The organism is Variovorax stachyos (assembly GCF_051400855.1).
In the GTDB taxonomy this organism is placed as follows: domain Bacteria; phylum Pseudomonadota; class Gammaproteobacteria; order Burkholderiales; family Burkholderiaceae_C; genus Variovorax.
In genome coordinates this window covers 1-55641 of the sequence record NZ_JBLFFN010000006.1, presented here as the reverse complement: position 1 = coordinate 55641, position 55641 = coordinate 1, and the positions used below count along the sequence as shown (strand labels likewise).

The following is a 55641-nucleotide window of genomic DNA, read 5'->3' as shown; positions in this document are numbered from 1 at the left end:
CCCGGTGCGGCCCGGCGCCACGGCGGTGGCGATCGCGCAGGACCGCGTGCGCGAGAAGAGCCACTTCGTCGGCTGCGGCGTGGACTGCGCGCCCTACGCCGTCATCGAGTCGGCCGAGCAGGTGGTGCTCGTGCCGCCTAACCTGCTGCCGGGCATCCTCAAGACCGCGCGCTTCGGCTACGACGGCAAGGGCCAGCAGCGTGTGAACACCCGCGACGAACTGGCCGCTGCCTGGGACCGCGCCGGCCAGGTGCCCTGCGTGCTCGAGAAGCTGCTGCCGCTGGATTTCGAGTGCTCGGTCATCGTCGCGCGCGGGCACGACGGCCAGGTCGTGCACTTCCCGCCGCAGCGCAACCTGCACCGCGGCGGCATCCTCGCGGTGACCGAGGTGCACGCGAACAACATTCCCGAGTCGGCCGCGCGGCTGGCGATCGAGTCGGCCGTGGCCATTGCGGAAGGCCTGCAGTACGTGGGCGTGCTGTGCGTCGAATTCTTCGTGCTGACCGACGGAGCCCTGGTGGTCAACGAGATGGCGCCGCGCCCGCACAACAGTGGCCACTGGACCCTGGACGCCTGCGACGTCTCGCAGTTCGAGCTGCAGGTGCGCACCCTGGCTGGCCTGCCGCTCAATCCACCGCGCCAGCACAGCCCCGCGCTGATGCTGAACCTGCTGGGCGACCTCTGGTTCCCGGAGGACGAGCCCAAGCCCGTGCAGCCGCGCTGGGCCGACGTGCTGGCGCTGCCGGGCACGCACCTGCACCTCTACGGCAAGGCCGACGCGCGCCGTGGCCGCAAGATGGGCCATCTCACGATCACCGGCAACGACATCGAGGCGATCCGCAGCACGGCCGATTTCGCCGCCGCGCTGCTGGGCCTGCCGATTCCCCTCTCTGAATAACCAGCCCAACGCGATGACGATTCGCGACGGCCATTCGCCCGAAGCCATCCAGGAAGCCGCTTGCGTGCTGCGCGCCGGCGGCCTGGTCGCCTTCCCGACCGAAACCGTCTACGGCCTGGGCGCCGACGCGACGAGCGACGATGCGGTGGCCGGCATCTTCTCGGCCAAGGGCCGGCCCAGCAACCATCCGCTGATCGTCCATGTGGCGGCCGGCATCAAGGGCACGGAGGCGCTGTCGCGCTTCGCCCAGCCGCTGCCGCCCTTCGCGCAGAAGCTGGTGCAGGCCTTCTGGCCCGGTCCGCTCACGTTGATCGTCACGCGTCAGCCCGGCGTCGCCGCGGCCGCGGCCGGCGGGCAGGACACCATCGGCCTGCGCTGCCCCGACCATCCCGTGGGCCAGGCCCTGCTGGTCGCCTGTGCCGAGCAGGGCGTGCCCGGCGTGGCGGGCCCGAGCGCGAACCGCTTCGGCCGCGTGAGCCCCACCACCGCGCTGCATGTGCAGCAGGAGTTCGGCGACGCGCTGCTGGTGATCGACGGCGGCCCCTGCGACGTCGGCATCGAATCGACCATCGTCGACTGCAGCCGCGGCCAGCCGGTGCTGCTGCGCCCCGGTGCGATCACCCGCGCGCAGATCGAGGCCGCGTGCGGCGAGCCGCTGCGCGACAGGCACGAGCTGGCGGCGCCCGATCCGCGCGCTTCGGGCACGCTGGAAGCCCACTACGCGCCCAGCGCCAAGCTGAGGCTGATGGACGCCAAGGCGCTGCAGACCGGCCTCGACGTGCTGGGCGCGAACGCCGCGCACCTGGCCGTGTGGTCGCGCAGCCCGCTCAAGTGCCGTTCGCAGCGCGTGCTGCTGCGGCGCATGCCCGACGATGCCGCGGCCGCCGCCCAGCAGCTGTTCGCGATGCTGCGCAACTTCGACGCCGAAGGCGCCAAGCTGATCTGGGTGGAGACGCCGCCCGCCGGCCCGGAGTGGGAAGGCGTTCGCGACAGGCTGCAGCGCGCCGCCGCAGCCTGAGCCCCCTCGCGTTACTTCACCGTGTCGAACAGGGCCCGCGCCCGCACGTGGCAGAAGGGCGGCTCGTAGGTGCCGTGGTAGGCGCCGAAGTAGGTCGCGTAAGCCGCCGTGGTCGGGTCGGTCGGCGCCTTGCCGCCCGGGCCGTAGGTCGCCTGGATCTGCGCATCCACGTCCACCGTCGTGACCGTCGTCACCCCGCGCGCATCGAAGTCCGCCTTCGCCGGCACCATGTGCACCGCCGGCGGCACGGTCGGATCGCCGGCGCCACCGCACAGCAGCGTCTTCGCGCGTGGGCTCCAGCCGAGCAGGTCGTTCTTCCTGGCATTGAGGAAAAACGCGTTGCTCGGGTTGGTCTGGACGTCGGTGAGGAAGGCGCTCTGGAACAGCGCGTCGCGGACCTGGTTCGGCGTCTCGCCGTTGGCGCCGGGCAGGCTGCCGCTGGTCACCAGCGTGGTGAAGTTCAGCGTCGGGCTGGGCAGCAGGTTCTCGATGTAGCCGGCGTAAGGCTGCTTGTAGACCGTGTTCACGTCGGCGTAGACGTCGCCGTACACCTTCTGGTAGGAGTTGACGATGAAGGGCACGAAGAACTGGTAGCCCGCGATCGCCTGCGGCAGCTTGAAGGAGCCCGAGAGGTTGTAGGGCCCCGCCAGGTGCGCGCCGGCCACCACGTTGAACTCCAGCGGGTTGTCGCGCTCGGCCGCACGGTGCGCGGCCATCGAGGAATGGCCCCCCTGCGAGTAGCCGGTGAACATCACCTTGCCCGACAGCGAGCCGCCCGCGCTCGGCGCCGCGGCGCGCGCTGCCCGCACGGAGTCGAGCACCGTGCGCGCCTCCGAGTCGGCATGCAGGTAGGGATGGTAGGGAAAGGTGGACTTGGCGTAGCCCAGGTAGTCGGTAGCGACCACCGCATAGCCCTGGGCCGCGTACATCGCGGTCAGCAGGAAGGTCTCCGGGTCTTGCGGATTGGCCAGCGTGCGCGGCTTCTGCACGTCGGTGCCCTTGGCGTAGGCCACGAGCGGCACAGCGTTGGCACAGGGCCCGGCCGGCATCAGCAGCACGCCGGAGGCGTTGGTGACTTCGCCCTTCGGGCCCACGGTGCCATAGTTGAGCGAGACCACGTTGACGTCGCACCTGGCCTTGCCGCTGAGCGGCTGCAGGCCGTTCTGCGCGGTGCCGGCATCGATCTGCGCCGTGCTGAGCGAGGCCACGATGAGGGGTGGTTCCTTCAGCAAGCCGGTGCCGGTCCCGGACCCGATGAAAGCAAAGCCACCGCCGTCGCCGCCGCCGCCGCAGGCAGCCAGCAGGCTGGCCGTCAGGACGGCGCTCAGAAGGTGCAGACGTTTCATGCTTGTCTCCGTGGTGTGTTGTTGGTCAAGAGGGAAAGGGGCGCCCGATCCTAGGCTTGCCCTCTTCCGAGCAAGACAAGGGAAACCCCGATCCGCGGCGACGCTCCGTCACCTGGGCGACGGGCGTGCTCAGTTGTCCTGCGCCGCCCAGTCGACGAGCGCATCGAAGGCCGGCCGCGCGGCGCCCGCGCTGCCATGGTTCGCGATCGCGACCACCACCCAGCGCCTGCCGCTGGCGCCGTGCACGTAGCCGGCGATGCCTGACGAGTCGCGCAGGGTTCCGGTCTTCAGGTGGGCCGCGCCGCCCGAGCGCAGCACGCGCTTGCGCAGCGTGCCGTCCACGCCCATGGCCGGCAACGAGGACACCAGCTCGGGCATCTGGGCCGAGCGCCAGGCCACCTGCAGCATCTTCGCGAGCGCCGCCGCGCTGATGCGCTCCTCGCGCGACAGGCCCGAGCCGTTGTCGAACACGGGCTGGCCTTCGCCCGTGCCGATGCGATCGTTCCACCACTGGCGCAGCGTCGCGCGCGCACCTTCCAGCGTGCCGCGCCGCTTCTGCTGCAGCCCGAGCGTGAGGAACAGCTGTTGCGCCATCACGTTGTTGCTGTACTTGTTGATGTCGCGCACCACCTCGGCCAACGGCGGCGACTCGAACACGAAGGCCGGCTGGAGACCGCGCGGCACGGGGCCCTCGCGCACCTGGCCCTTCAACCGTGCGCCCATCTCGGCCCACATCCCGCCGACCGCGCGCATCGCATAGCTGCGCGGGTCCGCGTAGGCCACCGCCCAGGTCTTCTCGCCGCAGGCCGCGGGGTAGCTGCCCGCGAAGCCCATCCGGGCCGGATCGCCGAAGGCCGGCGCCAGCGCGGCACGCCAGTCGCCGCACTCGCCGGCCGAAAGCGGCACGGTGGAGGGCGTGCTCACGCCGCTCAGGAAGGGTTCGAAGTTGACCTGCGCGGTCTGCCCATCGCGGTTCGGCTGGAAGGTCATGACCACCGACTTGAAGTTGATCAAGAGCGCATCGGGCGCGGCGTTGTACGGCCGCTGGCCTTCGCCGTCGAAAGCGGCCGGATCGGTGTCGGCCACCTCGAAGGCGCTGCGGTCCAGCACGATGTCGCCGGCGATGGTGTGGATGCCCAGCCCCTGCACCCGCCGCAGCAGCAGCCAGAGGCGCTCCAGGACCAGCTTGGGATCGCCCTGGCCCTGGATGTAGAGATTGCCGGTCAGCACGCCGTCCCGTACCGGTCCGTCGACGTACACCGGCGTGCTCCAGGTGAAGGCCGGGCCCAGCAGGTCGAGCGCGGCGTAGGTGGTGACCAGCTTCATGACCGAGGCCGGATTCACCGGCACCTGCGTGCGCCAGGCGAGCCGCGGGGGTCGCACGCCCTCGGCGTCGGCCACCAGCAGCGTGACGGCGTCGCGCGGCACCCGGGCGCGGGCCAGCGCGGCTTCCACCTCGGCCGGGAGCGGCTGGGCCAGGGCGGGCGCCGAAGCCAGTGCGGCCAGCAGGATGAACAGGCGGACGGCGCGCGGCGCCAGGGGTCTCGGGGCGGGAGGCATCGCGCGATTATCCCGAGCCCCGGCCCGCATAGGCCCCCGAAAGCGCGGTGCATGGCCGGCCCGGGATAATCGCGCGATGCCCGCCGCCGCCCGTTTCTCCCCCCGTACCCTCGGCATCGGCGCGGCGATCGTCACCGTCGTGGTCTGGACCGCATTCATCGTCATCGCGCGGGCCTCCGCCGGCGGCTCGCTGACACCTTTCGACATCACCTTCGCCCGCATCTGCGGCGCCAGCCTGGTGCTGGTGCCCTGGGGCGCCTGGCTGGTGGCCCGGACCCGCCGCAGCGATCCGGGGTGCAGCTCGCTCTTCGGCCTGTCGCCGGTCCCGCTGCGCGCCACCGTGGCGACCGGCATCTTCGGCGGCCTCGCCTACGCCCTGCTCGCCTACACCGGCTTCTTTTATGCGCCGGCCACCCATGCTTCGGTGCTGATGCCCGGCAGCCTGCCGCTGTGGACGGCGCTGCTCGCGGCCGTGGTGCTGCGCGACCGCCTGACGCCGGCACGCCTGGTCGGTCTCGGGCTGATCGTGCTGGGCGACCTGCTCGTCGGCGGCGCCAGCCTGCTGCACGCCTTCGAGGGCGGCCAGATCTGGAAGGGCGATCTGCTGTTCATGAGCGCCGCCTTCTGCTGGGCCTGCTACAGCGTGATGGTGCGCCGCCACGCGCTCGAGGCGGTGCGCGCCACGATTGCCATTACCGTGTTCGCCTTCCTCACCTACGTGCCGGCTTATGCGCTGCTGGCCGGGATCGGCGTGGTGGCGAGCCGGCTGGCCAGTGCGCCGGTCGGCGAGATCGCCTTCCAGATGCTGTTCCAGGGCGTGGGCTCGGTGGTCATCTCGGGCATCAGTTTCACCCGGATGATCCAGTACTTCGGGCCGGTGCGCTCGACCATGATCACCGCGCTGGTACCGGGCCTGTCGGCGCTGGGGGCCGTCGTCTTCCTGGGCGAGCCGCTGCACTGGAATCTGGTGGCGGGGCTGCTGCTCGTGACCGCGGGCATCGTGTTCGGCGTGCAGCGCATGCGCACGGGCGGTGTGGCCGCGGCGGCCGCCGCACGAGGGTGATGCAATGGCGGCAGAGACGAAGCTCCTGGCCTTCGACACCAGCACCGAGTGGCTGTCGGTCGCGGTGGGTCGCGGCGAGCGCGTGGTCTCGCGCAACGGCCCTGGCGGCGCCCAGGCCTCCAGCAGCCTGATCCCGCTGATCCAGGAACTGCTCGCCGAAGCCGGCCTGGCCATGGCCGAACTCGACGCGATCGCCTTCGGGCGCGGGCCGGGCTCCTTCACCGGCTTGCGCACCGCCTGCTCGGTCGCGCAAGGCTTGGGCTTCGGCGCCGGCGTCCCGCTGCTGCCCGTCGACACCCTGCATGCTGTGGCGGAAGAGGCGCGCCACCGCTTCGGCGCCACGCGCGTGGTCGCGCTGCTCGATGCGCGCATGGATGAGCTCTATGCGGCGCACTACGATTTCGAGCAACCCGCAGGAAACGATGCCGAACCACGGCTGCTGGCGCCCGAGCAGGTGCAGGTGCCGCCGGGCTGGGCGCTCGCCGGGAACGTCTTCACCGCCTACGGCGGACGCCTGCCGCCCGCCGCGGCGTGCCACGAGGCGCTGCCCGCCGCCGAGGCGATGCTCCGGCTGGCCCCTGAATTGCTCGCTGCCGGGCGGGCCGTCCCGCCAGCGCAGGCGTGGCCGCTGTATGTTCGCGATAAAGTTGCACAAACCACCCAAGAGCGCGCTGCCCTCAAGGCGGCACAAACCAACCAGTCGACATGAGCCGCACGGCCGTTCCTAAGGCGAATAGCACCGCAGCCCGCAGGGCGGAGGTTATCGAATGAGCGCCGTCCTGCAGCCGCGTGAAGCCCGCCTCGAGCCGATCACGATCGAGCGGATACCGGCCGTGTGCGCGATCGAACGCAGCGCCTACACCCACCCCTGGACGCCGGCCAACTTCAGCGATTCGATCATCGCGGGCTATCACTGCCAATGCCTCGTGGCCCCGCCCGCCCTGACCGACGAGGCCGCGCCGGCGCGGCGGCCGCGCGCACTCTGGAGCCGGCTGGCGGGGCAGACCGGCGGCGAGTCGCTGATCGGCTATTTCGTCGCCATGAAGGGCGTCGACGAGGTGCACCTCCTCAACATCACCGTGGCGCCGGCTTTCCAGGGCCAGGGCTGGGCGCCGCTGATGCTGGAGGCGCTGTCGGGCTGGTCGCGGGGCCAGAACGCGCAGTGGCTCTGGCTCGAGGTGCGGGCCAGCAACCTGCGGGCACTGGCCATCTACGAGCGCCACGGCTTCCGGCGCGTGGGCGTGCGCAAGGGCTACTACCCGGCCGAAGGCCATGCACGCGAGGACGCGGTGGTGATGAGCCTGCGCCTCAATGAATCCAGCAGCGCCTGGGGCAGCTTGAAGTAGAAGACAAGACATGGACGGCACGTTGAACCTGGATGCGCGGCAGCGCGCGATGCTCGACGAGATGGGCGTCAAGCTCTGGTGGCCCGCCGCGGCGCCCAGCGACGCGCCGGCGGAAGCGCCTTCGCCGCGCAGCGCGCAAGAGGAATCCGTCGCTGCGCCGGTGGCCGCCCGCGCCGTCGTGCCGCCGCCGGCGCCGGCGCCGATCTCCGCGCCTCCCGTCGCGGCCCGCCCGTTGGCCGCGCCCTCCGGCGCGAGCGTGCTGATCGAGGCCACGCGCCATCTCTATGGCCCCGAAGCGGCCGGCGGCTGGCTGATCGTCGCCGACATGCCGCCCGAGCTCGACGGCCGCCATGGCGAGCCCTTCGCCGGCGATGCCGGCCGCCTGTTGGAGGCCATGCTGCGCGCGCTGCAGTTGCATGGCGGCGCCTCGCCCGTGCGCCTGATGCGCACCCACCGCGGGGTGGCCTCGGGCCAGCCGGGCAGCCCGCGTCCCATCGCGGAGGGATTGGCCGATACGGCGCCGACGCCCCAGGTGGTGCTGGCGATGGGGCCGCTGGCCGCTCAGAGCCTGCTGCAAAGCGGCGAGCCGCTGGGCCGGCTGCGCGGCCAGCCTGCGCGCATCGCCATGCCTGGGTGGGAGGACGTTCCCCTTGTCGTGACCTACCACCCGGCCTACCTGCTGCGCAATCCGGCGGACAAGGCCCGCGCCTGGGCCGACCTGTGCCTTGCCGCGGCACAGTTGCCGCCGCCGAACTGAGCGCTTGCCGGGTCGGCGCCTAGAATTCCGCCCCATGATCTTCCTGGACAAGCTGCGCGCCGCCGAGCGCCGCAACGGCTCGCTGCTGTGCGTCGGCCTCGATCCCGAACCCGCCAAGTTCCCCGCCCGACTGAAAGGCGATGCCAGCAAGATCTACGACTTCTGCGCCGCCATCGTCGATGCCACGGCCGACCTGGCGATCGCCTTCAAGCCGCAGATCGCCTACTTCGCCGCGTACCGCGCCGAAGACCAGCTCGAAAAACTCATGGAGCACCTGCGCCGCAACGCGCCCGAGGTGCCGGTGATCCTCGACGCCAAGCGCGGCGACATCGGCTCCACCGCGGAGCAGTACGCGCGCGAGGCCTTCGAGCGCTATGGCGCCGACGCGGTCACGCTCTCCCCCTTCATGGGCTTCGATTCGGTCGAGCCCTACCTGCGCCACGGAGGCAAGGGCGCCTTCCTGCTGTGCCGCACCAGCAATCCGGGCGGCGACGACCTGCAGGCCCAGCGCCTTGCCGGCGTGGAAGGCCAGCCCTTCCTGTATGAACACATCGCGAAGCTGGTGCAGGGCCCCTGGAACCTGAACGGCCAGCTGGGCCTGGTGGTCGGCGCCACCTACCCGGCCGAGATCGAGCGGGTGCGCGCGCTGGCGCCGACCGTGCCGCTCCTGATTCCCGGCGTCGGCGCCCAGGGCGGCGATGCGGTCGCCACTGTGCGTGCGGGCTGGCGCACCGATGCGCCGATCGTGGTCAGCTCCTCCCGCGCCATTTGTTACGCGTCGGCCGGCGAGGACTTCGCGCAGGCCGCACGGGATGAGGCCATTCGTACTCGCGACCGCCTCGAACAAGCGAAAAACTGAAGCCATCCTCGTCAGCGCCGACAAGCATCAATTGTGTCCGGTGACGAAAAAAGTCACATTTCGGAACAATTGTTGTCGATGTTCCTCGCCTTCATGGCTCCTGCGTGCGGTCAGTGGGCCGGCATGGCAATTGCCTTGAAGGGCCAGGCGTCAAGCGCCGAGGAGCGAGGAATTCATGGTGGAAGATCTAGCGACCGATCGCGTTGGGGCGATCGACGAGCCGCTGCGCGCGCCTGAAGCGCGTGCAGACAGTCCTGCGGCCACGACGGGACCGCGCAACCCCCTGCCGCTGGCCACTGCACTGGCTGCTGCGGCGGCGCTCGCAGCCTGCGGCGGCGGGGGTGGCGGCGGTGGAGGCGGCTTCGCCGCATTTGGCGGCGGCGACAGCGGCAGCAGCGGCGACACGGTCCAGGCCGGCACCCTGACGCCACTGGCCAGCACGCCGAGCGCACAGACCTACGTCTACACCCAGGCCAAGACCGACGACGAGGCCGCGCGCTTCCTGCTGCAGGCGCAGTTCTCCGCCTCCGAAGCCGAGATCGCCGCGGTGCGTACCCAGGGCTACCTGCCCTGGCTCGGCGAGCAGATGGACCGGGCGCCCACGCAGACCGGCTGGGCCTGGATCGCGAGCAAGCCCTATGGCAGCGTCAACACCGACGACATGATCTGGAGCCAGCTCATGACCTCGGCCGACGGCGTGCGCAAGCGCCTGGCGCTGGCGCTGTCGGAGATCTTCGTGGTCTCGGCCAACGACGTCAGCTCCAACTGGACCGCCTATATGTTCGCGCAGTACTGGGACATGCTGGTCGCGGGCGTCACCGGCAATTTCCGCCAGCTGCTGGAGAACGTGACGCTCAACCCGGCGATGGGCTACTACCTCAACACCAAGGGCAACCAGAAGGAGAACGCCCAGGGCCGCCAGCCGGACGAGAACTATGCGCGCGAGGTCATGCAGCTCATGAGCATCGGCCTCTACCAGCTCAATGTCGATGGCTCGGTCAAGACCGGCGCCGACGGTGCACCCCTGGAGTCCTACACCCAGGACGACGTCACCAACCTGGCTCGCGTGTTCACCGGTTACGACCTCGACATCCCCGCCGCCGAGCGCAACGCCTTCGCTCCGCCGGGCGAGAGCTACACCATCGAGAGCAACGCCTGGACCCAGCGGCCCATGGCGCTCACCGCCTCGCGCCATTCGATGCTGGAGGCGAAGTTCCTCGGCGCTACCGTGCCTGCCAACACCGAGGGCAGGGCCGCGCTCAAGATCGCGCTGGACACGCTGTTCAACCATGCCAATGTCGGGCCCTTCATCGGCCGGCAGCTGATCCAGCGCCTGGTCACCAGCAATCCGAGCGCTGCCTACGTGAAGCGCGTGTCCGATGTCTTCGCCGACAACGGCGCCGGCATGCGCGGCGACATGAAGAGCGTGTTCGCCGCGGTGCTGCTCGACAACGAGGCCCGCAGCCCCGCGGGCCTTGCGGACCCGAACTTCGGCCACCTTCGCGAGCCGATGCTGCGGCTGGTGCAGTGGGGGCGCACCTTCGGCGCCGGCTCCACGGCCGGCACCTGGAAGATCGGCAACCGCTCCGATGCGGCCAGTTCGCTGGGCCAGAGCCCGCTGCGCTCGCCCTCGGTCTTCAACTTCTTCCGGCCAGGCTACGTGCCGCCGTCCAGCGCGATGGCGAATGCCAGGCTGGTCGCGCCCGAGTTCCAGCTGGTCAACGAGACCAGCGTGGGCGGCTATCTCAACTTCATGCAGAACGTCGTGCCCAACGGCTTCAACGGCAGGGACGTGATCGCGAGCTATGCGGCCGAGAAGGCGCTGGTGCTCGATCCGGCCGCGCTGGTGCGCCGCCTCAACCTGCTGATGTCGGCCAACCAGCTCGACGCCGGCACCGTCGAGCTGATCACCAACGCCCTGGCCACGCCGGCCGTCACCGCGGCCAGCAGCGACACCCTCAAGAACAACCGGGTGTACGCCGCCGTGCTGATGGTGATGGCCGCGCCGGGCTACCTGGTCCAGAAATAAGGAAAGCGCGATGCACCTCATCGATCCCCAGGCCCATACCCGCCGCGCCTTCCTGCGCCGCTCGGGCCAGCTCGCCATGGCCGGCAGCGCGCTGCCCTTCGCGCTCAACCTCGCCGCCATCGGCGAGGCGGCCGCGCAGGCCGCTCCGGGCGACGACTACAAGGCGCTGGTGTGCGTCTTCCTGTTCGGCGGCAACGACTACGCCAACACCGTCGTCACCTACGACGACCCCAGCTACAACGCCTACAGCGCGATCCGCGGCGGCGCTGCCGGCCAGGCGGCCGGAGGCGTCGCACTGGCCAAGGCAGATCTCGTGCCGACGCTGCTCAGCCCGAGCACGCCGCTGGCGGACGGGCGGCAGTACGCGCTGCACCCGGCCATGAGCGCGCTGGCGGGCCTGTTCAACACCGACGCGAAGATGGCGGTGCAGCTCAACGTCGGCCCGCTGGTGGTGCCGCTCACGCGCGCCCAGTTCAACAACGGCAACAAGAAGCTCTACCCGCAGCCGCCGAAGCTGTTCTCGCACAACGACCAGCAGTCGACCTGGCAGTCCTCCTCGCCCGAGGGCTCGACCGTGGGCTGGGGCGGCAACATCGGCGACCTGATGCTCACGCAGAACAGCAACGCGCTGTTCACCTGCATGTCGGTTGCCGGCAACGCGGTGTTCCTTTCGGGCGACGCGGCCCTGCAGTACCAGGTCAGCACCGGCGGCGCAGTCAGGATCGGCAGCGTGACGGGCGGCAACGTGTACGGCTCGAGCTCGGTCAAGGCCGCGATGGCGCAGCTCGTGCAGCAGGCGCGCGGCCACGCGCTGGAGAACGAATACAACCGGATCACGAAGCGCGCGGTCGATGCCGAAGGCAGCGTCACCTCGGCCATCGGCGCGGCCTACGCGACCGGCACCTTCCCGGACACCGGGCTCGGCCGGCAGCTCGCGATGGTCGCGCGCCTGATCCGCGGCCGCGCCACGCTGGGCACCCGGCGGCAGGTGTTCTTCGTCTCGATGGGCGGCTTCGACCTGCACGACAACCTGATCGCCAACCAGCCCGGCCTGTTGAAGCAGCTGAGCGACGCCATGGCCGCCTTCTACCGCGAGACGGTCGCGCTGGGCCTGGGCGACAAGGTCACGGCGTTCACGGCCTCCGACTTCGGCCGCACGCTGGCTTCCAACGGCGACGGGTCGGACCATGGCTGGGGCGGGCACCACTTCGTGGTCGGCGGTGCGGTCAAGGGCAAGCAGATCTACGGCACGCCGCAGGTCGTCAGCATCAACAACGACTCGAAGCTGCCCGGCTACGAAGGCCACGTGGGGCAGGGCAGGCTGATCCCCTCGACCTCGGTCGACCAGTACGGCGCGACGCTGGCAAGCTGGTTCGGCGTGCCCGCCGGGAGCCTGGAGAACATCCTGCCGAATCTCCGGAACTTCGGCGGGAACGTGAACGGGATCAACTATCCGAAGAACATCGGATTCATGATTTGACGCCTCGACTTCATCGGCCCGAGCGTTGATCAGCCAAGGGGAGTCCGTGGACGGTTGCTAAGATGGCTTTCGGAAGGGGCCAGGCATGCGAGTGACAGCAACGGAAACGAAGAACCGAATCGGCCACAACTTCGGGCAAGCTGAGCGCGAGCCCGTGCACATCATCAAGAACGACCGCGTTGCGGGCGTGCCCAGTTCACGACGGGCACTTGGCGCTGCCAAACTGACGCTCCAAGTTCTTAAAGGAGACAACCGATGAAGTACACAGGCAGCTGCCATTGCGGCCGGATCGCGTTCGAGGTCGGGGGTGAGATCCAGGGTGCGATGGCATGCAACTGCTCGATGTGCCAGCGCAAGGGTTCCCTGCTGTGGTTCGTGCCGCACGAGCAGCTCGTGCTGAAGACCCCGCCCGAGGACATGAGCACCTACCTGTTCAACAAGCACGTCATCTCGCACCGCTTCTGCCCGGTCTGCGGCATCCACCCGTTCGGCGAGGGCACCGATCCAAAGGGCAACAAGATGGCGGCCATCAACATCCGGTGCCTCGAGGGCATCGACCTCGACTCGGTGCCGGTGCAGCATTTCGACGGGCGCTCGAAGTGAACCCCCCCGAGCTCGAGGCCTACCTGCACGCACACATCCCGCTGTCGAAGGCCATGCAGGTGAGCGTGCTGATGGCCGACGAGGCAGCCGTCGTGCTCGCGGCACCACTGGCGCCCAACATCAATCACCGCGAGACGGTGTTCGGCGGCAGCGCTTCGGCAGTGGCCATCCTCGCCGCCTGGTCGCTGCTGCACACCCGGCTTCAGCGCGCCGGCATCGCAAGCCGGCTGGTGATCCAGCGCAACAGCATGGACTATGGGCTGCCCATCACCGGGGACTTCACGGCGCGATCCTCCATACCCGAGGAGGTCGAGACCTGGCCGGCCTTCCTGCGCATGCTGACGCGCAAGGGGCGCGGTCGCATCGCGGTCGAAGCGGTGCTGGAGCAGGACGGCCGCGAGGTCGGCCGCCTCGAAGGCGAATTCGTGGCGCTGGGCGCATTGGCAGCCTGAAACGGCCGTTGCCTTCCGTCGGCCGCCGCGCCACAGTACGCCGACCATGACGACCCCTCCCTTCCCCCTCGAAGGCGGCTGCACCTGCCGCGCCGTGCGCTACCGCGTGACGACGCGGCCGCTCTTCGTCCATTGCTGCCATTGCCGCTGGTGCCAGCGCGAGACCGGCAGCGCCTTTGCCATCAACGCGATGATCGAGGCCGACCGCCTGCAGCGGCTGCAGGGCGAGGTCGAGCTGGTGCTGACGCCTTCGCTGAGCGGCAAGGGCCAGAAGATCGCGCGCTGCCCGCATTGCAGGATCGCGCTGTGGAGCCACTACGCGGGCTCGGGCGATGCGGTGTGCTTCGTGCGCGTGGGCACGCTCGACATGCCGGACCACCTGCTGCCGGACATCCACATCTTCACCTCGTCGAAGCAGCCATGGGTGCAACTGCCGCCCGGCGTGCCCGCCGTGCCCGAGTACTACCGCAGCGCGGAGCATTGGCCGGCCGAGAGCCTGGAACGCGGCAGGGCGCTGAAGGCCGCACGGGCCGCCGCAGCCGACGGCTGAGGCGGGCCGCTCAGCGCGGCGTCGCGCCCAGCCGCTGCGAGATTTCGCCCGCGCAGCGCTTCAGCGCCTGCGCGACCGGACCTTCCCAACTGGCATCGAAGACCGCCGTGGTCCCGATCGCCGTGATCGCCAGCGCGATCGCGCCCGTGTGGTCGAACACCGGCGCCGACATCGCGCTCACCCCCGGCACGATCTCGCCGTCGGAACGGCTCATGCCGTGTTCGCGCACCGCGTGCAGCTGCGCCTCGAAGGCCTTCCAGTCCGGCAGCGGCGGCGCCGGCGGCATGCCGACATGGCGCTCCGGACGGCCGCTGGCCTTTTCGCGCCGGCGCTCCTTCTCCAGCATGCCCCTGACCTCGTCGGCCTCGAGGTAGGCGGCGAAGAGCCGGCCGGAGGCGGTACTGGTCAGCGAGAACACCGTGCCGTGCCGCATGCTCACGTGCAGGGCGGCCGGCGATTCGGCGACCCGCACGATGGTCGCGCCGCGGTCGCCCCACACCGCGATGGCCGTGGTGTGCCCGATCTCCTGCGCCAGCCCCGCCACCAGCGGCGTCGCGACGTGCACCGGATCGGCCTGCTGCAGGCTGATCAACCCCAGTTGCAAGGCGAGCGGACCGAGCAGATAGTGACCACTGGCGCGGTCCTGCTCGATCAGCCCGAGCCGGCTGAAGCTGACCAGGTAGGGGTGCGCCTTGGCGGGCGACATCTCGGCCTCCCTGGCCAGGTCCTTCAGCGCCATCGACCGGCCGTGGTGCACCAGTGCGCGCAGCAGCTGGCCGCCCACCTCGATGCTCTGGATGCCGCGCTGCGCGCGATCGCTGTTGTCAGTGGCCATGACCGTCTCGCGTTTGTTCATGCAGAAGGCATTAGACATGAACGGAAAGCCGGACTACACTCCGCTTCGTTCGTTCCATGCGAATCAGTTCAACTTAGACGAATTCCACAAGGAGACCCCCGATGAGCCAGACCAAGGTTTTCGCCAGCCAGGCCGACCTGGAAGAAAAGAAGATCACCTTCAGCCAGATCTCCGAACACGCCTGGGCCTACACGGCCGAGGGCGACCCCAACACCGGCATCATCATTGGCGACAACGCCGTGCTCGTGGCCGATACCCAGGCCACGCCGGCCATGGCGGCGGATGTGGTGCGCCGCATCCGCGAGGTGACCGACAAGCCCATCAAGTACGTGGTGCTCACCCACTACCACGCGGTCCGCGTGCTGGGCGCGAGCGCCTACGAGCCGCAGGAAATCCTGGCGAGCCAGGACACCTACGACCTGATCGTCGAGCGCGGCGAGGCCGACAAGGCCAGCGAAATCGGCCGCTTCCCGCGCCTGTTCCAGAACGTCGAGACCGTGCCGCCGGGCCTGACCTGGCCCACCATGACCTTCAGCGGCAAGATGACCGTGTGGCTGGGCAAGCTCGAAGTCCAGCTCATCCAGCTCGGGCGCGGACACACCAAGGGCGACACCGTGGTCTGGCTGCCGGGCGAGAAGACCCTGCTGTCGGGCGACCTGGTCGAGTTCGATGCCACGCCCTATGCCGGCGACGCCTATTTCCAGGACTGGCCGAAGACGCTGGACAACATCGCCGCGCTGGGCCCCAAGGCGCTGGTGCCCGGCCGCGGTGCCGCGCTCACCACGCCGGAAGAGGTGGCCAAGGGCCTGGCCGGCACGCGCAGCTTCATCGCCGACGTCTACGAGAGCGTGCAGGCCGGCGTGAAGTCCGGGCGCGACCTCAATGCCGTCTACCAGGAGACCTACGCGAAGCTGAAGCCCAAGTACAGCCAGTGGGTGATCTTCGACCACTGCATGCCCTTCGACGTGAGCCGCGCCTACGACGAGGCCTCCGGCCACCGCGATCCGCGCGTGTGGACGGCGGAGCGGGACGTCGAGATGTGGAAGGCGCTCGAAGGCTGAGGCATCTCTACGGAGGCAAGACCGTGGACGCAACTGCTCCCGTCGATTACCAATCGCTGCGCTTCGACTACCGCCACCATCCCGACCAGGACGCCGCCACGCCCGCGCGCCACCCGGTCGTGGTGGTCGGCGCCGGCCCGGTCGGCCTCGCGCTCGCCATCGACCTCGCCCGGCAGCAGGTGCCCGTGGTCCTGCTCGACAACGACTGCACCCTCTCCACCGGCTCGCGCGCCATCTGCTTCGCCAAGCGCACGCTCGAGATCTTCGATCGCCTGGGCTGCGGCGAGCGCATGGTGGCCAAGGGCGTGTCGTGGAACGTCGGCAAGGTCTTCTTCAGGGACGAGCAGGTCTACCGCTTCGACCTGCTGCCCGAGGCCGGCCACGAGCGGCCCGCCTTCATCAACCTCCAGCAGTACTACGTCGAAGGCTACCTGGCGGAGCGCGCCGCCGAGCTGCCGCTGGTGGACCTGCGCTGGAACAACAAGGTGGTGGGCATCGACAACGGGCCCGATACCGTGCTGCTGGAGATCGAGACGCCCGAGGGCAACTATCGGCTCGCCGCCGACTACGTCGCGGCCTGCGACGGCTCGCGTTCCAACCTGCGCCAGCTGCTGGGCCAGGAGGCGAAGGGCCGCGTGTTCCGCGATCGCTTCCTGATCGCCGACATCAGCATGGATGCCGACCTGCCGACCGAGCGCCGCTTCTGGTTCGACCCGCCCTTCCACCCCCACCAGAGCGTGCTGCTGCACAAGCAGGCCGACGGCATGTGGCGGGTGGACTTCCAGCTGGGCTGGGATGCCGACCCGGTGGAGGAGCGCAAGCACGAGCGCATCATCCCGCGCGTGCGTGCGCTGCTCGACAGCATCGGCTTCGAGCGTGTCCAGTTCAGCATCGGCTGGGCCAGCGTCTACACCTTCGCGTGCCAGCGCATGGAGCGCTTCCGCCACGGCCGCGTGCTGTTCGCCGGCGACTCGGCGCACGGCCTCTCGCCCTTCGGTGCGCGGGGCGCCAACTCCGGCGTGCAGGATGCCGACAACCTCGCCTGGAAGCTGGCGGCCGTCGTGAAGCGCGAGGCCCCCGATGCGCTGCTCGACAGCTATGGCAGCGAGCGCGAGTACGCCGCCGACGAGAACATCCGCAACTCCACCCGCGCCACCGACTTCATCACGCCCAAGAGCGAGGTCAGCCGACTGTTCCGCGATGCGGTGCTCGAGCTGTCGAAGACCCAGCCTTGCGCCCGCGCGCTGGTCAACAGCGGCCGGCTCTCGGTCCCGACCACCCTGCACGGTTCGCCGCTGAACACGCCCGACGTGGACGCTTTCGAAGGGCGGATGGTGCCCGGCGCACCGGCTGCCGACGCACCCATCGTGCGCGCCGACGGCAGCACCGGCTGGCTGCTGCGCGCGCTGCCGGGCCGCTTTACCGCCCTGGTGTTCGGCGAGGGCGAGGCGGCGGAGCGCAGCCTCGCCGCCATCGCCGAGGCCGACCGGCCGCTGCACGTCGTGCGCGTGGCCGCCTGCGGCGCCGGCGATCTCGCCACGCAGCGCTACGACGCGCGGCCGGGCACCGTCTACCTGCTGCGCCCCGACCAGCATGTCTGTGCCCGCTGGCGGGCGCCCGGGGCGCAGGCGCTGCGCGAGGCCTTCGACCGTGCCCTCGCCAAAAGCCCGAGGAGCCCCGCATGAAGAAGGACGAGCTGATCACCGCCCCGAACCTGGACGCCCCCGACGACTTCTACGAAGCCCTGCTGGCCGCCCACGAAGGCCTGAGCACCGAGGAAAGCCACGCCTTCAATGCGCGCCTCGTGCTGGTGCTGGCCAACCACATCGGCTCGCTGGCCGTGCTGAAGGCCGCGCTCGCGGCCGCCGGGCGAAGCGCCCGGAGCGACACACCCCGCAATTGAAGAGGACATTCCATCCATGAGCAACGAATCCGCCGCCGAGCGCCGCTACCAGAGCGGCTTCGGCAACGAGTACGCGAGCGAGGCCTTGGCCGGCGCCCTGCCGCAGGGCCGCAACAGCCCGCAGCGCGCGCCCTTCGACCTGTACCCCGAGCTGATCTCCGGCACTGCCTTCACCGCGCCGCGCCACGAGAACCGGCGCAGCTGGATGTACCGGCGCCAGCCTTCGGTGGTCTCGGGCCGCTACGAGGCCTATGCGCAGCCCACCTGGCAGACCGGGCCCGACCGCAGCATCGCACTGGCGCCGGAGCCGATGCGCTGGCATCCGATTCCCTTCACCGGCGCCGAAGCCGACTTCGTCGACGGCATGCACACCCTCGCCGCCAACGGCGACGTCGAGGCGCAGCAGGGCGTGGCCGCCCACGTCTATCTCGCGAGCAAGTCGATGCAGCGCCGCGCCTTCGTCAATGCCGACGGCGAGCTGCTGGTGGTGCCGCAGCAGGGCCGGCTGGTCATCACCACCGAGATGGGCGTGCTCGAGGTCAAGCCGGGCGAGATCGCCCTGCTGCCGCGCGGCGTGGTCTTCAAGGTCGCGCTGCCGGATTCGGAAGCCGGCGCCGGCCCCTCGCGCGGCTACGTCTGCGAGAACTACGGCGCGCAGTTCCGCCTGCCCGAGCTCGGGCCGATCGGCTCCAACGGCCTGGCCAATGCGCGCGACTTCCAGGCGCCGGTGGCCGCCTTCGAGACCGAGGCCGGCGCCTACGAGCTCGTCAAGAAATCCGCCGGCCGCCTCTGGCGCGCGCCGATGACGCACACGCCCTTCAACGTGGTCGCCTGGCACGGCAACCTCGCGCCGGTGAAGTACGACACGGCCCACTTCATGACCATCGGGTCGATCAGCTTCGACCATCCGGACCCGTCGATCTTCACCGTGCTGACTTCGCCTTCGGACACGCCCGGCACCGCCAACTGCGACTTCGTGATCTTCCCGCCGCGCTGGCTGGTGATGGAAGACACCTTCCGTCCGCCCTGGTACCACCGCAACCTCATGAGCGAGTTCATGGGCCTGGTCTACGGCGAGTACGACGCCAAGCCCGGCGGCTTCAAGCCCGGCGGCGCCAGCCTGCACAACGCGATGGTGCCGCACGGCCCCGACGAGGAAGCCTTCGAGAAGGCGAGCCGCACCGACCTGAAGCCACAGAAGCTGGACAACACGCTCGCCTTCATGTTCGAGAGCCGCTACCGCTTCATCCCCACCGCCTGGGCCCTCCAGAGCCCGGCGCTCGACAACGACTACGCCGACTGCTGGGCCGGCCTGCAGGACCGATTCAAGCCATGACCTCATTGAACGCCACCCACGACCCCCAGCTGCGCAGCTGGGTCGCATCCGCCAACCAGGCTGCTTGCGACTTTCCGATCCAGAACCTGCCCTACGGCCGCTTCCGGCCCGCCGGCAGCGGCGAGGCCTTTCGCATCGGCGTCGCCATCGGCGACCAGGTGCTCGACCTGAAGGCGACCGGGCTCATCCACACCGACGACATGAACGTGCTGATGGCGAAGAGCCCGACCGAGCGCCAGGCCTTGCGTGCCGCCATTTCAGCGGGCCTGGCCGAAGGCAGCGCGCAGGCGGCCGAGTGGGGCAGGGCCTTGCTGGCGCAGTCCGCTGCCGAGATGGCGGTGCCCTGCCGCATCGGCGACTACACCGACTTCTACACCGGCATCCATCACGCCCGCACCGTGGGCAGCCTGTTCCGCCCCGACGCGCCGCTGCTGCCCAATTACCAGTGGGTGCCCATCGGCTACCACGGTCGCGCCTCCTCGATCGGCGTGAGCGGCCAGCGCTTCAAGCGCCCGAAAGGCCAGACCAGGGCGCCCGATGCCACCGCGCCGACGCTGGGCCCCTCCAAGCGGCTCGACTACGAGCTCGAGCTCGGCTTCTTCGTTGCCCACGGCAATGCGCTGGGCGAGCCCATTGCCATCGGCGACGCCGAGGCGCACCTGTTCGGCGTCACCCTGCTCAACGACTGGTCGGCACGCGACATCCAGGCCTGGGAGTACCAGCCGCTGGGCCCCTTCCTGTCCAAGAACTTCGCCACCACCCTGTCGCCCTGGATCGTCACCGTGGAGGCACTCGCCCCCTTCCGTGCCCCTTTCAAGCGCCCGGCGGGCGATCCGCAGCCGCTGCCGTACCTCGATGCGCCCGCCAACCGCGCCACGGGCGCGCTCGACATCGTGCTGGAAACCTGGCTGCAGACCGCCGCCATGCGCGAAGCCGGCGAGGCGCCCGTGCGCCTCACGCGCGGCAACGCCCGCGAGGCCGCCTACTGGACGCCGGCGCAGCTGGTCACGCACCACACCGTGAACGGCTGCAACCTGCAGCCCGGCGACCTGCTGGGTTCGGGCACGCTCTCGGGGCCGAAGCCCGACGAAGCCGGCTCGCTGCTGGAGCTCACCCTCGGCGGCAAGCAGCCCATCGAGCTGCCGAACGGCGAGCGCCGCAGCTTCCTCGAAGACGGCGACACGTTGACCCTGCGCGGATGGTGCGAGCGCGAAGGCGCGGTGGGCATCGGGCTGGGCGAGGTCAGCGCAACGGTCGAGCCGGCGCTGGCTTGAGCGCTCCTGCCCACCTCGGTGGCCGGACGGGGCGCTCTCCTACGCGCATCTCCCCGGCAGCTGCCGATACTGGGGCGCCTTGAATTTGGGGGAACCTTGCCGTGAATGTGCTGATCGTCGACGACAACAAGGCCGCGGCCGATCTGCTGCGCGAGCTGCTGACCCTGCAGGATCACGAGGTGCATTGCAGCTACTGCGCGCAGGATGCCATCGACGCTGCCGCCGCCACGGACTTCGATGCGGCCCTGATCGACCTGGTCCTGCCGGACTTCTCCGGCGCAGAGCTGGCGCGGCGCATGCGCGCCGGCAAGAGCGACAAGCACCTGCTGCTCGTCGCTGTCTCCGGGTATGGCAAGGAGGACGCAGGCGATGCCGCCGCGCCCGGCTTGTTCGACCACCATCTGCAGAAGCCCATCGACTTCGAGGTCCTCGACCGCATCCTGGTGCCTTCCCCGGCCCGGTAGGGCGGGCGAACGCTACGACGCCGCCGCGGAGGCCCGCCGGTTCCCGGCGCCGCCTTGGACACGCTTCCCGGACCACGCCCGGATGCAACCCAGCAAAGCTTCCGGATCTGCCGGCTTGACGAAGTGGTGGTCGAAGCCCGCGCCGATGGCCGCCGCGCGATCTTCGCTCTGCCCGTAGCCCGTCACTGCGATCAGCAGGGCGCCGGCCAGCTCGGGCATGGCGCGCATCCGGCGCGCCACCTCGTAGCCATCGAGCAGCGGCAAGCCGATGTCCAGCACCACCACGGCAGGACTGTGCGTCGCGGCAGCGCCGAGCGCCTCTTCGCCGTCGTGGGCGGTATGGACCGCGTGGCCTTCCAGTTCGAGCATCGTGGCAATGCCGGTGGCCGCGTCGTGGTTGTCGTCGACGACCAGGATGCGCAGGCCCTCGCTGCGGGACGCTGCCGCTGCGTGCAGCGGCGCTGTTGCGTCGGCAGGCGGCACCGCGCCGACGCGCGGCAGCCGCAGCCTGAACTCGGAACCGCAGTCCCGGCCTTCGCTGAATGCCTCGATGCGGCCGCCGTGCATTTCGGTCAGCCGCCGCGCCAGCGTCAGGCCGACGCCCAGCCCGCCCTGGGCGCGGTCGAGGCCGCGCTCGCCCTGCTCGAAGAGATCGAAGATGCGCGGCAGCAGCTCGGGGTCGATGCCGATGCCCTGGTCGCGCACCGAGAGGACGACCTCGTCCTCCTCCAGCCAGGACACCAGCTCGATGCCGGTGCCCTCGGGGCTGTACTTGGCGGCGTTGTGCAGCAGGTTGGCGATCACCTGGGTGAGCCGAGCCATGTCGCCGAGCAGCCACGCCGGCTGCTGCGGCACCACGACCCTCAAGGCCTGGCGGCGGCCGTCGACGAAGGGCTGCACCGTCTCGACGCTCTGGGCGACCACGGTGTTCAGGTCCAGGGTCTCGTGCTTCAGCACGATCTTGCCCTGGCTGATCCGCGCCACGTCCAGCAGCTCCTCGATCAGGCGGGTCAGCTGCTTGAGCTGCCGCTCGGCGATGTCCAGGGCCCAGGCCACCTTGGGGTGCGGCGCCGCGACGCGCCGGATCACCTGCACCGCGGTGTGGATGGGCGCCAGCGGATTGCGCAGCTCGTGCGACATCATCGCGAGGAACTCGTCCTTGCGACGGTTGGTGCGCTGGAGCTCCTCCTGCGCAGCCTGCCGCTCGAGCATCTCCCGCTGCAGCACGAGGTAGAGGCGCGCATTCTCGAAGGCGGTGGCCGCCCGCGCGGCCAGCTCCTCGAGCAGGGCGGCCTCGGCCGCCCCACGTTCGCCAGCGTCGCCGCGGGCGACCAGCACCACGCCCAGCACGCGCTCGCCGAAGACCAGCGGCACCGCTTGCGCCGAGCGCAGCGGCGGGAAGGCATCGCCCGCCGCTAGGCCGAGGGCAGCGGGCGTGAGCGCGGCCAGCGCCGCCTCGTCGAGGTGCACGGCCTGCCGCTCCCGGACCGCGCCGCCCAGCAAGCCCTGCAGGCGCTCGTCCAGGCGCGAACCGAGCCCGGTCGACAACTGCAACTTCGCGCCGGGGGGCTGGGTCGCGGCCACCATCTCGCCGGCGCCGAGGTCGGGGTCGGCCAGCAGCACGAGCGCCAGCGACGCCAGCTCGGGCACCAGCAGCTCGGCCAGTTCGTTCATCGCGACCCGGATCTGCAGCGAGCCGCTGAGCACCCGGCTCGCATTGGCCAGGAAGGCCGAGCGCCGATCGTTTTCCTCGGCGACGCGGCGCGCTGCCTGCGCCGCCATCACCGCGACGCGCGCATCGGCCTGGCGCCGGACCTGGCGCCGCATCTGGTGGAGCGCGACGAAGACCGAGACCTTGCTGCGCAGGATCTCCGGCACTACCGGCGACAGGATGTAGTCCACCGCGCCCAGCGAATAGCCGCGCGCCGTCTGCATCTCGTCGGCGTAGGAGGTGATGAAGATGATCGGCGTGTGCGCGCAGCGCCGGTGCTGGCGGATCAGCGTGGCGGTCTCGAAGCCGTCGATGCCGGGCATGTTGACGTCCAGCAGGATTACCGCGAATTCGCGCTGCAGGATCTCCCGCAGCGCGTCGGCGCCCGAGCGCACCAGCACGAGGTTCTGCCCCAGTTCCTCGAGCACGGTGCGGAACACCAGCAGCTTCTCGGGCAGGTCGTCCACCACCAGGATGTCGGCCTTTTCTTCGCCGGCGACGGGGCCGGGGTTCGCGTCCTCGGGCAGCTCGGCGGCGTCGTCTATTTGCACAGCCATCCCCGCAGGACCATCAGCAGGTAGGCCGTGTCGACCGGCTTCGACAGGTAGTCCCAGGCGCCGGCCTCGATGCACTTCTCGCGGTCGCCCTTCATGGCCTTGGCCGTCAGCGCCACCAGCGGCAGCTGCTTGCCGCGTGGCAGCTTGCGCAGCTCGCGCATGGTCTGCATGCCGTCCATCTCCGGCATCATGATGTCCATCAGCACGATGTCGATGGAGGCGTCCTGCTTCACCAGGCGGATCGCGTCGCGGCCGTTCTCCGCCGACACGACGGCCATGCCCTGTGCGTCCAGCACCGCCGCGAGCGCGAAGATGTTGCGCATGTCGTCGTCGACGATCAGCACCTTGTGGCCTGCCAGCGAACCGGAGGCCTGGTGCGTAGCCTCCACCGCGCGCCGCTCGCGCTCGGACATCCGGGCCATGCCGCGATGCAGACTGAAGGCGGTGGCGTCGATCAGCGCTTCCAGCGAATCGGCGACCCGCATCACGGCGCCGCCGGGACCGCGCTCCCAGCCTGGCACGGGGTCGCCGGGCGGTGGACTGTAGAGAAGCACCGGCAACTGCCGGAGGGCCGCAGGGCGGCCTTCCACGAACTCGGCGATGTCCCGGCGCCCGAGGCCGTCGAGGCGGCCGTCCGTCGCGATGGCGTCGATGTCGTTCAGCTGCAGCGCGCGGCGGGCCGCGTCGGCGCTTTCCGCGATGACGATCTCGATGTCGCCGCGGGGCAGGGCGGCGACATAGCTGTCGCGCAGGGCGCCCGGCTGCATCGCGACCAGCAGCTTGCGGCTCGTGGCCTCGACGAAGCGGTTCAACTGCGTCAGCGCCGCATCCACCACGTCGATCGACTGCAGGGGCTTGGCGAGGAAGCCGACGGCGCCGGACTCCATCGCCCGTTCGCGCGAGTCGTCTGTCGAGACCACGCAGATCGGGATGTGGCGCGTCGCCAGGTCTGCCTTCAGGCGCTCCAGGATGCGCCAGCCCTCCATGTCGGGCAGGTAGATGTCCAGCGTGATGAGCATCGGCCGGTGGTCGCGCGCCAGCGCCAGGGCGCCCGCGCCGCTGGCGCTCACCAGGCCCTTGTAGCCGGCGCGGCGCGCCGCCTGCAGCAGCATCCTGGCGAAGCCGAGGTCGTTCTCCACGACCAGGAGCACCTTCTCGCCCGGCAGGATGTTGTCGCGATCGTCGTCGGCGATGTTGAGCGAGGACAGCAGCTCGGCCGTGGTCTCGGGCTCGACATGCGGCGCAGGCGCCGGCTCATGGGCGGGGAGCGCACGGCGCGCCGGCTTGCGCGCCTCGCTGCGGGCCTCGGCGGGCCGGTCCTGCGCGGATGCCGCCGGACGGCCCAGGCGAGCGCCGCGTGGCGAGCTGTAGCTTTGCGGCAGGTACAGCGTGAAGGTGCTGCCTTGTGCCGGCGCGCTCACCAGCCGGATCTCGCCGCCCAGCAGCCGTGCGAGCTCGCGGCTGATCGCCAGGCCCAGGCCGGTGCCGCCGTACTTGCGGGAGGTCGAACCGTCCGCCTGCTGGAAAGCCTCGAACACGATCTGCTGCTTGTCCGCGGAGATCCCGATGCCGGTGTCGGCCACCGAGAAGGCCATGACCCGGCCCGCGCGGTTGAGGCTTTCGTTGTCGGCGGACCAGCCGCCGTCCACCGCGGACACCGTCATGGCCACCGAGCCCTGGTGCGTGAACTTGAAGGCGTTCGACAGCAGGTTCTTGATGATCTGCTGCAGCCGCTTGACGTCGGTCACGATGGTCTCGGGCAGCGGCCCCACGGCACGGATGTCGAAGTCCACGTGCTTGGCCTCGGCCACGTGGCGGAAGCTGCGCTCCACCGAGCGCTGCAGGTCGTCCAGCCTGAGCTCGCTGAGCTCCACCGCCACCGTGCCCGACTCGATCTTCGACAGGTCGAGGATGTCGTTGATCAGCATCAGCAGGTCGTTGCCCGAGAGGTGGATGGTCTTGGCGAACTCCACCTGCCGGGCCGTCAGATTGCCCTCGCTGTTCTTGCACAGCTGGTCCGACAGGATCAAGAGGCTGTTGAGCGGCGTGCGCAGCTCGTGCGACATGTTGGCCAGGAACTCGGACTTGTACTTGGAGGTGAGCGCGAGCTGCTCGGCCTTTTCCTCCAGCGCCTGGCGGGCCTGCTCCACCTCCTGGTTCTTGCGCTCCACCTCCTGGTTCTGGTGCACCAGCAGCCGCGCTTTTTCCTGCAGCGCCTCGTTGGTCTGCTGCAGCTCCTGCTGGCGGCTCTGCAGCTCCTCGGCCAGCGACTGCGACTGCGTGAGCAGGTCCTCGGTGCGCATGTTGGCCGAGATGGTGTTGATCACGATGCCGATCGACTCGGTCAACTGGTCCAGGAAGGCCTGGTGCGAAGGATTGAAGCGCTCCAGCGAGGCCAGCTCCAGCACCCCGCGCACCTCGCCCTCGAAGATCACCGGCAGCACGATCACGTCCATGGCCGCGCCTTCCGACAGGCCGGTCGCGATGCGGAAGGCCGTGCTCGGCACGTTGGTCAGCAGGATCTTGGTCTTCTCGACCGCGCATTGGCCGACCAGGCCCTGGCCCAGGTCGATTTCCTTGCCGTGCACCGCCTGGCCGCCCGAGGCGTAGCTGGCGAAGAGCTTCAGCCGCGGCGTGGCGGTGTTGGTGGTCAGCATGTAGAACTCCGCCTGCTGTGCCCCCACCACGGGCGCCAGCTCGGAGAGGATCAGCTGCCCCACCGTCAGCAGGTCCTTCTGGCCCTGCAGCATGCGGCTGAACTTGGCCAGGTTGGTCTTGAGCCAGTCCTGCTCGGTGTTCTTCTGCGTTGTGTCCTTCAGGTTGCGGATCATCTCGTTGATCGTGTCCTTCAGGGCCGCGACCTCGCCGCGCGCCTCCACCGTGATGGAGCGCGTCAGGTCGCCCTGCGTCACGGCGGTCGCCACCTCCGCGATGGCGCGCACCTGGGTGGTCAGGTTGGCGGCCAGCTGGTTCACGTTCTCGGTCAGGCCCTTCCAGGTGCCGGCGGCGCCGGGCACCTTGGCCTGGCCGCCGAGCTTGCCCTCGACGCCCACCTCGCGCGCCACCGTCGTCACCTGGTCGGCGAAGGTGGCCAGCGTGTCGGTCATGCTGTTGATGGTCTCGGCCAGGGCCGCGATCTCGCCCTTGGCTTCGACCATCAGCTTCTGCTGCAGGTCGCCGTTGGCCACGGCCGTCACGACCTTGGCGATGCCGCGCACCTGCCCGGTCAGGTTGCCGGCCATGAAGTTGACGTTGTCGGTGAGGTCCTTCCAGGTGCCCGAGACGTCGCGCACCTGGGCCTGGCCGCCCAGGCGGCCCTCGGTGCCGACCTCGCGCGCCACCCGCGTCACCTCGGCGGCGAAGGAGGAGAGCTGATCCACCATGGTGTTGATGGTGGCCTTGAGTTCCAGGATCTCGCCCTTCACGTCCACCGTGATCTTCTTGGAGAGATCGCCCGCGGCCACCGCCTTGGTCACGTCGGCGATGTTGCGCACCTGCGAGGTGAGGTTCGAGGCCATCAGGTTCACCGAGTCGGTGAGATCCTTCCAGGTGCCGGCCACGCCCTGCACGTCGGCCTGCCCGCCCAGCTTGCCTTCGGTGCCCACCTCGCGCGCCACGCGCGTCACTTCCGCGGCGAAGGAGTTGAGCTGGTCCACCATCGTGTTGACGGTGTTCTTCAGCTCCAGGATCTCGCCCTTCACGTCGACCGTGATCTTCTTGGAGAGATCGCCCGCGGCGACGGCGGTGGTCACGTCGGCGATGTTGCGCACCTGGTCGGTCAGGTTGCCGGCCATGAAGTTGACCGACTCGGTGAGGTCCTTCCAGGTGCCGGCCACGCCCTGCACGTCGGCCTGCCCGCCCAGCTTGCCTTCGGTGCCCACCTCGCGCGCCACCCGCGTCACTTCCGCGGCGAAGGAGTTGAGCTGGTCCACCATGGTGTTGACGGTGTTCTTCAGCTCCAGGATCTCGCCCTTCACGTCCACCGTGATCTTCTTGGAGAGATCGCCCGCAGCCACCGCCTTGGTCACGTCGGCGATGTTGCGCACCTGGCTGGTCAGGTTGCCTGCCATGGAGTTCACCGAATCGGTCAGGTCCTTCCAGGTGCCCGAGACGCCCTCGACCCGCGCCTGGCCGCCCAGCGAGCCCTCGGTGCCCACCTCGCGCGCCACCCGCGTCACCTCCGAGGCGAAGGAGCGCAGCTGGTCGACCATGGTGTTGATCGTGTTGCGCAGCGTGAGGAACTCGCCCTTCACGTCCACGTCGATCTTCTTGGAGAGGTCGCCCTTGGCCACCGCAGTGGTCACGTCCGCGATGTTGCGCACCTGGTCGGTCAGGTTGCCCGCCATCGAGTTGACGGAGTCGGTCAGGTCCTTCCAGGTGCCGGCCACGCCCTTCACCTTGGCCTGGCCGCCCAGCTTGCCTTCGGTGCCCACCTCGCGCGCCACCCGCGTCACCTCGGCCGAGAAGTTGCCGAGCTGCTCCACCATCTTGTTGATGGTCTTGGCGGTGCGCAGGAACTCGCCCTCCAGCGGCCGGCCGTCCACCTCCAGCGCCATGCTCTTGGACAGGTCGCCCTGGGCCACGGCGCCGATCACGCGCGCGACCTCGGTGGTGGGGTGGACCAGGTCCTCGATCAGCGCGTTGACGCACTCGATCGACTCGCCCCAGAAGCCGCGTGTCTCGAACAGCGCGGCACGCTGCTTGAGCTGGCCTTCCTTGCCGACCACCTGGCGCAGGCGCACCAGCTCGGCAGCCAGCATCGCGTTCTGCTCGACCACGTCGTTGAAGACATCGGCCACCTTGCCGGACAGGCCGGTCCAGTGCTGGGGCAGGCGGATCTCGGCGTCACCCTTGCGAAAGCGGGTCAGCGCGTCGAGCAGGATGGCCATTTCCTCGAGCGACCCGGTCGCGATCGATTTGTCCAGGACGTTCATCTCTTTCCTCCGCCATGTGTGGGGGCTTCAAACGCAGTTGTGCCGGGCAGTGTATCGAGCGGTGTCCGAAATCCGCGTCAGACAGATCGCACAAAGACCGGGCGCACGGCTGGCCCGTCCGGCGACCCGCTGCGCCTAGCTCTGGCCGGACGCGGCGCGCGAGGCGGTGAGGTGAACGCGCACCCGCTCGGCCAGGACCGCGTCTTCGGGCGTGGCGGGGGTGTAGGCGCTCACCGGCAGCGGCCGGCCGTGCGAGTCGACGGAGACGAAGACGATCAGGCACTCGGCCGTCTTCTGCATCTCGCCGCCCTTCATGTCGCCGCTGCGCACTTCCACCACGATGTTCATGCTGCTGGTGCCGGTGTAGGCCAGCCGGGCGTCGACCTCGACCAGGTCGCCGATCATGATCGGATGGTGGAAGCGGATGCTGCCGATGAACACGGTGACGCAGTAGCGCTTGGACCAGGTCGTCGCGCAGGCATAGCCCGCTTCGTCGATCCACTTCATGACGGTGCCACCGTGGACCTTGCCGCCGAAGTTGACGGTGCTGGGCTCGGCGAGAAAGCGCAGGGTGATGCTGGTCATGGGAACCTCGGCGGTAAAGGAGGGGAGGGCGGGACTGCGGCGATTATGCGAGCGCCGTGGCCTTGTCCGGCCCGAACAGGCGCGCCACGGTGCGCCGCAGCCAGGCATTGCCGGGGTCGGCGTGGAAGCGTTCGTGCCAGTGCTGCTTGACCGCGTAGTGGGGCAGCGCGAAGGGCGGCTCCAGCAGCTTCACCGGCTCCTGCGTGACCAGCACCTCGCCGAGGATGCGCGGCACGATCACGATCAGCTCGGTGTGCGCCACGATGCGCGCCACGCTCAGGAAGCTTGATAGCGCCGCCACCACCTCGCGCTTCACGCCCAGGCGCGCGATGGTCTTGTCCACGATGGCGTGGCCTGTGCCGGAAGAGGAAATCACCGCGTGTGCCTCGGCCTCGAAGCGCTTGCGCGTGAGCCGCTCGCCGATGCGCGGATGGTTGCGCGCCGCCAGGCAGACGAAGTTCTGCATGAAAAGCGTCTGCTGGTAGAAGCCCGCATCCAACTGCGGCATGAAGCCCACCGCCAGGTCCACCTCGCCGTCGGCCAGCCGCCGGCCGCTGTCGGTGGAGATGATCTCGGTTTCGATGTGCACCCCGGGGGCCGTCCGGCGCAGGTGATCCAGCAGGCCAGGCAGGAGCACCACCTCGCTGATGTCGGTCATGCAGATGCGGAAGTTGCGCTGCGCCCGGGCGGGGTCGAAGCTGCTGCGGCTGCCGCGCGCCTGCTCGATCTGCGACAGGGCCTCGCGCACGTGCGGCAGCATGCGCTGCGCATAGGGCGTGGGCTGCATGCCCTGCGCGGTGCGCGCGAACAGCCGGTCGTCGAACTGCGCGCGCAGCTTGTTGAGCATGGTGCTGGCCGCGGCCTGCGCCAGCCCCAGGCGCTCGGCGGCCTTCGAGACGCTGCCGGTCTTGTAGATCTCGTCGAAAACGGCGAGCCATTCGAGATCGAGCTTGGCCATGGGCCTTCCTTCTGGACGGGTGGGGGCCCATTATCTAAAAACATGATCCGAAGTATTGGCCACAGGTCTTGAGGAAATAGTGGTCCGGGCGAACAATCGGCCACAAGGCGCAGGACACGCCTGGAGACACCCCCCATGAACACCGCCCCCCAGGCCGCGCGCGGCGACGCCGGCGAGCGCCGCGCCTACTACGAACGCATCCGCCCGCTGAACCTCACGCCGCTGTGGGAATCGCTGCACGCCCTGGTGCCGCGCGAGCCGCAGACGCCCTGCGTGCCTGCGCTCTGGCGCTACGACGAGATCCGCCCGCTGCTGATGGAGTCGGCTGCACTCATCACCGCCGAGGAAGCGGTGCGCCGCGTGCTGGTGCTGGAAAACCCGGCGATTCCCGGCCGCTCCTCGATCACCCAGTCGCTGTATGCCGGCCTGCAGCTGATCATGCCCGGCGAGGTCGCGCCCTCGCACCGCCATGTGCAGTCGGCGCTGCGCTTCATCGTCGACGGCAAGGGGGCCTATACCACCGTGGGCGGTGAGCGCACCACCATGTTCCCGGGCGACTTCATCATCACGCCCTCCTGGGCCTGGCATGACCACGGCAACGAGGGCATCGAGGGCATGGCCGAGCCGGTGGTCTGGCTGGACGGCCTCGATATTCCGATGCTGCGCTTCTTCGACGCCGGCTTTGCCGAGAACGACGATGCCAAGGTGCAGCACGTGGCCCGGCCCGAAGGCAACAGCCTGGCGCGCTTCGGCCACAACATGGTGCCGGTGCGGCACGACCATGTCGCGCCGACCTCGCCGATCTTCAATTACCCCTATGCGCGCAGCCGCGAGGCGCTGGCCCAGTTGCAGAAGCAGGAGGCGCCCGACGCCTGGCTGGGGCACAAGCTGCGCTACGTCAACCCGCTGACCGGCGGCGCGCCGATGCCCACCATCGGGACGAACCTGCAGCTGCTGCCCAAGGGCTTTGCCGGCAAGACGCATCGCGCCACCGACGGCACGGTCTACAGCGTGGTCGAAGGGCGCGGCACGGCCGAGATCGGCGGCCAGCGCTTCGACTTCGGCCCGCGCGACACCTTCGTCGTGCCTTCGTGGGCGCCGCTGCGCCTGTCGGCCGCCGAGGATGCCGTGCTGTTCAGCTTCTCCGACCGGCCGGTGCAGCAGGCGATGGGCGTGCTGCGCGAGGCCTTCCTGCAGGACGCCTGACACCGAGCCGGCCGCGCGCCGGCACCTCTTTCTTTTTTTTTTCTGAACCACGGGCCGCCTTGCGGCGGGAGCTTCCATGTCCTATGTCGTCACGCCGCCGGCCACCGTCGGCCTCCCCATCGTCGGAACGTCCGACCTGTTCCCGGTGCGCCGCGTCTATTGCGTCGGCCGCAACTACGCAGCGCATGCGCGCGAGATGGGCTTCGACCCCGACCGCGAGCCGCCCTTCTTCTTCTGCAAGCCCAACGACGATGCCTCGGTCGTGCCGGTGCCGGCCGGCGAGACGGTGGGCATCCCCTACCCGGGCCAGACCGCCAACTACCACTACGAGGCCGAGCTGGTGGTGCTGATCGGCCAGGGCGGCCGCGACATCGCGGTGGAAGACGCCGCGAAGCACATCTACGGCTATGCGGTGGGCCTGGACATGACGCGCCGCGACCTGCAGATGAGGATGCGCGAGCAGGGCCGTCCCTGGGAGATCGGCAAGGCCTTCGACTTCTCCGCGCCTGTCGGTCCGGTGCGCAGGCGCGCTGACACCGGCGAGATCGACAGCGGCGCGATCACGCTCGAGGTGAACGGCGAGATCCGCCAGAAGAGCGACATCCGCAACCTGATCTGGTCGGTCAACGAGGTGATCGCCAACCTCTCGACGCTTTTCACGCTGCAGCCCGGCGACCTGATCTTCACCGGCACGCCCGAGGGCGTGGGCCCGGTGCAGCGTGGGCAGACCATGCACGTGCGCATCGACGGCCTCGATCCCATCGCCGTGCGCGTGGATTGAGTTCCTGGTCCATCCGCGGGAGACAAGCACCATGAGCACCCCACGACAAGACAAGCCCTCCGTGCTGCTGGTCGGCGGCGGCATCGGCGGCATGGCGGCGGCGCTGGCGCTGGCGCGGCTGGGCATGACCATCGAGCTGCTGGAGCAGAGCGCCGCCATCGGCGAGATCGGCGCCGGCCTTCAGCTCGGCCCCAACGCCTTTGCCGCGCTCGACGCGCTGGGCGTCGGCGAGGCGGTGCGGCGCGGCTCGGTGTTCACCGACCGGCTGGTGATGATGGACGCGGTCGACTGCAGCGAGGTCGCCTCGGTCCCGGTCGGCGAGGCCTTTCGCGCACGCTTCGGCAACCCCTACGCGGTGAGCCACCGCGCCGACCTGCATGGCGCGATCCACGAGGCGGTGAAGCAGCATCCGCTGATCCGCTTCCATACCTCGGCGCAGGTCGAGCAGCTCGACATCGGCGAGCGCGGCGTGACAGCCGTCACCCGCGACGGACGGCGCTTCCAGGCCGACGCCATCGTCGGCTGCGACGGCGTCAAGTCGGTGGTGCGCAGCAAGCTGATCGGCGACGCGCCGCGCGTGTCGGGCCACGTGGTCTACCGCGCGGTGGTGCCGGCTTCCGACATGCCCGAGGACCTGCGCTGGAATGCGCCGGTGGTCTGGGCCGGCCCCGACTGCCACCTGGTTCACTATCCGCTGCGGCATGGCGAGCAGTACAACCTGGTCGTGACCTTCCACAGCCGCTACGACGAGCAGTGGGGCGTGACCGAAGGCAGCAAGGAGGAGGTGCTCTCCTACTTCGAGGGCGTGCACGCGCGCCCGCGCCAGCTGCTGGACCGGCCGAGCTCCTGGCGCCGCTGGAGCACCGCCGACCGCGAGCCGGTCGCGAACTGGAGCCAGGGCCCGGCCACGCTGCTGGGGGACGCGGCGCATCCGATGATGCAGTACCTGGCACAGGGCGCCTGCATGGCGCTCGAGGACGCGGTGACGCTGGGCGCCGCGGTCGAGGCCTGCGACTTCGACCTGCCTGCGGCGTTCCAGCTCTATTCGGCCGCGCGCGTGGCGCGCACGGCCCGCGTGGTGCTCTCCGTGCGCGAGATGGGCCGGCTTTACCACGCCAAGGGCGTGGAACGCCTGGTGCGCAACAGCCTCTGGGTAGGCCGCACGCCCGAACGCTTCTACGATGCGGTCGAATGGCTCTACGCCTGGAATCCCGCGCAGTGCTTGGAGGCATGACTCACCCCCAGGTTGGCTCACTTCGTGTAGCCGCCCACCCCCTCACCGGGGGCAACACCAGCGGCCCGGCAAAGCCGGTTCCGCGGTGTTCCCCGAACGGGCCAGGCTTCGCCGGCCAGTGATGCTGCGCAGATATTTCATTCAAACTGGAGACGAATCGCCATGAAAACCATCCTCTCGCTGGCTGCGGCCCTGGTTACGACGACTGCGCTCGCGCAGCCCACCGACTACCCGAGCAAGCCCGTCACCCTGGTCACGCCGTTCGCGGCCGGCAGCGGCCCCGACGCGGTGCTGCGCCTGGTGGCCGACAAGCTCGGCCGCCTGTGGAACCAGCGCGTGGTGGTCGACAACAAGCCGGGCGGCGGCGGCTTCATCGCCATCGAGCAGGCCCGGCGCGCGGCCCCGGACGGCTACACGCTGCTGCAGCTCGACAGCGAACACGTCGCGGCCCTGCCGCACCTGTACAAGTCGCGCAACTTCGTGACGCTGCAGCACTTCGACCCGGTGGCCTCGTTGTTCCGCACGCCCTTCTTCGTCGCGGTGCCCACCGACTCGAAGTGGAAGAACATGAGCGACCTGGTCGCCGCCGCCAAGGCCGCCTCGCTGAGCTACGGCTCCTGGGGCGTGGGCAGCCCCGGGCATCTGGGCGCGCAACAGCTGGAGGCGCTGACCGGCGTGCAGATGCAGCACGTGCCCTACCGCGAGGTGTCGCAGCTCTACACCAACGTGGGCTCGGGCGAGGTGCCGTGGGCCTTCGCCAGCATTCCTTCGAGCCAGGGCGTCTACAAGGCAGGCAAGCTGCGCTACATCGCCATCGCCGCGCCCAAGCGCATCCCCCAGATGCCCGACGTGCCCACCATGGCCGAGGCCGGCGGCCCCGCCAGCCTGGAGGTCACGTCCTTCGTCTCGCTGCTCGCGCCGAAGGGTGTGCCGCCGGCCGTCCAGGCGAAGATCAACGCGGACGTCGCCAAGGCCATCGCCGACCCCGAGATCCGTGCCCGCTTCGACACCTTCGCGTTCGAGCCGCTGGCTTGGTCGCCCGAGGAGATCCGGCGCCAGGCCGAGGCCAAGTCCAAGGTGTACGGCGAGCTGGTGCGGCGCGGGAACATCAGCCTCGAGTAAATGTTGCTCGCCCCCAGGTTGGCTCACTTCGTGTAGCCGCCCACCCCCTACCGGGGGCCATACCAGCGGCCCGGCAAAGCCGGTTCCGCGGTATGCCTGGAATGGGGCACGTATCCTCAAAGGTTCCTCATCCATTTCACTTGTCTTCACATGCAAGCTTCAAAACGCGCCCTTCTGATCGCCGCCTGCGTGCTGCCGCTGGTCGCCGCCGCGCAGACCGCTGCCTGGCCCACCAAGCCGATTCGCCTGGTCGTCGGTTTCCCCGGCGGTTCCACGCCCGACATTGCCGCGCGCACCATCGCCGAGCCGTTGGCCAAGGCGCTGGGCCAGCCCATCGTGGTCGATAACAAGCCCGGCGCGTCGGGCAACATCGCGGCCGACCAGGTGGCCAAGGCGACCGACGATCACACCCTCGGCGTGGTGATCAACGGCAACCTGACCTCGTCGAAGATGCTCTACCCGAAGCTGCCCTACGACCCGGCCAAGGACTTCACCTACCTGTCGCTGCTGACCACCGCCCCGCTGGTCCTGGTGGCGCAGAACAGCCTGCCCACGGGCGCCGCCTTCTTCGAGGCCGGCCGCAAGAGCGGCGACCAGTGGAGCTACGGCTCGGTGGGCGTCGGCTCCGTGGGCCATCTCGGCATGGAGCTGCTCAAGAGCCGCGTGCCCGGCCTGAAGGCGGTGCACGTGCCCTACCAGGGCAACCCGCAGGTCATGACCGACCTGATCGGCAACCAGATCCAGATGGCGCTGATCCCGCCCGGCGTGGCCATGCCGCAGGTGAAGGCCGGCAAGGTGAAGGCCATCGGCATCACCAGCGGCCGCAGCGCGCTGGTGCCCGAGCTGCCGCCGCTGGCCGATGCCGGCGTGAAGGACTTCAACCTCGAGGTCTGGACCGCGCTGCTGGCCCCCGCCAATCTCTCGAAGCAGGCGCAGGACCGCATCACGCGCGAGCTGGCCGTGGTGATGAAGTCGCCCGAGGTGCGGCAGAAGCTGTTCGAGCAAGGCTGGCAGGCAGTGGGCACATCGCCCGACGGCATGCGCACGCGCGTGAAGGAAGAAGCGGCGGTGATGACCAGGATCATTTCCACCCAGGGAATCAAGATTCAATAGCTCTCCCCCAGGTTGGCTCACTTCGTGTAGCCGCCCACCCCCTCACCGGGGGCAACACCAGCGGCCCGGCAAAGCCGGTTCCGCGGTGTTCCCCAAAGGACCCGACCCCATCGAGGCATCAGATGAATTCGACTCTTCATGAACCTGCGCGCGAACTGCCGGTCTTCGGCGAGTACGACGTGGTCGTGGTCGGCGGCGGCCCGGCCGGCCTGGCCGCGGCGGTGAGCGCAGCGCGCCACGGCGCGCGCACGCTGCTGGTGGAACGCTACGGCTTCCTCGGCGGCATGGGCACGGCCGGCGGGGTGACCAACTTCGCCGGCCTCTACGGCAAGCGCGGCGGCGAGATGACGCAGCTGGTGCATGGCGTGGTCGACGAGCTGCTGGCGCGCATGGACGCGCTGGGCGGGCTCAACAAGCCGCAGGACGGCATGCAGGGCCGCATCCGCGTGCGCTCCTACGACACCTCGGTCTACAAGTGCGCGGCCGACCAGCTGCTGCTCGGTGCCGGCGTCGAGCTGTTGTTCCACGCGCTGGCGGCAGCAGTGGTGATGGACGGCGCGCGCATTGCCGCGCTGGCGGTCGAGACCAAGTCGGGCCGCGTCGCGATTCGCGCCAACGCCTTCATCGACGCCAGCGGCGACGCCGACGTGGCCGCCTTCGCAGGCGTGCCCTTCGCGGTCGGCGACGGGCACGGCAGCGGCCTCTTTCCCTCCACCATGTTCCGCGTCGGCCACGTGGACGCGCCGCGCGCGCTGGCCGCGGTGGGCGAGTTCAAGGCCATCAACGAGCTGATGGCGAAGGCGCTGGAGCGCAGCCCCGGGGCCTACCGCTTTCCGCGGGAGGGCGCGATCCTGCGGCCGCAGATCGATCCGCGCGAATGGCGCGCCAACGTCACCCAGATCTGCAACGCCAGGGGCGATGCGATGAACGGCGTGGACGCGCGCGAGCTCAGCGAGGGCGAGATCGAGGGCCGGCGCCAGATCGGCGAGTACTTCCGCTTTCTCAAGGCCGAGGTGCCGGGGTTCGAGCAGTCGGCCATCGTCGAGATCGCGCCGCAAGTGGGCATCCGCGAGACGCGGCGCATCGAGGGCCTGTATGCGCTCTCGGGCGAGGACATCCTGTCCTCGGCGCGCTTCGACGACAGCATCGGCATCAACGCCTGGCCGATGGAGATGCATGCCGCGGGCAAGATCGAGTGGGCCTTCCCGCGCGACGAGCAGCGCACCTACAACCAGCTGCCGTGGCGCATGCTGGTGCCGCGCGGCGTGGACAACCTGCTGGTGGCCGGCCGCTGCGCCTCGATGACGCACGAGGGCCAGTCGGCCGCGCGGGCGAGCGGCGGCTGCTTCGTGATGGGGCAGGCGGCGGGCACGGCGGCGGCTTCGCTGGGGACTTCGCGCTTTGCCGATGTCGATGTGCCGGCACTGCAGAAAACGCTGGCGGCCGACGGCGTCGACCTCGACCGGTGAGCGGCGCGCCCGCTCGAGCCGATCGCCTGGAGGCGGTTTTCGCTTCAGCTGCGAGCGCTGCCGTCCGACACCGCCGGGGTCGCTTCGGTCCTAGCGTGGAGCCTTCGCAAGCGGAGGTATTCCATGAAGCAGCGAGAGGATGACCCGGCAGCCAAGCGCGCGTTCCGCCGCATGGTGATCCTTGCGGTGGCGCTGATACTCGGCGGGATCCTGCTGCTGTTCCTGTGGATGAAAGACCCAGCCGTGAACACGGGACAGATGCCGAAGGACGGGCCCGGCTTGCTGTATGACTTCGCGCAACCGCTGGCCTGAACGTTCCACACCCGGCGAGTGACAGCCGCGGGACAGGCGCGTGGCCAGCTCTTTGCTATCGTCGCTGGATCTCTTGTCCGCGACCTGCCCCCATGACCGATTCCGCCACCGCCGCCCGACTCGTCGGCGAACTCGTAGACCTGATGCGGCTGGAGCCTCTGGGCGCTGACCGCTTCCTCGCCCGGAGCGAGGACATCGGCACCCCGGCGGTGTTCGGCGGCCAGGTGCTGGGCCAGTCGCTGGTGGCTGCCAGCCGAACCGTGGCGGCCGACCGGCTGGTGCATTCGATGCATGCCTACTTCCTGCTGCCCGGCGAGCATTCGCCCATCGAGTACGCGGTGGACCGCGTGCGCGACGGCCGCAGCTTCACCACGCGGCACGTGGTGGCGCGCCAGCGCGATCGCATCATCTTCGAGATGTCGGCCTCCTTCCAGACGATGGACGAGGGCGTCGAGCACCAGTTGCCGATGCCCGCGCAGGCCGGACCGGAGGGCCTGCTCAGCGAGCTGGAGCAGCGCCATGCCCTGGGCGACCGGCTGCCCGAGCGCTGGCGCAACGCGGCCCTCGCGCCGCACGGCATCGAATACCGCCGGGTCGATCCTGACGACCTGCTCACGCCCGCGCCGCGACCGCCGCAGACGGCGCTGTGGATGCGCGCGATCGCGCCGCTGCCCGACGATCCGGTCGTGCACCGCGCACTGCTCGCCTATGCATCCGACCACGGCCTGCTGCGCGCCGCGATGCTGCCCCACGGCCTGAGCTTCATGAGCGGGCGCGTGCGGCCGGCCAGCCTCGATCACGCGATGTGGTTCCACCGCGATTTCCGCATGGACGACTGGCTGCTCTACGTGATCGACTCGCCCAGTGCCGGCGGCGGCCGGGGCCTGTCCCGCGGCAGCCTGTTCACGCGCGACGGCCGGCTGGTCGCTTCGGCCGCGCAGGAAGGAATGATCCGGGTGCTGCCCGAAGGGAGTCCCTGGGCCGTCAGCGGCGGCGCGGCACCGATCTGAGGATCCAGTCCTGCGTCAGTCCGCGCGGGGCGCGCCGGCCGGCCACAGCACCGAGGCGATGGCCACCATCATCAGCACCACCGCGGCCCAGTCCTGCCAGAAGACCGTCTCGCCCAGCCACAGTGCACCGCTGAACACGCCCAGTACCGGGATCAGCATCACGCTGAGGGTCGAAGCGACCGGCGGCAGGCTGCGCGCCAGGTAGAACCACACGGCTTGCGCAAAGCCGAAGATGAGCACCGCGTTGTAGAGGATGGCGCCCCATGCGGCCGTATCGGGCGCGCGCCACTGGGTGCGCTCGAACAGCCACGACAGGGCGCTGATCACCACCGTGGTCAGCGCCGTCATCCAGAACGAGAGCGCGAGCGTGGGCAGATCGAGGCGCGTATGCCGCAGCAGCTGCGTACCCAGCGCCCAGGTGGCCGCCGCCACCAGCGCCAGCGCGACGTAGCCGGGCCGCCCGGCGAGGTGGGTGAGCTCGTGCCACAGCAGCAGCCCCACGCCCAGCGCGCACGCGCTCACGCCTAGCCAGCCGCGGCGCGTCAGCATGGTCGAGAACAGCATGGCGCCGATCACGGCCGAGAACACCGGCATCGTGTAGCCCAGGATGGCCGCGCGCCCGCTCGACAGCGCCTTCACCGCGAGGATCATGCAGGCGTGCCAGACGAACATGTTGGCGGCCGCCAGCGACAGCAGCTCGGGCCAGTGGCGCCGCGGCACGTGAAAGGGCACTTTCATCACCTTCAGCGCCAGGGCCAGCACCGGCAGACCGAGCAAGAGAGTCAGTGCGCGGAAGGTCAGCGGCGGAAAGTCGGCCACGCCCAGCTTCATCACCGGCCAGTTGATGCCCCAGATCAGCGTCAGGGGAACGAGAAGGGCCAGCTGGCGCAGGGTGAAGGCGTGCATGGGCGGGCATTGTGGCCCGCGCGCCTGCGGCGTGCAGGCGCCCTCTCCGATGCGTGCTCAGCGGAACGGATTCGCCGTCGCGAACCACAGGCCGATGCCGGTGGCGATGATGAAGGCGCCGTCGGTCACGCCAGCGATCAGGAAGAAGAGGGTCTGCAGCTGGTCCTTGAGCTCGGGCTGACGTGCCGTGCCTTCGAGCAGCTTCGAGCCGACGATGCCGATGCCGATGCAGGAGCCCACGGCGGCAATGCCGATGAGAAGCGCGACGGCGAGGGGGAGGATGTCGAAGCCTTGGGTCATGTTTGCTCTTTCGTGGCCTTGGAAAGTTCGGCCTGGTGACTGCCGGCACCACCGCGGTTCCGGCTTGCCTCCAATGTCGCGGAGCGGGTGCGTGGCGTCGATGACCTCGGAGGTCATGGCGGCTGACCGCCGCGGTTGCTCAGCGCAGGGCGATGACCTGGAGCGCGAGGCGCAGTCCGCTTTCGTAGGCCTGGTCGGTGGGGAGCGTGGCGGAGGGCCGCGCCGGCGCCGCGGGGCTCGCTGCATCGGGCTGCGGCGGCGGCGCGCCAGCGGCGGCGATGCCGGGAAGGTCCTGCCAGCGCGTGGCGGGCAGCACCACGGCCTCTCGCTCGGGCCCGGGCAGGACGATGCCCGCGAGCCGCCCCTGGCCGTCGAGCACCGGCCCGCCGTGCGGTCCGTCGGCGAGGTCGATGCCCAGGCGCCGGAGCCCGCCGTTGGCCTGGAGCGCGCCGAAGAAGCCCTGCCTCATCCACGGCCACGCGGGCGCGGCGGTGCCCGACTCGGCATATTCCACCGCGAAGCCGGGGCTCCCGGCGAAGGGCTCGCGCAGCACTATGGCCTGCGACGGCGGCGGGCCCAGCGCAGCGTCGAGGCGCAGCACGGCGACGCCGAGCGCCTCGAGCGTCTTGGAGTCCTCGTCGATACGGGCCCGCGTGGTCTGCCCCAGGCCGTTGCGTACCCACAGCAAGCCGGAGGGTGCCGAGCGCGCGGCAGCGCTCGGCACCAGGGCGAGCGTGCCGTCGCGGATCAGCACGCCGCTGGCGACCACGCGCGCCGCATCCGGAATGGCGGCCTGCCCCGGCGCCATCACCGCCTGCGGGGCCAGTCGGTGCGGCGTTTGCAGCAAGCGGTCCGTCGCCTGCGGGCGGGGTTGCGCGAATGCGCGGCGGACCTCGAGCGACACCGGATCCTGCGGCATGCGGGCCAGCGTCTCGTTCAGCACGCGCTCGGCGAACGCGTCCTGGCCGCCGGCGCGCAGCAGCCACGCGTACAAGGCGCCGGCTGAAGGGGACTCGCGGTGCGTGCCGGCGGTGTGCGCGCAGAAGGCGAGGGCGCGCCGGTACTGGCCGGCCTGCATGTAGGTCCGCACCAGCCCCATCTCGGTGTCGGGCGCGTGCAGCATCATCGCGGCGCGGTCGAAGGTCTCGTTGGCTGCCGCGGTGTCGCCTTGGGCGAGTTCGGACTCGGCCCGGCGCAGCACGGCGGCGCGGGCGTCCATCAGCGCGGGATCGTTCACGCGGAAGTCGGTGATGGACGCCGCGGAACGTGGCGCGGCGGGCTGCGCACCGGCATGCGTGGCGCCCAGGGCTAACGCGATGCAGGCGGCTGCGATTCGCTTCAATCTCGACGCGCCGTCAAGGCAGCTGGGTGATGCGCGGGATCGCCATCGCCGGCAGCGCCGGGTCGTAGGCGGGCCTCGGGGCCTTGTAGCCGGCGCTCAGGTAGGCAGTGAGCGCATCGATGTCCTGCGCGCCGCCGAGCACGTTGGTGCCGCCCTGCAGCACCGTGAAGCCGTCGCCGCCGGTGGCCATGAAGTTGTTGACGGTGACCCGGTAGGTCCTGGTCGGGTTCTGCACCACGCCATTGGCCACGAGGGTCTCCGGCGCGCCTGTCGCGACCGGCGGCGTCACGGTGACGTCGGTCGGCGTCAGCACCACGTCGACGATCTTCGAGCAGGGTGCGGCCGAGGCGCTCCACGAATACTTCAGGCCGTTCGACACCTGCATGATGCGCTGCTGGACCTGGCCCTGGCAGCCGACGAACTGCTGCTCCAGCAGGTTCTTGATCTGCAGCGCGGTCAGCGTCATCGTCACCAGGCTGTTGCCGAAGGGCTGCACGGTGAAGGCGTTGCCGTAGGTCACGTTGTACGGATAGCTGGCGCCCGCGATCGCGAAGCCCGGATTGCGCACGCCCCCGGCGTTCATGAAGGCCATCACCGCGCCGCCGAGCGCTGCCGGCTGCGTGGCCTGCAGCTGGGCGTCGGCGATCAGGCTGCCGGCGGGCATCTCGCCGGCGGGGTTCGCGCTGTTGGGTAGCGGCGCGGCGATGGTGCCGATGACGGCATTGGCGAGCGGCGACACCAGCGCGTCGTAGCCCTGGACGATGTTCCTCACGCCGGGATCGGCCGCGATGGCGTCGTTGATCGCCACGTCGGTGCGGTCCACCAGCCGGTTGGTCGCCGACACCGACAGCACCTTGTGCGAGCGGGGGTGGAAGCTCATGTCGATGTCGGTCAGGATGCGGCCGAAGGCGCTCGCGCTGGTGACCGGGATCAGCCGCCCCTCGCTGTTGGGCAGGCCTGTGGGGCGCGGCGTGCCGACGGCCGTGCCATTGACGTTCTTCACATCGACGGTATTGGCCGAGCAGTTGTAGGCGGCGTGCGTGTGGCCGCTGATCACGAGGTCGACGCCGTTGCCCAGGCGCTTGACGATGTTGGCGATCTCGGAGTCGCTGCCGTCGGCGTTCTTCAGGTTGCCGTCGCAGCCGTTGATGTCACCGACGTTCGGGCTGGTCTGGAAGCCGCCCTGGTGCACCAGCACCACGATCGCATCGACACCCTGCCGGCGCAGGCGCGGGATGAGCGCATTGACGGTGTCGGCCTCGTCGCGGAACTCGAGGCCGGCGACGCCGGTCGGCGTGACGATGCCGGGCGTGCCCTTCAGGGTCATGCCGACGAAGGCGACCTTCACGCCGTCGAAGTTCTTGATTCCGTAGGCCGGCAGCAGGGTGCGGCCGGTGGCGGTCTCGAACACGTTGGCCGACAGCCACTTGAACTTGGCGCCGTCGAAGGTGCCCGGCGCATTGGAACCCACGCCCTTGCAGCTGTTCGGGTCGGGAACGCTGTCGGTGAGCTTGCAGCCGCCGTTCTGCAGGCGCTTCAGTTCGGCCGCGCCCCTGTCGAACTCGTGGTTGCCGACGGCATTGAACTCGAGCCCGATCCTGTTCAGCGTCTCCACCGCGGGTTCGTCGAAGAACAGGGCCGAGATCAGCGGCGAGGCGCCGATGAAGTCGCCGGCGCCGACCACCACGTTCAGCGCGTTCTGCGACTTCAGCCTGGCCACATAGGCCGCCAGGTATTCGGCACCGCCCACCGCCGGGCGCTGCGCCGCGGGTACCACGGTGTTGACGCCGAAGGTGCCGGGCGACTGCAGGTTCCCGTGATAGTCGTTGAAGCCGATGATCTTGATCTTGATGGGCGCGCGGGGGTGACCGTGGTGGCCGCGATCACGCGCGTCGGGGTCGCGATCGTCGCGATCGCTCGAGGCGACGATGAACTTCTCCGCCTCGTCCTGGCCGGCGTGGGCGGTGGTCGAACTCAGGCCCATGCCAGCGGCAACGGCGCCCAGTGTGCAGCTCAGCACCAGGTGGCGGATCATCATGGCAAAGCCCTCCAAGTCGGTCTGCTGCGACTATCGATGGACCTGGTGACGGGTCTGTGACGACGCGCGTGTCCTTCAGCCGGGCAGCAGGCGCTTCAGGTAGCGGCCGGTGTGGCTGGCGTCGTTGGCCGCCAGTGCTTCCGGCGTGCCCTCGCCCACCACCGAGCCGCCGCCGGCGCCGCCCTCGGGGCCCATGTCGATGAGCCAGTCGGCGGTCTTGATCACGTCGAGGTTGTGCTCGATCACCACGATGGTGTTGCCCGCGTCGCGCAGCTGGTGCAGCACCTTGAGCAGGAGCTCGATGTCGGCGAAGTGCAGGCCGGTGGTCGGCTCGTCGAGGATGTAGAGGGTGCGGCCGGTGTCGCGCTTGCTGAGCTCCAGCGCCAGCTTCACGCGCTGGGCCTCGCCGCCCGAGAGCGTGGTCGCGGCCTGACCGAGCTTGATGTAGCTCAGGCCCACGTCCAGCAGCGTGCGCAGCTTGCGCTCGATGGTGGGCACGGCCTTCAGGAACTCGTGGGCGGCTTCCACCGTCATGTCGAGGATCTGCGCGATGTTGCGTCCCTTGTACTGGACCTCCAGCGTCTCGCGGTTGTAGCGCTGGCCGTGGCAGACCTCGCAGGGCACGTAGACGTCGGGCAGGAAGTGCATCTCGACCTTCACGACGCCGTCGCCCTGGCAGGCCTCGCAGCGCCCGCCGGCGACGTTGAAGCTGAAGCGGCCGGGCCCGTAGCCGCGTTCGCGCGCGGTGTTGGTCTCGGCCATCAGCTCGCGGATCGGCGTGAACAGCCCAGTGTAGGTGGCGGGGTTGCTGCGCGGCGTGCGACCGATGGGCGACTGGTCGACGTTGATGACCTTGTCGAAGTACTCGATGCCCTCCACCGTCTCGTGCGCGGCCGGCTCGTCGTGCGCGCGATAGAGCGTGCGCGCGACCGCGGCGTAGAGCGTGTCGTTGACCAGCGTGGACTTGCCCGAGCCCGAGACGCCGGTCACGCAGGTGAAGAGGCCGACCGGAAAGGCCACGCTGACGTTCTTGAGGTTGTTCCCGGTGGCGCCGACCACTCGGATCTCCTGCAGGTCGGTCTGGCTGGCGAGGTGCGCGGCCTCGCGCGCCGCGCGCCGCTCGGCCGCCGGGCTCATGGGAAAGCGCGAGGCCTTCTTCGGCTCGGCTGCCGCAGGCTTGGCGACCACCGGCAGCCACGGGGTGCGGCGCTTGGGCACCGCGATCTTCCTGGCACCCGAGAGGTACTGGCCGGTCAGCGAATCGGGATGCGCCGCGACCTGTGCGTAGCTGCCCTGCGCCATCACGCGCCCGCCGTGCACGCCGGCGCCGGGGCCCATGTCGATCACGTGGTCGGCGGCGTGGATCATGTCCTCGTCATGCTCGACCACGATCACGCTGTTGCCGATGTCGCGCAGATGCTTGAGCGTGCCGATCAGCCGATCGTTGTCGCGCTGGTGCAGGCCGATGCTGGGTTCGTCGAGCACGTACATCACGCCGGTGAGGCCGGAGCCGATCTGCGAGGCCAGGCGGATGCGCTGCGCCTCGCCGCCCGAGAGCGTCTCGGCGCTGCGGTCGAGGCTCAGGTAGTTGAGGCCTACGTCGTTGAGGAACTTGAGGCGCAGGCCGATCTCGCGCACCACCTTGTCGGCGATTTCGGCCTTGGCGCCGTGCAGGCGCAGCCGCTGGAAATAGGCCAGGCTCTCGCGCAGCGTGGCGTGGCTGATCTCGTAGATTGCCATGCGCTGCGCGCCACCGCTCGACTCGTCGACCAGGTACACATGGCGCGCCTCGCGCCGCAGCCGCGTGCCGGCGCAGTCGGGGCAGGGCTGCAGGTTGCGAAAGCGCGAGAGCTCCTCGCGCACCATGGCCGAATCAGTCTCGCGGTAGCGCCGCGCCATGTTCGGGATCACGCCTTCGAACGGGTGCTTGCGCACCAGCTTCTTGCCGGCCTGCTGGCCGCTTTCCATCGTGTAGGAGAACTTGATTTCCTCCTCGGCCGAGCCGTGCAGCACCGCCTGCTGCACCGAGGCAGGCAGTTCCTCGAAGGGCGTGTCGACGCTGACCTTGTAGTGCTTGGCCACGCTCTCCAGCATGCTGAAGTAGTAGCCGTTGCGCCGGTCCCAGCCCTTGATGGCGCCGCTGGCCAGGCTCAACGAGGGGAAGGCGACCACGCGCTGCGGATCGAAGAACTCGCGATGGCCCAGGCCGTCGCAGCTCGGGCAGGCGCCCACCGGCGAGTTGAACGAGAACAGGCGCGGCTCCAGTTCGGCCAGCGAGTAGTGGCAGACCGGACAGGCGAACTTGGCGTTGAACAGGTGTTCCTTCGCGCTGCCGTCCTCGTGCGTCTCCAGCGCGATGGCGCGGCCCTCGGCCAGGCGCAGCGCGTTCTCGAAGCTCTCGGCCAGGCGCTGCTGCATGTCGGGGCGTGCGCGCAGGCGGTCGATCACCACGTCGATGTCATGCTTCTCGGTCTTCTTGAGCTTGGGCAGGTCGTTGTATTCGTAGGTCTGCCCGTCGACGCGGAAGCGCACGTAGCCCTGGGCCTGCATCTCGGCGAAAAGCTCGAGGAACTCGCCCTTCTTCTCGCGGGCCACGGGGGCCAGGATCATCAGGCGCGGCTGGTCCGGAATCGCCATGACCGAGTCGACCATCTGCGAGACGGTCTGCGCCTGCAGCGGCAGCTCGTGGTCGGGGCAGTAGGGCGTGCCGGCGCGGGCATACAGCAGGCGCAGGTAGTCGTGGATCTCGGTCACCGTGCCCACCGTGGAGCGCGGGTTGTGGCTGGTGGCCTTCTGCTCGATGCTGATCGCGGGCGACAGGCCCTCGATCATGTCGACATCGGGCTTGTCCATCAGCTGCAGGAACTGGCGCGCATAGGCCGACAGGCTTTCCACATAGCGGCGCTGGCCCTCGGCATAGAGCGTGTCGAAGGCGAGGCTGGACTTGCCCGAGCCCGACAGGCCGGTGATCACCACCAGCTTGTTGCGCGGAATATCGAGGTCGACGTTCTTGAGGTTGTGCGTGCGCGCGCCGCGGATGCTGATGCGCTGCTGCGCGAGCGCGGCGCCAAGGTAGGCGCCGCCGGCGCTATCGCCGAGATAGGCGCCGCTGGCGCTCTCCATGAGGGTGGAATTCACAGGACGGTCGATTTTGGACAACCGAACATGATAAATCCCCCGCAGTTTCGGAGCACAGGGGCAGGCGAGCCGCCAGCCCTTCGCCGGCAAGGCGGAGGCTGGCCTGCATGCGGCACAATGTCGCGTTTCCCGTCTTCCGTCCACTCATCAGGGGCAACACATATGGCATCGGTCAACAAAGTCATCCTCGTCGGCAACCTCGGGCGCGACCCCGAAACCCGCACCTTCCCGAGCGGTGACCAGATCTGCAACGTGACCCTGGCCACCACCGACAAGTGGAAGGACAAGCAGAGCGGCGAGATGCGCGAAGCCACCGAGTGGCACCGCCTGGTGTTCAACGGCCGGCTCGCCGAGATCGCCGCGCAATACCTGCGCAAGGGCTCGCAGATCTACGTCGAGGGCCAGATCCGCACGCGCAAGTACACCGACAAGGACGGCGTCGAGAAGTTCGCCACCGACATCCGCGTCGATCAGATGCAGATGCTGGGCAGCCGCCAGGGGCAGGGCGCGCCCTCGGGCGAGGACGATGGTGGCTATGGCGGTGGTTACTCGCAGGGCGGTGGTGGCGGTGGCGGCGGCTACTCGCGCCCGCCTGCGGCGGCGCCGCGCGCACCGGCCGCATCGCCAGCTGCCCGCCAGGCGCCGGCCAAGTCCTCGTCCGGCTTCGATGACATGGACGACGACATTCCTTTCTGACGAGAACCTTCACACCGCCTCCAAAGGCGCAGGGCTTGACGGCCCTGCGCCTTTTTTGTTGCGCTCATTCGGCCGATCGGGGTCGGGGGGCGCCTTGCGTCGTGTAGCAGTAGCGGAAAAGGCGCCCTCGGGTCGCCTAGATCCTGATGAATTGTCGCGGCAATTGTTTCCAACGGTGACTCTTCAGCACCATACGCACCGCTTGGCAACACCCTCGACGACTTCAGCGATGACTCCGTTTCTCCGATGCGCATTGATCTGCACGGCCGCAGTGCTGAGTGGCTGCGCGGTCGGACCGGGTGTGAACTTCGGTGGGACTGTCGCAGGGCCATCCGCAAGCACCGGTAATCCGTCTGCCGACGCTGCAGATCTGCCGCCGCCCCGGGGCATTGCAAAGCATCACATCCGAACTGATCCGCAGCCAATGCGCGGCTCAAGCCATGGTGGTGGGGTCGGAAGTGAAGCGCCTGTTCGGTGTCGCGCAGCCCTACCAAGTCGGCAGCGGCGACATTCTGAACATCAGGGTGTGGGACCACCCCGACCTGGTACTCGCGCCGGCAGGTTCCATCACCACGGACGCCATCGCCGGCTCTCCTGTCAGCAACGGCTACAACGTGGGCGCGGACGGGACGATTCAGTTCCCCTACGTGGGCAGCTCCAAGGTCGCCGGACTCACCGAAACCGAAGTACGCGACCGCCTGATCACGCGTCTCGCCAAATACTTCAGCGAGCCGAAGATCACAGTCCGCATCCAGTCCTACCGGGCTGGCCGGGTGTATGTGGATGGTGAGGTGCGCGCGCCAGGCCTGCAGGCGGTCAACGACATCCCGATGACCTTGTCGGAGGCGATCCATCGGGCCGGAGGCTTCACGGTCGAGGCCGATCGTTCCTCCGTCAGCGTCTCGCGCAGCGGCACCACCACAGTGATAGACCTGCCGCGGCTGACGGCGCTGGGCGTCAACCCGACCGACATCCTGCTGGCCGCCGGCGACCTGGTGCGGGTGCTCAGCCGCGAGGATGCGAAGGTCTATGGGATGGGCGAGGTCACGCGCCCGGTCGCCGAGCCTTTGCGGGCAGCGGGGAGGATGATATGAAGCGGATCTTCGACCTCTTGTTGGCAGTGCCAGCTGCCGCCGTGCTGGCTTTGCCGTTGTTGTTGTTGGCTTTGCTGGTTGGCTTGACCTCGGAAGAACCGGCCTTGTACTGGTCGGATCGGGTGGGACATCAAAACAGGGGTAACGCCCGTCTTGGCCACGCACATGCTGGTTGACGCGACGAAGCATCTCACGCCGATCGGAAGCTTCTTGCGCTGAAGCAGCATCGACGAGTTGCCTCAGCTATGGAGCATTCTGAAGGGTGACATGAGCTTCGTCGGTCCGCGTCCCGCGTTATTCAACCAGTCGGACCTCATTGAACAACGGGCGCAATACGGCGTGCACGAGCTGACGCCTGGACTCACGGGGTGGGCACAGGTGAATGGTCGGGACGAGCTTCCAATCCCGCGGAAGGCGGCGTTCGATGTCGAATACCTGCAACGACGGTCAATCTGGTTCGACCTTCAAATACTCTGGACTACGGGGCTCAAGGTCCTCAGGCGCGATGGAGTGCGTCACTGATGAAATGCTTCATGACTAGTCAACAGGTGTGGCGCGGTACTTTCTGGGCCTGTGCACTCGCGATCCTCGCGATGTCGCTCCTGCCCCCGGTGCCCCAGATGCCCACCACCGGTTGGGACAAGAGCAACCACATGCTCGGCTTCGCCATACTGATGCTGCTCGGCTGCTGGGCCTACCCTGGCCGCACGGTGTTCCTCGTGTGCGGCCTGTTGGCTTACGGCGCCCTGATCGAGCTGCTGCAATCGCTTACGCCCGCCCGCTTCGCCGAGTGGGGGGATCTGCTGGCAGACGGGTGCGGACTCTTCGCCGGCTGGGCGCTTGGCCAGACGATGGCCTGGCTTCTCGCGAGACGAGCTGCATCGAAGTCGAGCGATGAATGAGCGCCCGAAATCCTGACAAGGCCGCGGCTTCCTTGCTGGCGCTGCCTCGCACCGTCAAGCGTGCGCTGGTACTGGGGATGGACGCCTGCCTCTGCGTGTTCACGGTCTGGCTCGCGCTCTCGCTGCGCTTCGATACCTAGATGGTCTTGTCCAGCCGCAACATGTGGGCGGTGGGGGTGTCGCTGTCGCTGGCTCTGCTGCTGTTCGTGAAGTTCGGCCTGTATCGCGCCATCTTCCGCTACAGCGGCTGGCCGGCCGTGGCAGCCGCCACGAGGCGGTAGCGATCTACGCCACGGCCTACGGGCTGGTGTTCGCGGCGATCGGCGTGCCGGGCGTACCGCGCACATCGGCCTGATCCAGCCGCTGCTGCTGCTGTTGGCAGTGAGCGCATCGCGACTTCTTGCCCGTGGCTGGTTGGGCGGGATCTATCAAGGGCTGCTGACCCGCAGGGAACTCCCCCGCGTGCTGATCTACGGCGCAGGCGATGCCAGCCACAAGCTGGCCCAGGCGCTGTCGGCGAGCAGCGAGCTCCGGCTGCTGGGCTTCTGTCGCCGCAGCTGGAGCGCCTGAAGGCTGCGATCGAGGTCAACGACGCGCCATCGATCAGGCAGCAGCTCCAGCACATGGTGCTCGGCTACCGGCCGCGCGGCGAGGTGGTGGACTGGGTCCACCTCGAGCAGCGCGCCGAGCTCGCGGTCGCGGGTCTTTAAGCCGGGCGCGGGCCGCGCTCAGGCCAGCAACTTGTCCACGATCAGGTGCCAATGCACCGGGTCGACCGGCGTGATCGAGAGGCGATTGCCCCGGCGCAGCACCACCATGTCGGCCAGCTCGGGCGTCGCGCGCATCTCGGGCAAGCCCAGCAGCCGGGTCTTGCGAAGCGCCTGCACGTCCACCAGCAGCCAGCGCGGATGCTCGGGCTTCGATGCCGGGTCGTAGTAGGGCGTCTCGGGGTCGAACTGCGTCGGATCGGGCCGCGTGCCGGAGGCTACGCGCGCAATGCCCACGATGCCCGGCTGCGGGCAGCTCGAGTGGTAGAACAGCACGCCGTCGTCGACCTGCATTTCGTTGCGCATGAGGTTGCGAGCCTGCCAGCCGCGCACGCCGGTCCACGGCACCGTGGCGTTGGGCGCGGCCAGCGCATCGTCGATCGAGCAATCGTCGGGTTCGGACTTCATCAACCAGAACTTGGACATGGCGGCATCGGATTCGGTGATGGCAACAGCACGACGTTTTATCAGAACCCGGAAATGGCCTGCACCAGCACGATCATGGCGATCGCGCCATGATGCGCGACCATGGTGCCCTTCTCCATCCTCGACCTCTCCCCCATCACCGAAGGCGGCGACGCCGCCCAGTCCTTCCGCAATTCGCTCGCTCTGGCGCAGCACGGCGAGAAGGTGGGCTACCGGCGCTATTGGCTGGCCGAGCATCACGGCATGCCGGGCATCGCGAGCGCGGCCACGGCCGTGCTGCTGGCCTACATCGGCGCCGGCACCTCCACCATCCGCATCGGGGCTGGCGGCGTGATGCTGCCCAACCATTCGCCGCTGGTGATTGCCGAGCAATTCGGCACGCTGGAGTCGCTGTACCCGGGCCGCATCGACCTCGGCCTGGGGCGGGCGCCGGGGTCGGACCAGCGCACCGCGCGGGCCTTGCGGCGCGACCTGCAATCCGATGCCGATCAGTTCCCCCAGGATGTGGTCGAGCTGATGGACTTCATGTCCAAGGAGCCGCAGCAGGCGGTGCGCGCCGTCCCGGGCGCGGGGTTGGAGGTGCCGGTGTGGATCCTCGGCTCGAGCACCTTCGGCGCACAGCTCGCGGCGCACCTGGGCCTGCCCTATGCCTTCGCCTCGCATTTCGCGCCGCAGCAGCTGATGCAGGCGATCCGTCTCTACCGCGAGACCTTCAAGCCCTCGAAGCAGCTCGCCAAGCCCTACGTGATGCTGGGGTTCAACGTGTTCGTGGCCGAGACCGACGAAGAGGCGGAATTCCGCGCGAGCTCCTGGCAGCAGGCTTTCGTCAACCTGCGCAGCGGCCGTCCCGGCCGCCTGCCGCCGCCGGTGGAAAACTATCGCGCGCACATCGGGCCGGCAGAAAACGCGTTGCTCGACTCGGTGCTGTCCTGCGCGGCGGTGGGATCGAGGGAGACGGTGCGGGCAGGGGTGAAGGCCTTCATCGAGCGGACGGGAGCGGACGAGTTGATGATCACCTCGCAGGTGTTCGATCATGAAGCGCGGCTGAAGTCCTACGAGATGCTCGCGGCGCTTCGGGATTGACTCGCTCGCCCTTGGGCAGAGGGCGGGGAGAGGGGAGTGGCGCTTGATGATGCGCAGCGCTTGAGCGAAGGCTCGGTGCCCTCACCCCAACCTCCCTCCCAGGGGGAGAGGGAGCAGATCCGAAAGAGCTCAGTTCAGCGCTGCGGCGCGCTTGGACGCGGTGGTCTTGCGTGGCGCATTCGGCGCCGGCGGGCACACCGCCTTTGGCGTGATCTTCTTCTTCGCCACTCCCTTCGTTGCCGCAGGCTTCTTCGCTGGTGCCTTCGGTACAGCGGCACCGGCTGGTGCAGCCACCGGCACGACAGCGGGTGCAGCAACAGCGGCCTGCTCAGCATTCCCCACGATGAGTCCGAACAGTTTCCTGTGCTCCGCCACCACGTAGTCCCCCAGGTCCGCCACGTCCGGCACCGCGCGCCGGCAAGCCGTGAGGCCGAACTCGAGCGCACCGTTGTAGCTCTGCACCGTCATGTTCAGCGCGAGCCCATGTCCCGGAATCGAAACCGGGAAGTAGGCCGCCACCTTGGCCCCCGCGAAATAGAGCGCGAAGGAGGGCCCCGGCACGTTGGAGATCGCCACGTTGGCAACCGGCGGCAGCTTGTCGGCGAGCCCCGAGCGGCCGTAGAGCGACGCCAGGCCCGACATCAGCGAGGGCACGCCCAGCGAGGGGAAGTCGGTCGGAATCGCGGCCTTGACGTTGCCGGTGAGCTTCTTGCCCTCGCTCGACGATTCGTGGATGGCCGCCAACCGCTCCAGCGGGTCGGCGATATCGGTGGCCAGGCTCACCAGCATCACCGAAACCTGGTTGTTGAGGTCGGTGTTGCCTTCGCTGCGCAGCGACACGGGCACGCCCGCGATCAGCGGCTTGGCCGGCGTGCAGCCGTAGTCGGCCAGGTAGCGGCGCAGCGCGCCGGCGCAGATGGCCAGCACGATGTCGTTGAGGCTGGTGCCGGTGGCCTTCGACATCTGCTTGACCTCGGCCAGCGGCACCGAGCGCGCGGCGAAGGAGCGCTGGTTGGTGATCGAGACATTGAGCGGCGTGCGCGGCGCGGTGCGCAGGGTTTTGGGCAGCTCGAACCTGCGCTGGCCTGTCCCGTCCGACATCGGCATCAGCACGTTGCCGACGGCCTTGGCGGTGGCCGGGATCGACTGGATCAGCTTCACATACTGCTGCACCGCGTTGCTCAGCGCGGCCGTAGCCAGCTCGGCCATGCCGAGCTGCGACGAGTCGGGCCGGCGCGTCACGCGCGGAGTCTTCACCGGCGCCGACGTCTCGGAAATGTCGAACAGCGCCTTGGCCACCGCCACCCCGGCCTGGCCGTCGATCGCGGCATGGTGCATCTTGCTGTAGAGCGCCACCTGGCCAGTCTGCAGGCCCTCGATGATGTGCATCTCCCACAGCGGACGGCTGCGGTCCAGCAGCGAGGAATGCAGCCGTCCCACCAGGCGCTCGAGCTGCGCCATGGTGCCGGGCCTCGGCATGATCACGTGGTGGATGTGGTGGTCCAGGTCCAGGTCGTCGTCGTCCACCCAGACCGGGTTGGCCAGGTCGAAGGGCATCATCGCCAGCTTGCGCACGAACACCGAGGCCAGGTGCAGGCGGCCGCTCAGGTACTTCTTGGCGTCCTCTGCGAAGTCACCCTCGTAGCCGGGCGGCAGGTCGATCAGGTGCAGGCTCCCGACGTGCATCGGCGACTCTGGGGTTTCGAGGTGCAGGAACGAGGCGTCCATGCCGCTGAGGTGATCCATGCGTGTCTCCTTGGCGGACGCTTGGTCGCCCGCCCGCGTTGTTGTGCTTCGATCGGCGTTGCAGTGTGAACCTCGGCGCCGCTTCTTTCAACTGGATGAAGACCCGCAGGGGCGGCTTCCTTCGTGATTACCCGCGCACAGGCACCGGCATGGCCGGGCTGGGACAATCGCGGCCCATGGACAAGCAGCGCATCGTGGTGGGCCTGAGCGGCGGGGTGGACTCCGCGGTCACGGCGCACCTGCTCAAGCAGCAGGGCCACGAGGTGGTCGGCATCTTCATGAAGAACTGGGAGGACGACGACGACAGCGAATACTGTTCGTCGAACATCGACTTCATCGACGCCGCCAGCGTGGCTGACGTGCTGGGCATCGAGATCGAGCACGTCAACTTCGCGGCCGACTACAAGGACCGTGTCTTCGCCGAATTCCTGCGCGAGTACCAGGCCGGCCGCACGCCCAACCCGGACGTGCTGTGCAATGCCGAGATCAAGTTCAAGGCCTTCCTCGATCATGCGATGCGGCTCGGGGCGGAAAAGATCGCCACCGGGCACTACGCTCGCGTTCGCTTCAACGCGGCGAGCGGGCGCTACGAGCTGCTCAAGGGCCTCGATCCCGCAAAGGACCAGAGCTATTTCCTGCACCGCCTGAGCCAGCAGCAACTGGCGAAGACGATGTTCCCCGTCGGCGAGCTGCACAAGACCGAGGTGCGGCGCATTGCCGACGAGATCGGCCTTCCCAACGCGAAGAAGAAGGACTCGACCGGCATCTGCTTCATCGGCGAGCGGCCTTTCCGGGAATTCCTCAACCGCTACATCTCGAAGGAGCCGGGCCCGATCCGCGACGAGCGCGGCCGGCGCATCGGCGAGCACCAGGGGCTGAGCTTCTACACCCTCGGCCAGCGCCAGGGCTTGGGCATCGGCGGCCTCAAGCCCAAAGGGGCGCAGCGGGGCGCCGGCGAGCATGCGCCCTGGTTCGTGGCGCGCAAGGACATCGAAAGCAACACCCTCTGGGTGGTGCAGGGCCACGACCATCCCTGGCTGCTGTCGCCGGCCCTGGAAGCGGACGACGCCAGCTGGGTGGCGGGCAAGGCGCCGTCCGCGGGCGCCTACGCTGCGAAGTCGCGCTACCGCCAGGCGGATGCCGATTGCACGCTGGCAGAGGGCGCCAACGGCGCGTTCCGGCTCGTCTTCGGCCAGCCCCAATGGGCGGTGACGCCGGGGCAGTCCGCGGTTCTCTACGACGGCGAGGTCTGCCTGGGCGGCGGAGTGATTTCGCGCGCTGGCTGACGCCCCATCGGCGTACGTTCGCCTTCGACCGGACGGCGAGCAGCTCAGGACGGCCGTGCGGTGCTCAGGCCTCGTCCTTGCCCGTCACCGAGGCGTGGACGTGGATGATGTCCAGCGGATGGCGATGGCCCGCGAGATAGTCGTCCACGCATTGCAACAGCAGCGGGCTGCGATGGCGCTCGCGGCTCGCGCGCAGTTCCTCCGCCGTCATCCACAAGGTGCGCACGATGCCGTGATCCAGCGCGCGGCCCGCCTCGAGAGGCCCAAGCGTGCCGCAGAAAGCGAAGCGCATGTAGGTGGTGTCCTCGCCCCTGGCGCCGCGCTGGCGCGCCATGTAGATGCCCACCAGCGCGGTCGGGGTGAAGCGGTGGGCGGTTTCTTCCAGCGTCTCGCGCGCGCAGCCTTCGGCCGGTGACTCGCCGGGGTCCAGATGACCCGCGGGCGAATTCAGCCGCAGGCCGTCGCTCGTCTGTTCCTCGACCACGAGGAAGCGGCCGGCCTGCTCGATCACCGCGGCGACCGTGACGTTGGGCTTCCAGCGATGCGCCATCAGCGCACCATCAGCGCAATACGTAGCCCGAGAAGCGCCAGACCCGGTCGTCGCCCAGCTGGAAGGTGACCAGCTCGCGCATGGTGGCGTTCGCCTTGTTGGCAAAGCGGGTCTCGTATTCGATGCTCACGTATTGGCCGGCCAGGTCCTGGTTGCCCTCCCCGACCACCTGCCGGTTGATCGCGACCCATGTGCGCTGCTGCGCCGCGCCGAGCGGGGCGCGTGCCTTGGCGACCTGGTTCACGAAGTCGTCGCGGCTCACGCGCTTGCGGGCAGCCGGCGTGGCGCCGTCCCAGAGCTCGCCGGTCTTGTTCTGGTCGATCATCTGGATCGCCTGCAGGCCGCCGCGGACCAGGTCGCTCGGTTCCGCGTCCTGCGCAAACGCGAGTTGCAGCCAGCTGCCGAGCAGAACGACTACCAGAAAGGTTCGGAACATTTGTTTCATCGTGGCATCACTCCTTGGTTGATCATTCTGCTGGCCCTGCCATGGGATACGGCGACTCGGTCCCGTGCTCGGCGATGTACTCCAGCCGGTAGCCGAGGCCATAGACCGAGGCCAGGACCATGCCGTTGGCGGGGCGCAGATCCAGCCGGGTGCGCACCCGCGACACATGCGTGTCGAGCGAACGCGAGCCGGCCTCCAGCTCTTGCCCCCAGGCCGTCAGCATCAGGTACTCGCGCGGCAGCAGTCGGCCGATGTTGCGAAACAGGAGCAGCGCGAGGTCGTACTCGCGCTGCTTCAAGCGCACCGGTTCTCCGTGCAGGCGGATCGTACCGGTGAGCGGGGAGAAGTGATAGGGCCCGTAGACCAGTTCTCTCTCGAAACGCGTCGGATATGCCCGGCGCAACAGGGCGTGCACGCGCGCCTGCAGTTCGGCGCTGCCCAGGGGCTTGACCATGAAGTCGTCCGCGCCAGCCAGCAGGGCGGTGCTCATTCGGGGCTTGTCCTCGGGACCGGCCGTGAGGAGCAGCGGCAGCCGGTTGCCGAAACTCTGGCGCAGCCGCCGGACCATCTCGATTCCTGCGACATCGGGGAAGCCAGTCGAGTACCAGCAGGTCGTAGCGCAGCGCCTGGAGTCCTCGAAGCAAGGACTTGCCGTTGGCATAGCCGTGGCACTCGTGACCGCTGATCGCCATCATGCGCTGGATCGATTCGATCTCGCGCGGCTCGTCGTCGAGCATCGCTACTCGCATAGCATCTCCCTGAAAATTCTTGTTCCACGCTGCCGGCCTTTCTGGGCGCCGGTCGCGCGCGGATCGCACTGTACAGGAAGCGGGCGCCGAATTGGAAGAGGTCTTGTGCGTGCATGCACGGCGCACCGACAGGTCCGCGCACCCTCGGGACAGTGCGGACGCCGTCCGGTTGTCATCTTCATGTAAGCTCGGCGCGAATTCCAACGTTGCCCCGAGGAGATCCCCATGCTGATAGGCGTGCCGGCCGAAACTGTGCCCGGCGAAACCCGAGTGGCCGTCACTTCGGAGACGGCCAAGAAGCTTGTCGCGCAGGGGCACACTGTGCG

51 protein-coding genes and 1 pseudogene (1 of these 52 only partly in view) are annotated in these 55641 nt (G+C 69.1%); 35 read left to right on the top strand and 17 right to left on the bottom strand.

Annotated elements, in window-relative coordinates:
- Positions 1-898, top strand: the 3' portion of a protein-coding gene (locus ACMGEZ_RS12715) for a 5-(carboxyamino)imidazole ribonucleotide synthase (protein ID WP_436822633.1). The gene continues 272 nt to the left of window position 1, outside the view; 898 of the gene's 1170 nt are visible here — the last part of the coding sequence; its start codon lies beyond the left edge, outside the window; it ends in the stop codon at positions 896-898.
- A gap of 13 nt (positions 899-911) precedes the next feature.
- A complete protein-coding gene (locus ACMGEZ_RS12710; protein WP_436822632.1) occupies positions 912-1916 on the top strand; it encodes an L-threonylcarbamoyladenylate synthase in 1005 nt (334 codons plus the stop codon).
- An 11-nt stretch (positions 1917-1927) separates the two neighbouring features.
- Here ACMGEZ_RS12710 and ACMGEZ_RS12705 read toward each other — a convergent pair whose 3' ends face one another.
- Both ACMGEZ_RS12705 and dacB read right to left on the bottom strand, forming a co-directional pair.
- Positions 1928-3262 carry a lipase family protein gene (locus ACMGEZ_RS12705; protein ID WP_436822631.1) on the bottom strand — a complete coding sequence of 445 codons (1335 nt, stop codon included), beginning with the start codon at positions 3260-3262 and terminating at the stop codon, positions 1928-1930.
- 129 nt (positions 3263-3391) lie between these two features.
- Positions 3392-4822 carry a D-alanyl-D-alanine carboxypeptidase/D-alanyl-D-alanine endopeptidase gene (dacB, locus tag ACMGEZ_RS12700; protein WP_436822630.1) on the bottom strand — a complete coding sequence of 477 codons (1431 nt, stop codon included), beginning with the start codon at positions 4820-4822 and terminating at the stop codon, positions 3392-3394.
- A 76-nt stretch (positions 4823-4898) separates the two neighbouring features.
- Between dacB and ACMGEZ_RS12695 the strand changes: the two genes are divergently transcribed.
- From ACMGEZ_RS12695 to ACMGEZ_RS12650, 10 genes are all read left to right on the top strand, one after another.
- Positions 4899-5885, top strand: a complete 987-nt coding sequence (locus tag ACMGEZ_RS12695) for a DMT family transporter (RefSeq protein WP_436822629.1) — start codon at positions 4899-4901, stop codon at positions 5883-5885.
- 4 nt (positions 5886-5889) lie between these two features.
- On the top strand, positions 5890-6594 hold the full coding sequence (gene tsaB / locus ACMGEZ_RS12690) for a tRNA (adenosine(37)-N6)-threonylcarbamoyltransferase complex dimerization subunit type 1 TsaB (protein ID WP_436822628.1): 705 nt from the start codon (positions 5890-5892) through the stop codon (positions 6592-6594).
- 58 nt (positions 6595-6652) lie between these two features.
- Positions 6653-7231 carry a ribosomal protein S18-alanine N-acetyltransferase gene (gene rimI, locus ACMGEZ_RS12685; RefSeq protein WP_436822627.1) on the top strand — a complete coding sequence of 193 codons (579 nt, stop codon included), beginning with the start codon at positions 6653-6655 and terminating at the stop codon, positions 7229-7231.
- Positions 7232-7241: 10 nt separating this feature from the next.
- Positions 7242-7988, top strand: a complete 747-nt coding sequence (locus tag ACMGEZ_RS12680; RefSeq protein ID WP_436822626.1) for a uracil-DNA glycosylase family protein — start codon at positions 7242-7244, stop codon at positions 7986-7988.
- A 34-nt stretch (positions 7989-8022) separates the two neighbouring features.
- Positions 8023-8847: an orotidine-5'-phosphate decarboxylase gene (pyrF, locus tag ACMGEZ_RS12675; RefSeq protein WP_436822625.1), complete on the top strand. Its 825-nt coding sequence runs from the start codon at positions 8023-8025 to the stop codon at positions 8845-8847.
- Positions 8848-9022: 175 nt separating this feature from the next.
- Entirely contained in the window at positions 9023-10876 is a 1854-nt protein-coding gene (locus ACMGEZ_RS12670; protein WP_436822624.1) for a DUF1800 domain-containing protein, read from the top strand.
- Between the two features lie 10 nt (positions 10877-10886).
- Entirely contained in the window at positions 10887-12356 is a 1470-nt protein-coding gene (locus ACMGEZ_RS12665; RefSeq protein WP_436822623.1) for a DUF1501 domain-containing protein, read from the top strand.
- A 255-nt stretch (positions 12357-12611) separates the two neighbouring features.
- Positions 12612-12959 (top strand): GFA family protein, encoded by a 348-nt coding sequence (locus ACMGEZ_RS12660; protein ID WP_436822622.1) that lies wholly within the window; start codon positions 12612-12614, stop codon positions 12957-12959.
- Positions 12956-13411: a YiiD C-terminal domain-containing protein gene (locus tag ACMGEZ_RS12655; protein WP_436822621.1), complete on the top strand. Its 456-nt coding sequence runs from the start codon at positions 12956-12958 to the stop codon at positions 13409-13411. The genes ACMGEZ_RS12660 and ACMGEZ_RS12655 overlap by 4 nt, the downstream gene beginning before the upstream one ends.
- A gap of 46 nt (positions 13412-13457) precedes the next feature.
- A complete protein-coding gene (locus ACMGEZ_RS12650) occupies positions 13458-13961 on the top strand; it encodes a GFA family protein (protein ID WP_436822620.1) in 504 nt (167 codons plus the stop codon).
- A gap of 10 nt (positions 13962-13971) precedes the next feature.
- On the opposite strand, the gene ACMGEZ_RS12645 is transcribed toward ACMGEZ_RS12650, so the two are convergent.
- A complete protein-coding gene (locus ACMGEZ_RS12645; protein ID WP_436822947.1) occupies positions 13972-14796 on the bottom strand; it encodes an IclR family transcriptional regulator in 825 nt (274 codons plus the stop codon).
- A gap of 122 nt (positions 14797-14918) precedes the next feature.
- Here ACMGEZ_RS12645 and ACMGEZ_RS12640 point away from each other — a divergent pair, with 122 nt between their 5' ends.
- From ACMGEZ_RS12640 to ACMGEZ_RS12615, 6 genes are all read left to right on the top strand, one after another.
- Positions 14919-15878 (top strand): MBL fold metallo-hydrolase, encoded by a 960-nt coding sequence (locus ACMGEZ_RS12640; protein ID WP_436822619.1) that lies wholly within the window; start codon positions 14919-14921, stop codon positions 15876-15878.
- A 23-nt stretch (positions 15879-15901) separates the two neighbouring features.
- Complete coding sequence (locus ACMGEZ_RS12635; protein ID WP_436822618.1) at positions 15902-17563, top strand: FAD-dependent oxidoreductase; 1662 nt, start codon at positions 15902-15904, stop codon at positions 17561-17563.
- Positions 17560-17781 (top strand): DUF2783 domain-containing protein, encoded by a 222-nt coding sequence (locus ACMGEZ_RS12630; protein ID WP_436822617.1) that lies wholly within the window; start codon positions 17560-17562, stop codon positions 17779-17781. The genes ACMGEZ_RS12635 and ACMGEZ_RS12630 overlap by 4 nt, the downstream gene beginning before the upstream one ends.
- Before the next feature lie 16 nt (positions 17782-17797).
- Complete coding sequence (gene hmgA, locus ACMGEZ_RS12625) at positions 17798-19117, top strand: homogentisate 1,2-dioxygenase (protein ID WP_436822616.1); 1320 nt, start codon at positions 17798-17800, stop codon at positions 19115-19117.
- Positions 19114-20391 (top strand): fumarylacetoacetase, encoded by a 1278-nt coding sequence (gene fahA, locus ACMGEZ_RS12620; protein WP_436822615.1) that lies wholly within the window; start codon positions 19114-19116, stop codon positions 20389-20391. Before hmgA ends, fahA begins: the two co-directional genes overlap by 4 nt.
- 101 nt (positions 20392-20492) lie before the next feature.
- The gene (locus ACMGEZ_RS12615) at positions 20493-20855 is read left to right on the top strand and encodes a response regulator (RefSeq protein ID WP_436822614.1); all 363 of its coding nucleotides are present in this window, start codon (positions 20493-20495) and stop codon (positions 20853-20855) included.
- Between the two features lie 12 nt (positions 20856-20867).
- Here the strand turns inward: ACMGEZ_RS12615 and ACMGEZ_RS12610 are convergent, their stop codons facing one another.
- The 4 genes from ACMGEZ_RS12610 to ACMGEZ_RS12595 all read right to left on the bottom strand — a co-directional run bounded on the left by ACMGEZ_RS12610 (position 20868) and on the right by ACMGEZ_RS12595 (position 29600).
- Positions 20868-23123 carry a response regulator gene (locus tag ACMGEZ_RS12610; RefSeq protein ID WP_436822613.1) on the bottom strand — a complete coding sequence of 752 codons (2256 nt, stop codon included), beginning with the start codon at positions 23121-23123 and terminating at the stop codon, positions 20868-20870.
- Positions 23108-28057, bottom strand: coding sequence for a HAMP domain-containing protein (locus ACMGEZ_RS12605; protein WP_436822612.1), 4950 nt, complete (start codon positions 28055-28057; stop codon positions 23108-23110). The genes ACMGEZ_RS12610 and ACMGEZ_RS12605 overlap by 16 nt, the downstream gene beginning before the upstream one ends.
- 135 nt (positions 28058-28192) lie before the next feature.
- A complete protein-coding gene (locus ACMGEZ_RS12600; protein WP_436822611.1) occupies positions 28193-28642 on the bottom strand; it encodes an acyl-CoA thioesterase in 450 nt (149 codons plus the stop codon).
- Between the two features lie 43 nt (positions 28643-28685).
- Positions 28686-29600, bottom strand: a complete 915-nt coding sequence (locus ACMGEZ_RS12595; protein WP_436822610.1) for a LysR family transcriptional regulator — start codon at positions 29598-29600, stop codon at positions 28686-28688.
- A 135-nt stretch (positions 29601-29735) separates the two neighbouring features.
- Between ACMGEZ_RS12595 and gtdA the strand changes: the two genes are divergently transcribed.
- The 8 genes from gtdA to ACMGEZ_RS12555 all read left to right on the top strand — a co-directional run bounded on the left by gtdA (position 29736) and on the right by ACMGEZ_RS12555 (position 37847).
- On the top strand, positions 29736-30806 hold the full coding sequence (gene gtdA, locus ACMGEZ_RS12590) for a gentisate 1,2-dioxygenase (RefSeq protein ID WP_436822609.1): 1071 nt from the start codon (positions 29736-29738) through the stop codon (positions 30804-30806).
- Between the two features lie 76 nt (positions 30807-30882).
- Positions 30883-31587 carry a fumarylacetoacetate hydrolase family protein gene (locus ACMGEZ_RS12585; protein ID WP_436822608.1) on the top strand — a complete coding sequence of 235 codons (705 nt, stop codon included), beginning with the start codon at positions 30883-30885 and terminating at the stop codon, positions 31585-31587.
- Positions 31588-31618: 31 nt separating this feature from the next.
- The gene (locus ACMGEZ_RS12580) at positions 31619-32821 is read left to right on the top strand and encodes a 3-hydroxybenzoate 6-monooxygenase (protein ID WP_436822607.1); all 1203 of its coding nucleotides are present in this window, start codon (positions 31619-31621) and stop codon (positions 32819-32821) included.
- Between the two features lie 162 nt (positions 32822-32983).
- On the top strand, positions 32984-33943 hold the full coding sequence (locus tag ACMGEZ_RS12575; RefSeq protein ID WP_436822606.1) for a Bug family tripartite tricarboxylate transporter substrate binding protein: 960 nt from the start codon (positions 32984-32986) through the stop codon (positions 33941-33943).
- Positions 33944-34093: 150 nt separating this feature from the next.
- Positions 34094-35056, top strand: a complete 963-nt coding sequence (locus tag ACMGEZ_RS12570; protein ID WP_436822605.1) for a Bug family tripartite tricarboxylate transporter substrate binding protein — start codon at positions 34094-34096, stop codon at positions 35054-35056.
- A 122-nt stretch (positions 35057-35178) separates the two neighbouring features.
- Positions 35179-36525: an FAD-dependent oxidoreductase gene (locus ACMGEZ_RS12565; protein ID WP_436822604.1), complete on the top strand. Its 1347-nt coding sequence runs from the start codon at positions 35179-35181 to the stop codon at positions 36523-36525.
- A gap of 123 nt (positions 36526-36648) precedes the next feature.
- On the top strand, positions 36649-36837 hold the full coding sequence (locus ACMGEZ_RS12560; RefSeq protein WP_436822603.1) for a hypothetical protein: 189 nt from the start codon (positions 36649-36651) through the stop codon (positions 36835-36837).
- 92 nt (positions 36838-36929) lie between these two features.
- Positions 36930-37847: an acyl-CoA thioesterase gene (locus ACMGEZ_RS12555; RefSeq protein ID WP_436822602.1), complete on the top strand. Its 918-nt coding sequence runs from the start codon at positions 36930-36932 to the stop codon at positions 37845-37847.
- Between the two features lie 15 nt (positions 37848-37862).
- Here ACMGEZ_RS12555 and ACMGEZ_RS12550 read toward each other — a convergent pair whose 3' ends face one another.
- From ACMGEZ_RS12550 to uvrA, 5 genes are all read right to left on the bottom strand, one after another.
- Complete coding sequence (locus tag ACMGEZ_RS12550) at positions 37863-38753, bottom strand: DMT family transporter (protein ID WP_436822601.1); 891 nt, start codon at positions 38751-38753, stop codon at positions 37863-37865.
- Between the two features lie 57 nt (positions 38754-38810).
- Complete coding sequence (gene atpE / locus ACMGEZ_RS12545) at positions 38811-39053, bottom strand: F0F1 ATP synthase subunit C (RefSeq protein WP_162576932.1); 243 nt, start codon at positions 39051-39053, stop codon at positions 38811-38813.
- 139 nt (positions 39054-39192) lie between these two features.
- On the bottom strand, positions 39193-40395 hold the full coding sequence (locus ACMGEZ_RS12540) for a tetratricopeptide repeat protein (protein WP_436822600.1): 1203 nt from the start codon (positions 40393-40395) through the stop codon (positions 39193-39195).
- Between the two features lie 13 nt (positions 40396-40408).
- Positions 40409-42433 carry a bifunctional metallophosphatase/5'-nucleotidase gene (locus ACMGEZ_RS12535; protein ID WP_436822599.1) on the bottom strand — a complete coding sequence of 675 codons (2025 nt, stop codon included), beginning with the start codon at positions 42431-42433 and terminating at the stop codon, positions 40409-40411.
- Positions 42434-42508: 75 nt separating this feature from the next.
- Positions 42509-45556: an excinuclease ABC subunit UvrA gene (gene uvrA, locus ACMGEZ_RS12530; protein ID WP_436822946.1), complete on the bottom strand. Its 3048-nt coding sequence runs from the start codon at positions 45554-45556 to the stop codon at positions 42509-42511.
- A gap of 177 nt (positions 45557-45733) precedes the next feature.
- Here uvrA and ssb point away from each other — a divergent pair, with 177 nt between their 5' ends.
- The 7 genes and pseudogenes from ssb (at position 45734) to ACMGEZ_RS12495 (ending at position 48833) form a co-directional block, all read left to right on the top strand.
- Positions 45734-46267, top strand: a complete 534-nt coding sequence (gene ssb / locus ACMGEZ_RS12525; protein ID WP_436822598.1) for a single-stranded DNA-binding protein — start codon at positions 45734-45736, stop codon at positions 46265-46267.
- A 311-nt stretch (positions 46268-46578) separates the two neighbouring features.
- Entirely contained in the window at positions 46579-47361 is a 783-nt protein-coding gene (locus ACMGEZ_RS12520) for a polysaccharide biosynthesis/export family protein (RefSeq protein WP_436822597.1), read from the top strand.
- Positions 47358-47883, top strand: a pseudogene (locus ACMGEZ_RS12515) (sugar transferase). The gene ACMGEZ_RS12520 and the pseudogene ACMGEZ_RS12515 overlap by 4 nt, the downstream one beginning before the upstream one ends.
- An 11-nt stretch (positions 47884-47894) precedes the next feature.
- Entirely contained in the window at positions 47895-48263 is a 369-nt protein-coding gene (locus ACMGEZ_RS12510; protein ID WP_436822596.1) for a VanZ family protein, read from the top strand.
- Complete coding sequence (locus ACMGEZ_RS12505) at positions 48260-48403, top strand: hypothetical protein (RefSeq protein ID WP_436822595.1); 144 nt, start codon at positions 48260-48262, stop codon at positions 48401-48403. The genes ACMGEZ_RS12510 and ACMGEZ_RS12505 overlap by 4 nt, the downstream gene beginning before the upstream one ends.
- Entirely contained in the window at positions 48404-48544 is a 141-nt protein-coding gene (locus tag ACMGEZ_RS12500; RefSeq protein WP_436822594.1) for a hypothetical protein, read from the top strand.
- Positions 48545-48644: 100 nt separating this feature from the next.
- Complete coding sequence (locus tag ACMGEZ_RS12495; RefSeq protein ID WP_436822593.1) at positions 48645-48833, top strand: nucleoside-diphosphate sugar epimerase/dehydratase; 189 nt, start codon at positions 48645-48647, stop codon at positions 48831-48833.
- A 158-nt stretch (positions 48834-48991) separates the two neighbouring features.
- On the opposite strand, the gene ACMGEZ_RS12490 is transcribed toward ACMGEZ_RS12495, so the two are convergent.
- Complete coding sequence (locus ACMGEZ_RS12490) at positions 48992-49456, bottom strand: EVE domain-containing protein (protein WP_436822592.1); 465 nt, start codon at positions 49454-49456, stop codon at positions 48992-48994.
- A 102-nt stretch (positions 49457-49558) separates the two neighbouring features.
- Between ACMGEZ_RS12490 and ACMGEZ_RS12485 the strand changes: the two genes are divergently transcribed.
- The gene (locus ACMGEZ_RS12485) at positions 49559-50539 is read left to right on the top strand and encodes an LLM class flavin-dependent oxidoreductase (RefSeq protein ID WP_436822591.1); all 981 of its coding nucleotides are present in this window, start codon (positions 49559-49561) and stop codon (positions 50537-50539) included.
- Between the two features lie 129 nt (positions 50540-50668).
- Here ACMGEZ_RS12485 and ACMGEZ_RS12480 read toward each other — a convergent pair whose 3' ends face one another.
- Positions 50669-52285 carry a WS/DGAT/MGAT family O-acyltransferase gene (locus tag ACMGEZ_RS12480; protein WP_436822590.1) on the bottom strand — a complete coding sequence of 539 codons (1617 nt, stop codon included), beginning with the start codon at positions 52283-52285 and terminating at the stop codon, positions 50669-50671.
- A 176-nt stretch (positions 52286-52461) separates the two neighbouring features.
- Between ACMGEZ_RS12480 and mnmA the strand changes: the two genes are divergently transcribed.
- Positions 52462-53571: a tRNA 2-thiouridine(34) synthase MnmA gene (mnmA, locus tag ACMGEZ_RS12475; protein ID WP_436822589.1), complete on the top strand. Its 1110-nt coding sequence runs from the start codon at positions 52462-52464 to the stop codon at positions 53569-53571.
- Positions 53572-53635: 64 nt separating this feature from the next.
- On the opposite strand, the gene ACMGEZ_RS12470 is transcribed toward mnmA, so the two are convergent.
- From ACMGEZ_RS12470 to ACMGEZ_RS12460, 3 genes are read right to left on the bottom strand one after another with little or no spacing between them, the layout of a single operon-like run.
- Entirely contained in the window at positions 53636-54121 is a 486-nt protein-coding gene (locus ACMGEZ_RS12470) for an NUDIX hydrolase (protein WP_436822588.1), read from the bottom strand.
- 10 nt (positions 54122-54131) lie between these two features.
- Positions 54132-54557, bottom strand: a complete 426-nt coding sequence (locus tag ACMGEZ_RS12465) for a DUF4019 domain-containing protein (protein ID WP_436822587.1) — start codon at positions 54555-54557, stop codon at positions 54132-54134.
- A 31-nt stretch (positions 54558-54588) separates the two neighbouring features.
- The gene (locus ACMGEZ_RS12460; RefSeq protein ID WP_436822586.1) at positions 54589-55134 is read right to left on the bottom strand and encodes a response regulator transcription factor; all 546 of its coding nucleotides are present in this window, start codon (positions 55132-55134) and stop codon (positions 54589-54591) included.
- Between the last annotated feature and the right edge of the window lie 507 nt (positions 55135-55641).

Excerpts from the sequence above, each read along its gene's own strand:
- ACMGEZ_RS12575 (WP_436822606.1), top strand. The coding sequence starts at position 32,984 with ATGAAAACCATCCTCTCGCTGGCTGCGGCCCTGGTTACGACGACTGCG.
- uvrA (WP_436822946.1), bottom strand. The coding sequence starts at position 45,556 with ATGGAGAGCGCCAGCGGCGCCTATCTCGGCGATAGCGCCGGCGGCGCC.
- pyrF (WP_436822625.1), top strand. The coding sequence starts at position 8,023 with ATGATCTTCCTGGACAAGCTGCGCGCCGCCGAGCGCCGCAACGGCTCG.
- ACMGEZ_RS12580 (WP_436822607.1), top strand. The coding sequence starts at position 31,619 with ATGAGCACCCCACGACAAGACAAGCCCTCCGTGCTGCTGGTCGGCGGC.
- ACMGEZ_RS12485 (WP_436822591.1), top strand. The coding sequence starts at position 49,559 with ATGGTGCCCTTCTCCATCCTCGACCTCTCCCCCATCACCGAAGGCGGC.
- atpE (WP_162576932.1), bottom strand. The coding sequence starts at position 39,053 with ATGACCCAAGGCTTCGACATCCTCCCCCTCGCCGTCGCGCTTCTCATC.
- ACMGEZ_RS12510 (WP_436822596.1), top strand. The coding sequence starts at position 47,895 with ATGACTAGTCAACAGGTGTGGCGCGGTACTTTCTGGGCCTGTGCACTC.
- hmgA (WP_436822616.1), top strand. The coding sequence starts at position 17,798 with ATGAGCAACGAATCCGCCGCCGAGCGCCGCTACCAGAGCGGCTTCGGC.
- ACMGEZ_RS12710 (WP_436822632.1), top strand. The coding sequence starts at position 912 with ATGACGATTCGCGACGGCCATTCGCCCGAAGCCATCCAGGAAGCCGCT.
- rimI (WP_436822627.1), top strand. The coding sequence starts at position 6,653 with ATGAGCGCCGTCCTGCAGCCGCGTGAAGCCCGCCTCGAGCCGATCACG.
- ACMGEZ_RS12480 (WP_436822590.1), bottom strand. The coding sequence starts at position 52,285 with ATGGATCACCTCAGCGGCATGGACGCCTCGTTCCTGCACCTCGAAACC.
- ACMGEZ_RS12460 (WP_436822586.1), bottom strand. The coding sequence starts at position 55,134 with ATGGTCCGGCGGCTGCGCCAGAGTTTCGGCAACCGGCTGCCGCTGCTC.
- ACMGEZ_RS12680 (WP_436822626.1), top strand. The coding sequence starts at position 7,242 with ATGGACGGCACGTTGAACCTGGATGCGCGGCAGCGCGCGATGCTCGAC.
- ACMGEZ_RS12500 (WP_436822594.1), top strand. The coding sequence starts at position 48,404 with ATGGTCTTGTCCAGCCGCAACATGTGGGCGGTGGGGGTGTCGCTGTCG.
- ACMGEZ_RS12535 (WP_436822599.1), bottom strand. The coding sequence starts at position 42,433 with ATGATGATCCGCCACCTGGTGCTGAGCTGCACACTGGGCGCCGTTGCC.
- ACMGEZ_RS12465 (WP_436822587.1), bottom strand. The coding sequence starts at position 54,557 with ATGTTCCGAACCTTTCTGGTAGTCGTTCTGCTCGGCAGCTGGCTGCAA.
- fahA (WP_436822615.1), top strand. The coding sequence starts at position 19,114 with ATGACCTCATTGAACGCCACCCACGACCCCCAGCTGCGCAGCTGGGTC.
- ACMGEZ_RS12660 (WP_436822622.1), top strand. The coding sequence starts at position 12,612 with ATGAAGTACACAGGCAGCTGCCATTGCGGCCGGATCGCGTTCGAGGTC.
- ACMGEZ_RS12600 (WP_436822611.1), bottom strand. The coding sequence starts at position 28,642 with ATGACCAGCATCACCCTGCGCTTTCTCGCCGAGCCCAGCACCGTCAAC.
- gtdA (WP_436822609.1), top strand. The coding sequence starts at position 29,736 with ATGAACACCGCCCCCCAGGCCGCGCGCGGCGACGCCGGCGAGCGCCGC.
- ACMGEZ_RS12695 (WP_436822629.1), top strand. The coding sequence starts at position 4,899 with ATGCCCGCCGCCGCCCGTTTCTCCCCCCGTACCCTCGGCATCGGCGCG.
- ACMGEZ_RS12670 (WP_436822624.1), top strand. The coding sequence starts at position 9,023 with ATGGTGGAAGATCTAGCGACCGATCGCGTTGGGGCGATCGACGAGCCG.
- ACMGEZ_RS12560 (WP_436822603.1), top strand. The coding sequence starts at position 36,649 with ATGAAGCAGCGAGAGGATGACCCGGCAGCCAAGCGCGCGTTCCGCCGC.
- ACMGEZ_RS12490 (WP_436822592.1), bottom strand. The coding sequence starts at position 49,456 with ATGTCCAAGTTCTGGTTGATGAAGTCCGAACCCGACGATTGCTCGATC.
- ACMGEZ_RS12605 (WP_436822612.1), bottom strand. The coding sequence starts at position 28,057 with ATGAACGTCCTGGACAAATCGATCGCGACCGGGTCGCTCGAGGAAATG.
- ACMGEZ_RS12565 (WP_436822604.1), top strand. The coding sequence starts at position 35,179 with ATGAATTCGACTCTTCATGAACCTGCGCGCGAACTGCCGGTCTTCGGC.
- ACMGEZ_RS12645 (WP_436822947.1), bottom strand. The coding sequence starts at position 14,796 with ATGGCCACTGACAACAGCGATCGCGCGCAGCGCGGCATCCAGAGCATC.
- ACMGEZ_RS12570 (WP_436822605.1), top strand. The coding sequence starts at position 34,094 with ATGCAAGCTTCAAAACGCGCCCTTCTGATCGCCGCCTGCGTGCTGCCG.
- ACMGEZ_RS12585 (WP_436822608.1), top strand. The coding sequence starts at position 30,883 with ATGTCCTATGTCGTCACGCCGCCGGCCACCGTCGGCCTCCCCATCGTC.
- mnmA (WP_436822589.1), top strand. The coding sequence starts at position 52,462 with ATGGACAAGCAGCGCATCGTGGTGGGCCTGAGCGGCGGGGTGGACTCC.
- ACMGEZ_RS12630 (WP_436822617.1), top strand. The coding sequence starts at position 17,560 with ATGAAGAAGGACGAGCTGATCACCGCCCCGAACCTGGACGCCCCCGAC.
- ACMGEZ_RS12705 (WP_436822631.1), bottom strand. The coding sequence starts at position 3,262 with ATGAAACGTCTGCACCTTCTGAGCGCCGTCCTGACGGCCAGCCTGCTG.
- dacB (WP_436822630.1), bottom strand. The coding sequence starts at position 4,822 with ATGCCTCCCGCCCCGAGACCCCTGGCGCCGCGCGCCGTCCGCCTGTTC.
- ACMGEZ_RS12665 (WP_436822623.1), top strand. The coding sequence starts at position 10,887 with ATGCACCTCATCGATCCCCAGGCCCATACCCGCCGCGCCTTCCTGCGC.
- ACMGEZ_RS12470 (WP_436822588.1), bottom strand. The coding sequence starts at position 54,121 with ATGGCGCATCGCTGGAAGCCCAACGTCACGGTCGCCGCGGTGATCGAG.
- ACMGEZ_RS12550 (WP_436822601.1), bottom strand. The coding sequence starts at position 38,753 with ATGCACGCCTTCACCCTGCGCCAGCTGGCCCTTCTCGTTCCCCTGACG.
- ACMGEZ_RS12505 (WP_436822595.1), top strand. The coding sequence starts at position 48,260 with ATGAGCGCCCGAAATCCTGACAAGGCCGCGGCTTCCTTGCTGGCGCTG.
- tsaB (WP_436822628.1), top strand. The coding sequence starts at position 5,890 with ATGGCGGCAGAGACGAAGCTCCTGGCCTTCGACACCAGCACCGAGTGG.
- ACMGEZ_RS12640 (WP_436822619.1), top strand. The coding sequence starts at position 14,919 with ATGAGCCAGACCAAGGTTTTCGCCAGCCAGGCCGACCTGGAAGAAAAG.
- ACMGEZ_RS12610 (WP_436822613.1), bottom strand. The coding sequence starts at position 23,123 with ATGGCTGTGCAAATAGACGACGCCGCCGAGCTGCCCGAGGACGCGAAC.
- ACMGEZ_RS12650 (WP_436822620.1), top strand. The coding sequence starts at position 13,458 with ATGACGACCCCTCCCTTCCCCCTCGAAGGCGGCTGCACCTGCCGCGCC.
- ACMGEZ_RS12555 (WP_436822602.1), top strand. The coding sequence starts at position 36,930 with ATGACCGATTCCGCCACCGCCGCCCGACTCGTCGGCGAACTCGTAGAC.
- ACMGEZ_RS12595 (WP_436822610.1), bottom strand. The coding sequence starts at position 29,600 with ATGGCCAAGCTCGATCTCGAATGGCTCGCCGTTTTCGACGAGATCTAC.
- ssb (WP_436822598.1), top strand. The coding sequence starts at position 45,734 with ATGGCATCGGTCAACAAAGTCATCCTCGTCGGCAACCTCGGGCGCGAC.